Raw genomic sequence first — 49449 nt, 5'->3', positions numbered from 1 at the left:
CGCATTGAAGCTTGTGGTTGACACGCTAAGAAAGCGATAGCGCATCAGCTAAGACTTAAAAGTCCATAGATAACTCACTGAGAAATTCCATACTAAAACAATTAATGTTGTGGGTATTTGTACAATAAGTGGGTGAACAGAAAGTGTAATCATGAAAATTTTGTATGACAAGGTATTTATAATAAGGCCAGCGCCGACCATAAGATAAAACCTTATTAAAGCCGTTCTATGTGGTATGGTGGCAGAAAAGGTAAATCTGTAACTCATATAATAATTCAGCACAGAACTTATAGCAAAACCAGTAGCAGAGGCATAAACCGGAGTTGTGATGCCTGCTTCAACCAGAAAAAAAAGAACTAGAAATTGTGTTAGAGTTGCTGTTCCCCCAACCAAAATGAATTTACTAAATTTGTTTGATAACATGTGCATGTGATATTTATTCGCTTTTTGGTTTTGAATATATTCTCACCACATTTCCAGCTAGAGATCCTCTGATTGATTTAACTTCAAATACTTTATCGTAATTTCTGAAAATATAGTTATAAATAGGCATGCTGTGGGCATAGGGCTCACCGCCAGCCAGTCGGCGATCATACTGATCACTTAATATGATGTAATCTGGGTCAGATTCCACTATATCCTTTGTGTCCTCTAGTTCTCCGATAACGCCTAGTGCTCTATAGTATTTTGTTGACGCTGGTTGAAAATCTTCATCCATAAAGCCGGGCTGAATCAATCTATATGACTCAGTTGGTAATTGAGGAGAATAGCTTTCAACTAGTATCAAGCTATTCTCTGAAATATTCTGTCTACTCCACCTATAGGCGTGAGTTCTAGTGTCACCTTGTGCGAGTTCATTTGCATCCAGAAGCGTCTCCCTCAAGGGGAGGATCAAGGCGATGACCAGCGAAGTGGCTACAAAAAATTTCAACCTTGTGTGTTCGAATATCTTATAAGAAATATAAACGCCGTGAGCCGCAAGGTAACATGCGAATGGAATTAAAGGCATAGCCCATCTTTCCCACCAAAGATTTAGCGACGATATAAAAAATAAGAAAGGTATAAAAAATGAGAGTACTACGATACCGAAATAGTTGTCCCTTGGCTTTTTCACTATAACGAATACGCTTATGAGAGCGAAGAACCCACCAGCTAACGAAACGTTAGAAAGGATTACATCGTAAAAATAGCGAAAGATAGAGTTTGTGAATCCATAGGAAGTCGATGACAAATGGGTCGATCTAGCCTCACCCAAAATGTCGTTCAGTGCAGTTTGTATATCTATAAATAAATACGGTGCAGCTAAAAAGGCGCCAATTAGGGAAAAGGTAGCCGCTGTTAATAGATGTGCGAAGTTTTTTGTTAGAGGGATGCCCTGATTGGATTGGGATATAAAGTGAGCCGCAATGATAGGTAAGCATCCGAAAATAGCGGGGTATTTAGTGGCTACAGATAGACCTAGGAAAAGTCCAGCAATAATATAGTTACTTATTTTTGGTTTCTCGATAATCTTAAAGCAATATATTACTGTAATAAGAATAAGTGCTGTCATCTGCATATCTGTGCGGATAAGTCTTGACAGCTCTACAGAAAGTGGAGCTATGGCCATGATTGAAGCCGAAATTAGGCCAACAGTGCGGTTCTGACCACGCTTTCCCATTAGATAAGTAAGGTAGACTGCGAGCATGCCAAAAAAAAGTATGAGTAGTCGACCCACAAAATAGAATTCGCTTGGTTCAGTACGAGTTATCACTTCTATTGCGGAGAGGTCGGGGAAATGGCCTAGCATCAAACCAATCGAAGCATAAAGGCCAAAAACGAGGCTTAGGCTATAGATTGTAAAGGAGCCTGGGTGACCGAACCAATGAGGGTTTAGATCTCCAGTGCCCAATATCCTGAAAGCTCGCGTTACGAAATTTGGTTCATCTGTGTTGTACAGAAAAGGTAGGCCGAAATCTAAGCCCCAATATCTGGCTAGGCCAGCAATAGCTAAGACCGCAATAATCGCTATTGTTGTGATTGAAACCTTTTTAAGCGTTACTATACTCACATCTAGATCTCACACAATGGATTATTGAGACTTCTCTTTTGTAATCTTTTCTATAATAAACGATGGACGCTGTTTTGTTTCTTGGTAAATTTTACCGATATATTCTCCCACCAAACCAAGACAAAATAGCTGAACACCACCGAAGAAGGTGATGGGTATCAAGGTAGATGCCCAGCCAGGTATCGCAGTGTCTAGGCTGTATTTAACGTAGAATATCCAACCCAGCTGGATCATGGCTGCAAAGGCAAACCCGATTCCCATTAATGCGACGAGCCTAAGAGGACGGACTGAAAAAGAGGTGATTCCGTCAACAGCTAGTGCCAGCATTTTTCTGATGGGATACTTGGATTCGCCTGCTGCTCGCTCACCCCGTTGGTAGGTAACCTTCGTTGATTTGAAGCCCAACAAGGGTATCATTCCTCGCAAGAACAGGTTAACTTCCTTAAAGGTTTTTAGTTGATCTAAAGACCTTCTGCCCATCAATCTGAAATCCGCGTGGTTGTGAATAACTTCAGCTCCTAACCAAGCCATCACTCTATAAAATAACAGAGCAGTTTGGCGTTTAAAAAAGCTGTCTGTAGTTCGATCGTCACGAACTGCATAGACGATTTCCGAGCCCTTTCTATATTCCTCAACCATCTGGTGAACAATTGTTATATCATCTTGAAGATCGGCGTCCATGCTGATAACTGCTTCGCCTTCCGCAATATTTAGGCCGGCTAATAATGCACGTTGATGCCCACAGTTGCGTGAAAGTTTTACCCCAACAACGAATTCGCACTCATCGGAGAGTCGATCTATTATGTCCCAAGTTCTATCCGTACTGCCATCATCTACCAGGTAAACTAAGGTTTTATTAACATCTTTATTTCTTAATTTTTCCAGTTCTTTAAGAAGTTTAGGAATAGTAATTGGAAGAACATCTTCTTCATTGTAGCAAGGTATAACAAAGGAAACGTTCATACGGTCATCCATAACATTACCTATTGGCTGATATTTTTGTTTAAGTAACTGATTTATATGTCTTTCGTTAGTTGATGATAGATTGTTATATATTTTTTAACGTTTCGTTGTGCGCTAAATTTATCAAGTAATGTTTTGGGTGTTAGGTCTCGACGTTCAAGTGATAGTGCCAGCGATTTTTTGACTGATTCTGTGTAACCTTCCGGAGTGTGTTCATCCACTAAAATTCCCGCTTTCCCATAATCCAGTACCTCAGGAATACCACCCACGTTGTGCGCTACGATTGGCACATTTACTGCCAATGCCTCTAACAGGGTCATCGGTAATCCTTCATGGTCAGAAGGCATCAGCAGTACATCAAGGTTTACTATTTCATCTAGTGCTGGGCTCAAAAAACCTTTGAAATCTATTTTTTTAGCGATGTTGAGATCAAATGCAAGCTGCCGCAGGTCGTTTTCCAGTGGCCCAGATCCGACGACCACTCCACGACAAGTAATTCCTTGTTGGTTTAAAAGGGCAATTGTTCTGATGAAAAGGTCGCCTCTTTTAACTTTTACAAGTCGGCCGACTAAACCAATTTTGGGCTCCTCGTTTTCTCCTCTAGGTGGGGTTAACCATTGATGCTGAGTGCCTTCAATATCAATGAAATTGAATATTTTGTATACCTTGTCCTGAAACACTTTCTTCAGGGTATCTTCAAGCTGCGTAGACACCGCGATAATAGCTTGCTGACGAGTGCGACCTAGGAAAAGATCCACTTTCTGAACCAGCCATTTGTGCGGGCGTTTCAAGGTGAGTACTGTTTCCGCGCTGCCATGTACGGTACGCGCTGACCGGGGGACTTTAGCGAGCTCTTTGCCCAAAATGCCTAGTACATTTTCCTTGAAACCGTGTGTATGCACTATTTTGCTGTTATGTTCCTTGCAGTGTGATGCGATTGAACGTGCAATAGTCCATGGATTCAACTTTTTCTCGTCGGCTAGCAAAAGTGGTATTCCCAGCTCCTTGAACTTTTCAAAAAGAATGCCTTCGTTAAAAATGACGACGGTCGGTGTAACTTGACCTGACGCTTGGAGCGCTTGGCAAAGGTTGTAAACTTGGACTTCGGCGCCCGCCCATAAATCGCCTGAAATAACATGGGTGACGACCAGTTTCGAGTTACCTTCGGTCATAAAAGCCCGCGCCCGATCGTGGCCAGCAATGTCCGGGTGCTGTGGCTGTTGCCATCATGGAGGTTGAAGCGGTGAAGATCGTAAGGGTTGCACCCGGTAAGGTTCCAGCCGGTTTTGGTGGTGCATGCGGCCTTATAGGTATCAGAGACCAGATTTTCACCCTTGCCGGTTATGTCGCCATTGGGATAACAGAACACGGGTATGGCGGCTTCGCCCAGGGAATTGAGGTCCTGCAGGCAGTCCACGATTTCTTCTTTGAGTATTTTCCCATCCTTCAGACGGTTCAGGCGATAATGGTGCCTGGTGTGCGCGCCGTACATCACAAGACCGTTTTGCGCCATTTCAGTCAGTTCAGAGCCGTTTAGGATGGATCTGGAGGTTTCCGTGGGAGCCACCTCCGGGTGGGATGCATAGACCTGTTCAAGAGCCTCAAGGATCGTGGCGTCTTCGAGTGACTTCAGTCGCGCGATCACTTCGTCCGCTTCCAGAAGGGAAAGTGGGCGATTCGCGCCAGGGGCAGGCTCAAGAGGCAGGTGAGGTCGCAGCCAGTCGAAGGATGAATCATTTTTGGGAATGGTCTGTGTGGTCAGCAGGCTGAGCACCTGTTCCGGCCAGAAGGTTTTGCCGGTGTTGATCATTTGGGTGACCAGGAAGATCGTTGCCGGGGCGTTCTGTGCCTTGAGAGTCGGGTAGGCGTATTGATAGTTGTCTTGCCAGCCATCGTCGAAGGTAAAGGCAACCGAGAGCCTTGGAAGCGTTTTGCCTTGACTGTTACGGTCCAACCAATCGGAAAGGTGGATGGGTTCCGCCCCAAGCTTACGGACAAACCGGATATGGTCTTCGAGGGCTTGCGGGCTGGTCACCATGCCTGGCTGCTCCGCGGCACGCTCGGGCGCATCCGCCGGGAGAATTCGGTGGTAAGTGAGGATCAGCAGCGTTGGCTTGTTCGAGAGACGGACGCGCAGCCAGCCATAACAGGCCAGCACGGTAAGAGCGCCTGATTTAACAAGGGATCTGAAGAATGCCACGCCTTGGGCCTCCGTCGGCTTCGCCAATGGTTTTGGCTTGTTCGTCCATGTATAGTTTATCGCCATAGCGATTCTGCCAGTAGTGTGCAGAGATGTCATCCACAAGGGTTCACAGGGATTGGGAGCGATGCTGGTTATTCTATTCTGGTTTGCGGCAATTGGAGCGCTTTTCAGCTACTTTATTTATCCATTCATTCTTCGTTTTATGCCCAGTCGTCCGGAAGCAGAGCGCGAGCATGCCCTGTCAGACACTCCGCCGCTCGTTTCCCTGATTGTGACGGCTCATAACGAAGCCCATCGAATCCGTGACAAAATCGAGAACTGCCTGGCTCTAGACTACCCGGGCCTGGAAATTATTATTGCCTCGGATGCCTCCAGCGACGATACCGACCAGATCGTAGGCGAGTACGCTAATCGCGGCGTGAAGCTGGCCCGTGCAGAGGAACGGAAGGGAAAGGAACATGCCCAACTGCAGGCGATCAATGCCGCAACCGGGGACATCCTGATCTTTTCAGACGTTGCAACGTCGATTCCTGAAGACGCGATCGGTCGTATGGTGGCTTACTTCAATGACCCCACCGTGGGCGCTGTGTCCAGCGAGGATCGCTTCATCAGCCGGGATGGCAGCGTGGTGGGCGAAGGCGCCTATGTGCGTTACGAAATGTGGTTGCGGGGCCTGGAGTCAGAACGCGCGGGGCTTGTAGGGCTGAGCGGATCCTTCTTTGCGGCCCGTAAGGAAGTGTGCCGGGAAAACTGGGATATCTATTCCCCCAGTGATTTCAATACGGCCCTAAACAGTGCCCGAAGGGGGCTGGTGGCTGTAACGGCGCCGGACGTCCTTGGGTTCTATCAGGATGTGGCGGACGCCTCGAAGGAATATCAGCGTAAGGTGCGCACCATCATCCGGGGGCTGACGGCGTTGAGCCGGCATCCCGAGGTGCTCAATCCGTTCAGGTTTGGCCGCTTTGCGTTCCAGGTGTTCGGGCACAAGCTGATGCGATGGGCCGTTCCGTGGTTTCAGGTGTTATTGCTTTTGGTCTCGTTTGCCGTCGCGGGGAAGGGCAGTATCTACGCTTTGGCATTGCTGCTTCAACTGGCGTTTTATGGGTGCGTTCTGGCAGGGCATTTCGCGCCTGAGTTGCGTAAGCACACACTGGTGAAGATTCCCTATTTCTTTGTGCAGGTAAACCTAGCGGTTGCCCATGCAACTGTAAGCTTTCTTAGCGGTCGCAGGATGACTGTCTGGACGCCCTCCCAACGCTGATCGATGAAACGCGGACGTTTTCTATGTTTGCAAAGTTGAGACCGGTCGGTAGCCCTGTACCGAAACCACAGGCCATTGATAGCCTACTTTTGCCATGGGATGAGCACTACAAGGCTTTGTATTCAGGCTCTGGCACCGAAGCGTTGTCGCTGGCTGTAAAGGCGGCCATTGCCATGAAAGCCCGCTCTGAAAGGCCTGAAGTAATTATCCCTGCCTATGGCTGTCCTGACCTGGTTGCAGCCATTGTTTCGCAGGATGCCCAGCCAGTTTTAGTGGATTTCGCCCCGGATAAACCGGTACTGGACGAAGAAGGCGTTCGTCAGGCTTTGACACAACGCACTGTCGCGATCATCGGGGTCAATTTTCTCGGGGCCTGTGCGAGACTGAAAGAGCTCTCGCGAATCTGTGCGGATAATGACTTGGTTCTGATCGAGGATTCGGCACAACGCTTCCCGCCCTCCAGTTGTTCCCATGGCTTGGCGGATTTCGTGGTGTTGAGTTTTGGCAGGGGTAAGCCAATCAACTTGATGGGTGGGGGCGCTCTGCTGTTTCGTCAAACGGAGCAATCAGTTGTGCACAGTGCGTGCGCTGATTACTCCGTATTGGAAATACGTACTAACATTGCTTGGCACATCAAGCGACTGGTGTTCAATTCGCTGTTGTCGCGCTATATCTATCCACTTCTTGAGCGCGCGCCATTTCTCAATGTCGGAGAAACCCGGTTCCATCCATTGGAGGCCATTCGGGTAATGGAGCTTCCATCATCACTTTTGGCTGCGGGAATACGCGCTTACTTTGCAAGGGAGCCCCTGCATCTCGTTTATGACCGTGAACTGTCGTTCCTGCGGGAGGCTGGCTGGGCGTTTGCCGGAACGATAGATGCGCAAGACCCTACGCCTCGGCTTCGGTATGCCCTTTTGGCGCCCAATGAAAACCTGAGAAACCAGGTGGTCACGGAAATGAATGAAAAGGGAATTGGTGCCAACATTTTTTACGGTCGCACACTTCCTGAAATCATGGATGCCGCTTCTATTCGTGTAGGGGGAAGCGGCAGGTATCCAAACGCCAGTAACTTCTCGAAGCGATTGATTACTCTACCAACCCATGAGGGCGTGGGGCTGAGCGATATCAGCACAATCCTATCGGTTTTTGAGCGCTTGGCATCTGAGCATTGTAACGACTAGTTTGTTAGTCGATATTCTTTACACCCTGTTTGGTCTTATAATGAAGATAGCTGGGCCTGCATCCATAGTGCCAAGGAATTCGGGATGTTTCCTGATGTATGGTCCGTATATTGCGTTTATTTTGCCGTTGAAAATCGGATAAGGAGATCTGTATGCGAGTAGGTATTCTATTAGCTGTTTTGTGGTGCTTTTCAGTTCAGGCCAACGCTGCTCCAATTTGGACGTACGACCTAGAGGGAACTGTGTCCGGCTCCGAAGAAGCTGCAGGATATTTGGCGGACATTGGCGTTGGAGATTCATTTTCAATTCGCATGTCTATGCAGAAGCAATTGGATGGCAGCCATAAGATCAATTTTAGTGGATCGCTTGGGGGGTGGTTGTTCACTCAGCAAGAGGCCAGTGCATATTACCTGCATAGCGACTCGGCCCCCGAGCGCTTTTATTCAAGTGGCTCCTCCTCGTTGCTTAATGCCCCGGCAGGCACGCTTGGTGCGATCGACCCATGGGACATTTATCTTCAACTGTTTGGGTTGGAGACAACAGGGGCGGTTGACATTGCAGAAGAAGATAAACTGATTAAGAGTGATGGTTGGCTGGATGTCGATCAGTTTCTTCACGGCAACATTTCCTTCAACTTTTTTGCCCAGCTAGGCCCCGAGGGCAGCTCATGGACAGAGGATGATCTTTTTGGAGATATTCATTCCATTGTCCAGGTTTCCGAGTCCACTCCTGCCGTGATGATGACGATAGGGCTTTTGTACATCTTTGCTGGGTACCAGCGAAAGCTCCGTCGGTAAGAATCAAGCCGATAATAATCAATAAGGCACTCTCGTTATAACGAGAGTGCCTTATTCTGATCAGTTAATCTGAAATGCCTCAACATTTGAAGGCTGGCTCGCCAGGCCATTCGTGTCGTAGACCCGTATTGAGAAGAACCAGATCCCTCGATCGAGTCCCTCAATCACGTAGGAGGTCTGGTCTTTCGAGATGTCCTGAGTCTCCATGTCCAGATTGTTCTCCTCCAGTCCGTAGAAGATTTTGTAGTGGCTGATCTCGCCTGCGTTGAGGTCGGAACCATCCGCTCTTTTTTGTGGCACACTCCAGGACATTTGCACAGACCCGTCTGGCTCCGTTGGTACCGGTTCCGTGGTATCGGGGGTGTCCGGTTCTGAGTCTGCGAGAGGTTCCAATGTCCATGGGTCAAGATTGCTTTGGTATGCTTCAAGCACCGTGATGCCAGAGTTAGCGGCTAACACCATAGTAGAGTCTGCAACAGACAGGTCAGTTCCGTGCCTGAGTTCCCAACTGTCAGGCAGCCCGTCCCCGTCTGTATCTATGGTGTTCTCGCTAATGGGGTCAGTACTGAGAATAGTTGATGCTTGATCAATTTCTTCATTGGTTTGGACGTCGGTTATGGATAGCTCGGCCACTGCACCATATCGGGCGTCGTAATATTCCATCTTGATAGGGATGTCCTCGCCAGCAGATAGCGTTCTTGTGTAACTGTTGGCGGTAGCGCCGCGATCAACCCACTGGTCGATAGCCAGGTCAGAGTCGACATATAATCTTACGCCGTCGTCAGTTCGGACAGTGAATCGATAATCCCTGCTTCCTGAAGCATGAGGAGGTTGGAAAATGCCGCTCCAGCGAACGCTGAAGTTATCTGAGGGAGAGCCGGAGATTGGCGCCGAGCTTCTCCAGTTGAATTGGATAGCGTTGTCAGTTCGATAGTCAATAAACGAGTCGAAGGATGTGCCACTGTAATATTGCCCTGTAAAGCCTGCAGTCAATTCGGCAGCAGTTTCAGGGACGTCTTCCGGGTCGTTAAGGTCTGTCCCTTCAAGATATTCTTCGAGATTGTTCGCACCATCCGAGTCACTGTCTGCTGCTGCATCGCTAGGATCAAGAGGGGAAAGGTTGTACGCGAATTCGGCACCGTCGGGGATTCCGTCGCCATCCGTGTCTTCCTTGTCCGGGGAGGTTCCGAGCTCAAACTCTTCCATTGCTGTCAGGAAATCGTCGTCTTGATCAACCGATGCGTCATCTGGGTTTCCCGGATTTAGTCCATAGTAGGTTTCCCAATTGTCATAAAGTCCATCTCCATCCTCGTCCAAGGGCGGGTATTGGGGGTTGAAGCTCAGACTATTCTGCGAGTCAAAAAAGCCGATTCTGTAGCCACGACTATAAGCTTTAATTGCGTCCTCCTCCGTCGGATAGGATGGCTGTGCCCAATTTGAGATCGAATCCGCTCCTATTACTTGTTGTCCCAGGTTGGGGCCCTCCCATGAAACATCGAAATGGTCGTTACCTGCGCGTTCCTTAAATATAATTCTAAAGTAATAACGCTTATCGGCGACGAGTTCGATCGGGGCCGATGTTTGGGAAGAGTACTTACTGTAGTCGCCGGCGCGTGTCCATGCAGGCACTGTCGCAATTCGTACGGCGCTGTCTGGTGACTGGGAATCACTGAGCCAGAATTCCATTTGGTCGTCGCCGCTGACGAAAAAGCGATACAGTCCATTCTGAGGGGGTGTTATGAAACCCTGGACCATGGCGCCATAATCGTCCGCGCGGTTCTGCGTCTGTTGAAGAGAGTTCAGTGTTTCTATGTTGTCAGGGTTATCCGGGTAACGCGTGAGTTCGGTCAGCGCACTCGGTTCTGCGCCAGGGATATCCATCCAGTATCGGATATTTACCTGCCCGGGTTCACTTTGCTCCGGCAGTGATGCCGTTGGGGGTAATGAGTCGATATCTCGTCCCTGCCACACCTGGCAGCCACCTATCGCAAAGAATAAGGGTACCAATAGCGGTTTCCTGAGTGTGTTCACGACTAACTCCTTAATGGGGTAATAGTGACGCCTACTCAAGTATTGGTCGCAAGAGGCTATAGGGCCAATGAAAGTATGGAACATTTGGGAATCTGCGGTTCTTAGTTATCGTAATTACTTATAAGAGGTATAACTGAAATTCGATTCAGGAGATGTTTGTAGCGGTCAACTAATTCCAGACAATATTTTAAGGTTTTCCTCAGCAGTCCCTACTAAAAACCTTGATTATTTTCTCGGGGGATTACGCGGGGGGCTTGTCAAGCGTTGGAATGTACTACAGTATAAATTCAACGCATCGGCAATCCATAAAGATTGATCGAGAGTGCAAACCAGAGGACGGCCCGATGAAAATTCATGACCTTTCATTCGCAGAAATAGAACGAATCAACTTTAAAACCGTAGACGATATCCAGAGCCTGATGTCGACGGCGCGTCGGCCAATGATCTTTGAAGGTCTCGCGAACCAGTTGTCGTTTCTCGAAAAATGGGACCTGTCATTTTTTGAACAAATGGAAAGCTCGGTGCCGGTGCAACAGCCTGAAACCGATGGCGTGAACTACTTCTTCAAGTATTTCGCAATTCCTATGAAAGAATTTATCTCTCGAATTAAATCAGGAGATAATTTGTACATTGGTGCGAGGGAAATCCTTGGAGAAGGAGGCAAGCCAAGTGGTAAGGACGGTCTCGCAAGTCTTGCCGACTCGCTTGAAGTGCCCAATTGGTTCAAGCGCGAAAAAATTCGCTCAGCCAATCTCTGGATAGGTGCAGGCAACAACAAAACACTCTTGCATTACGATCCGTGGAACAGCATTCAACTGCTTCGGCAAGGACAGAAAGAATTCTTTGTATTCCGCAACACCGATACGCGCAATCTTCACCCGTTCAGCGTGTTCAACTTCAAGGCTTTATATCAGGGTAAAGTGCTACACAGTAAGATTCGCCCGATGACTGTACAAAAACGGTACCAGAAACGATTCAAGGAACTGAAGGGCTTTCGCGGCACCGTGAATGCCGGAGACGTTGTCTTTATCCCGGCAGGCTACTGGCACTACGTGGAGTCGGAAGGTCAGAACATTGGTGTCAACTTCTTTGTGCACAGCGATGACCAAACTCTGCATCGGATAGAGCCGCTGCGCAGCTATTGGATAAAAGATCGCATCATGCTTCACCCTGTGCGCTGGCTGTATCGACTCAAATATAATTTCTTTCAGGTACTCCGCAAGGTATTTCCCAAACGGGTTGGCTCCTGAGCCCAGGAATGGAACCGCACCGGAGCAATAACCATAGAGTGGCTATGAACGTGGATCCAAGTGTAAGTGCATCGTGCGACTTCTCTATCGAAACGTTATCCGATCCCGACTGTTTCCTTGAACTCAAGGATGACTGGCAACAACTTTCTTCCGATACTCACGCTGGTGGAGCCTTACCGTTGCCCCTGACTTTAGCCTGGATGATATCTTGGTGGAGTGGATTTTCAAACGGAGCAAGACTAAGGCTCACAATTATTCGCCAGCATGGACGAATAATCGCGATCGCCCCGCTGGCGGCGGTGCAGGACCAATACCGTCAAATCAGTATCAGGAAAATCAAGTTCTTATCGAACGGTCACTCCCCATTTTGTGACATACTTTTTGCACCCGAAGTTGAACACGGGATGCGTAAAAATATCATGCGAGAGCTCATCAAGCATCTCGACTGTGATCTGATTGAATTGCGCGGACTCAAAGACAGGGGTTCAACTCATCAACTGTTGAGTGAAGTCGCTCAGTCGATGGGGATTCGCGTGGCAGTAAACCCGGCATTGAGTACGCCAGTGGTCGATACCAACGGCGATTGGGATACATTCCTTGCCGAGAAATCGAAAAAGTTCCGTCAGCGTGTCCGTTCAGCGACTAATCGTTTCGAGCGTTCCGGCGCTAAAATCGAACAAACAACAATTCAATCGGGCGATGATTTCATAGTCGAAGAGATGATTGCAGTCTCAAGTCAGAGCTGGAAACGTTCACTGGGAGCCGATCTCAGTTCGCGAGAGAACTCGGTACGTTTTCTCAAGTCACTGTTCGATCAACTGGGGCCTAGCCAATCGGTATCAGTCTGGATGGCGCGCACTGACACTGGTGAACCGATCGCGTTTGAGTTACACCTTTTATGGGGTGGTGTCAGCTACCCTATTCGTGCCGACTTCAATGAGCAATATAGGAAACTTTCTCCCGGGTTTATCGCAGAGTTGAATGCATTGCGCAGCCTGTTTGAACAGGTGGATGCGACAACTTATTACAGTTGCGCCGATGACTACCAGTATCTGACCCATTGGACCGATACTTACGCACAGCATGTAACGGTTGAACTATTCAAGCCGGGTTTGAAAGGATTTCTACTCTACAGTCTTGAGTATCGGCTAATACCCGTTCTCCGAGGCATCCGCTCAGTGTTCAGGAAGGAGACTGACTCGGAGCGCAAAACCTCGCGCCCGAGTAAGGTTGCCTGAAGTCAATAACCTCCAGTTCAGTTCAGTTCAGTTCTTCCTGAAGTCTTCGGCAAGTTCGACGGGGCAGCAAATTCATTAATCAAGCCTCGTATGACTGGCAGATCAAGTTTGTGCTTGTTCTCGCAGTAGTCACGGATAACGCCACGCTCGTACTGCCGCCAGGTTTCCTTGAGAACGTGGGGCGTAAACATGCTATTTGTATATAGCGCGCCAGGCTGCTGTAATTCGACTGCCGCAAGTCTGTCATCACGTATGTCTACGATAGCGGCACCCATCATCTCGACTCCGAGATGCACGACTTTCTCGTATAACGTATTTGGCGTATCGTTTGCCTCGATCAGCGGCCTGCCCTGATAAACGATTTGGCCGTCATCAATGCCCGATGTTACGAAGTGTACCGTACCGCCGACGTATTCGGGCTCAGCATTGTAAACCGCCCATTCCGTTGTAAATAGGCCTCGGTATCGTTGAGACAATCCTCCATGGAGGTTCAGCACTCCGAATCTTGGGACTGACAAGAATTCATCGCGAAGGATCGACGCACCGCAAACCACCACGAGATCGGGGCGCATTTCCCGCAGCACCTCAATATACTCCGGCGCATTTATACGACTAGCACCGGTGGTGTAAATAACGTTTTGTTTGTCTGCTTCGAGAATGCGTCGGCCGGCCTCGCCAAAATCGGTTTTGTACTCGCTACGATTATATAATGCATTCTTTCGCCAAGTTTGCTCTGCGATGCGATTGAAAATTTTCCATGGTATCTGATGAGGAGCCTTTGCGAGACGAAGATATTTCTGCAGCGCGGGTTCTGCCGAAGGGTCTGCCCGCTGAGACTCCACGAAGATACCTACCGGATCAAATCGTTCTGCAAGTTTGTTCGCAAAGAACAAATCGGAGCGATCCTCGCTGCAAAGAATTACTAACCTGAAGTTTTCACCCATTTAATACTTCCCTTTCTTAATCAGGTTAAATAAACCCATAGGTTTATCTGTTGCTGTGACTTTTTCAAAAAATAATCGTTAAGTCGCGATTTGTCGCGGCCTGCAAAGAAAGTACATGTAGCCACTGCCTGTATAGCTTTTTGGATCAACAACCTCGCCTTGCTGGCTATAGACCGTGCATATCTCGAATCCCAAGTCTTCCAGCTGCGTAACCTGGTGCGCCGGCTTGATATGATATATGGCCATCTGAAAATCATGATCCCCAGTTACCAGGGTGTATTTGTCGTTTCGTAATACGGCCTCTGTATCGACATTCCGATAGTGGAATTTTGTACGCAGTAGACGCTTTAATGCCTTAAGCCAGTAGTAAAGGCTGGATAGTGGCCGTTTAAAGTTCAGCTTCGGGAGCTTGGGGGAGAATGGGAGTGAATAAAGACTGTGAGTCGAAAAGAAAAAGTAACCTTCTCGGCTTATAACCTTTGAAATTTCCGACAAAATCTGGATTCGCTCTTCGTGCTCAACCGAATCGATACCGTTAAGGCTGAACATCACGAAGTCGAAATCCCTACCGTAAAATTTTGACAGGTTCGTTGCATCTTGAACGGTAATTTCAGTATTTGCCCTGTTGCCCAAGGCCTGCTTGCAACGCTCAACCATACCGGAACTGTAATCTATACCGTGATACTCCATGACCAAGGCTGAGAATGTATAGGTTGTCCTCCCGGTACCGACACCGATATCGAGCATAGACGTGTTATGCCAATTATCCTTGAATCGATGTAAAATATTGATTTCCGTGGGAGTTAACGTGTAGTCCGTATATTCATGAACGAAGTTATTATAGACCTGCAAGTTAGAGTTCATTTTTGAAATCGGTCCTTTAACGGATGAAAGAAATCATGTGTGGCGACCCTGAAATTAAACTATTCATATGAGGTCACTTACAGGTAATATTTGAAAGAAAGTCAAGGTATGTGTAATCGGAGAATCCGATCGTCCATATGCTCAGGCTGTCCTCTTTGATCGCGATTGCTGGTAGTCAGGTAGACATGCCCATCGCTGCCCATATGCACACCTCTTAAGCGACCGTAAGTTCCCGATAGCAAAACCTGCTCACAAATCCTGTTATTTCCACCTGTATCTTCATAAGTAGCTACTCGCCTCAATTGTCTTGTTTTCAGGCTGGCAATCAGCAAATCGCCATGCCACGGATGCCCTGGGCGATCAAAGACGGCGAGCCCGGAAGGCGCAATCCCAGCAAACCAGGTGAGTATTGGGTCGTGGTATTCTGCGCCCACGTTCGGTCCTATAAAATTTGGCCACCCATAATTCCCGCCGGGGATTAGCAGATTGAGTTCGTCATAACCAACGGGGCCATGTTCAGTGGCAAATAAGTTGCCCTTCGAATCCCAGTCTAAACCCTGAGAATTACGAAATCCCTTGGCATAAACAGGTGAGTTATTGACCGGATTACCATCAGGGATGCCACCATCTTCTCGATAACGGAGCAATTTTCCTGCCAGGGAGGAGTCATCCTGTGCCAAGTGAGGTACTGCGGCATCTCCCGTCGTAATGTAAATCATGTTGTCCGGACCAAAAGCCAATGAGCTGGTGCCGTACCATTCGTGGGAGGGCAGGTTATCAATCATTATGGTCGGGTCGCGGCCATAACCATGTTCGTCTCTCAGGCGGTATACGCGGTTACGAACAGGAAACTGAATATCCGGCTGAAAAGGAGCAATGATGATTTTCTTTATCTTGTACACCAGCGAGTCGACGCTGGATTTCCCGACAGCGTCATAGGTGCCCACGACATAAACGTATCCGGATTCATTAAACTGAGGCGACAGAGCAATCCCCATTAAACCCACCACACCTTTCGAAAGCACTGGTATAGTTGCCCAGGGCTCTTGTCTCAAGCCGGTTTCAGGATCAATTAATCGAATTGTTCCCTTTCGTTCGGTGACGAGTACCCTGCCATCATCCAAAACTTCCAGGTCCCAAGGAACCTCGAGACCAGTCGCAATTGCTTCTACGCGGATATCCTCCATGTTAATTTGGGTGGAATCCTCAGCGGTAATATCAATACAGGTTGGCACCGAATGTGAGTCGGCGGGGGTTGCGGGGGCCAGTTCACTATTTTCACAGCCACTGACCATACCGGCTAAAACAACCGCTAACAGCCACCTGATCTTTTTCGAGTTAACATGCATGATTAGAATTTGCCGATTTTCTTCAGAAGAAACCTATCGTTAGAAAAAAATGAAATCTTTCAATTAAATGCTCAGACCTGAAGTTTTTAAACCAGAGCAACCCAGTATTTTGGATAGACTGTTGGATTTAGACACTAGCGCGCGCTCTGGCTAAAAGCAACGTTACCAACAGGAGTTGCGATTTTGAAAACATAAATAGCACATCAACACATGCTCTATCGATGCGATCTGCAGCGTTAATTAAACGGAATTATTAGAAAAGCAGTAACCCTGAATATCAACGCTGGATTCGTAATTTGAACCCAGACGTTATTGCTGTTTGCGGTGCTTCGATTCTCAAAGCGGATATGTTGTCTATTCCAAAGCATGGCGTGCTAAACCTGCACGGGGGGCTTTCCCAGTTCTACCGGGGATTGTTCACCACAGATTGGGCGATATACAACCGCGAGCCGGAGTGTGTGGGCGCTACCGTGCACTTCGTTGCGGAGGGCGTGGACGATGGTGACGTGATCTATCAGGGACGTCCAGACATCGAAGAGGGGGACCATCCGAACAGCCTGTGCGAGAAAGTGGCAAGGCTGGGAGTGCAGATGATGGTTCGCGCTGTGTCGGATATCGAGCAGTCGCGGTGCCAGGCAACCAAGCTGGATGCTAGGGGGCGCCTATATCTGAATAACATGTTTGACGTCAAGGTGAAGCGCGCAACTTGGCAGCGTATTAGAGGCGGCGTGATTTCAGATTACCTTGCCGATAAAGCAACCCGTGATCAGCGGATAACAGCCGCTCTGATCAACGAGTTCAGCGAAATGCGTGATTTGGAACAAGCGGCCGCTAGCGCTGAACACTCTCGAGAAACTGGCTGAATGCTATCCGTTGCTGGTCACAGTCCGCAATTTCTTCACCTTCACACCGCCCCGCTAGTGCCCAAAGTGCCCCCCGGCTGTCGCCGGTGATCTTGTTGAGAGAGCCGGTAATCTTCGCTTTGACCCGCGAATTGGTGAGGGTATCGCCAACATCAAACCAGGACCAAATAACGATCTGCTCGCCACTTTCCCGGCGCCTGACGATTGTTTCGTTTACGCTTTCCAAACCTGTTGAGTAATTTATATCTAATTGTTGATGTGACTGGGAAATGAGCTGCCAATCCTCGCGGTCAAAAAGTTCGTTGCCATAACCAATCAGCTCTTTGTCCTGGGTTTGCATGCGATACCCGATGATCTGAAGTTGCACCTGCTGAAGATTATCTGACACGTATACACCACTCAGATCGATGTCAGGCTTCTTGTAGTCTGGACGCCAGATGTTGGCGTGTTTGAGTGGACCTTGCCACCCCGGAATTGACTCGAATAATGATGGGCTCCACGAGCGAGCCACACGCTCAGTCTTTGCATGAAGTGCCAGAGGCACCAAGGCGGGCCATATTAGTAGAGCAGATGCGATGACTGGCCAGGTAGGGGACGTCCGCTTCGGCGCTGGACTGCCTATAGGATTGGTGTTTCCATATTTTTCTGATGATGTGCCGTCCAGCTTCCCCGAGATATAGAAAAGAGGAATCAGGGTAAAGATAACAAACACCACCCAGCCGAAGAGTTCATGGTCTTCAACCAGCGAGGTTTCCATGTTGGTGTAATGGCCGGCCGCAATAATGCCAAAGACCCGAATCCAGTTGGCCAGCATCGACAGTAAGGCGGAGATGAGGACAAGCTGGACCGTGGCCATATATGAGCGGTAGTGGAGCTGCCCGTAGAAACTGGCGAGAAAGAGCGCAACCATAAGGTATCGCACACCGCTGCATCCGTCCTCGACCAGGAAGGTGCCCACTTCCAGCATGATGTAGAATTCCTTAATGGTGGCCTGTATCCCGGCCAACTGAAGGAAGATATTGTTGAAGAAAACGGTGATGTGCTGGAGCAGGGGAGACAGGTCATCCCAAACCGGTACCGCGAATATGAGCAGCATAATCGGGCCGCCGGCGGCTTTCAGGAATCCCTTTCCCCAAATGGACCAACCCCAGAAAATAACAAGCACGGGAACCAACAGCAGCCGAAACACCCGGATGTCCGCTGCCTGAGACAGCAGCAGGACGACACTGGCACCGGCCAGCAGGAATAAGGGCAGTGGAGAGGCATTGATGCGCAGTTTAGCCAGAGACTCCCTTCTCAGGTAAAGCAAAAACAGGGTGCCGGCCAGCACCAGGAATCCATGGTTGTAGATGATGGAGTCGTACCAGAGGCTGAAGAAGGTCTGCCATTCAGCCCAAAGCCCAAAGACGAGCAAAGGAACCGTTAGCAACCACAGGTACTGCCGGGAATATCCTGTAACCGTGTGCATAAGTTCCTTTTATCCCTGGCCACCAAATTTTTCCAGCACTTTCCTTGCTGCAGAATTTTTGCCTACGCTTCGATACGCCTCTGCCAGATGCAGTGCGATTTCTTCCGACTCCGGTTGTAGTTCATGGGCCTTTTCGAGAATGGGTACACTGGCTTCGTGATTACCGGCCTTGAGCATGATCCATCCGTAGGTGTCCGCGACTGCCGCGTTGCCAGGGCTAAGCTCGTAGGCTTGCTTCGCCAGATCGATTGCCCGCTTGTCCCCATTTTCGTGATAGATCCAGGCCAGGTTATTTAGCACCACAACGTTGCCGGGTGCGCTTTCAAGCAGGGTCTCATAATTCGACTTGGCGCTTTCATGCTGTCCCTCGGATTGCTGCAGCAGCGCCAGCGTAAGAAGCAGCTGGTTACTGCCGGGATACGTTTTGCGGGCGGACTCAAGGAAAGAGAGTGCTTCCTGTGCCTTGCCGGATCGTTGCAGGTTTGTCGCGTATCCATTTGCGAGCTCGGCGCTGGGGCGCTTGTCGAGGGCGAGTTGGTAGAGTTCAGCCGCTTGCTGATACTCTTTTTGCCGTTCGAAGTAAGCGGCTTCCGTCACGTAGGGCGCAGAGGATTCCGGGTGTTGCTGCTTGGTTTCCTGAATAATTCTCCGCGCTTCGTCTTCCTCGCCTTCGTTGAAGGCTTGCTGAGCGGCTTGAAGAGCGATGTCCTGGTTGTCCGGGAACAGTGCGCGAGCCCGGTCAAGGAGAGCGGCCGCCCGGGCTGTTTCTCCCGAGCTCTGGAATGCGGTTGCTGCGCTGCTATAGATGCCTGCAACGAAGGGCGTTGCGGGTGATGGGGTCGATTGCTCGTTTCGCTCCAGCAGGGAGGCGGTTAAATCGTCCGCTTCCTGCTGATTGTTATCCAAGAGGGCAACCTCAAGCAGAATCAGGCGAGGGCCGGTCGCTTCCGGATTCTCTTTGAGAATCTCCCGCATGAAACCTGTGGTTTCTTCGCGATCCAGAACGGTCGCCAGCCCCTGAAGCGCCTGGCGGCTATCCGGGGCGAGCCTGACTGCTGCCCGGAACTGCTTCTGCGCTTCCGCTTGATCGTTCTGAGTCAGCGCCAGTCTACCAAGAGCGATCAGCGGTGCTGGTGATTCTGGCGCTTTCTCCCTGGCCTTGTTGAAGTCTGTTTTAGCCGCGTCCACATTGCCTGCGGTGGCTGCGAGGCTTCCCCTGGTCATCAGGGCATTGATACTGTCAGGAGCTTCTTTAATCCACTGAGAGGCGGATTTTACAGCCTCGTCCATGTTGCCAGAGCGAGCCTGAGCTTCAACGATGACGCTGCGTGCCTGCTCCAACTCAGGGGCGCTTTCAAGAACCCGGGTTGCCTCGGCGATCGCCCGGTCATGTTCACCCCGCTGGTTGAGGTAGGTCGCATACCGTAGCCTCAGCTGGTGGTTGTCGGGGTTGCTTGCCAGGGCCTTGTCCATAAGCGTTTCGCCCGTTTTCAGGTCGCCGCTGGCAAGCGTGGCAATGGCCACCATGGCAAGCGTTTCCGGATCGGAGTCTTTGTCCTCCAGATTGGAGAGTATGGCCTGGGCGCCTTCTGGGTTTCGCATTTGCAGCCGTGCGGCGGCCAGTAATTTGCTGGCGGTTTCTGAATTTCCCGCTTCTGCGATGGGTGCCAGCAGCTTTTCAGCATCCTCTACCCGGCCTTGCCTGAACCGGACAAGGCCGAGCATCAACGATGTCTGCTCATGGTTGGGAGCTTGTGCCAGAACTTCCTCCAGATAGCGCGCGGCCTCATCGAGGTCACCCTGTTCCACTGCCGCCTGGGCGGCCATCAGGTTGCTCTTGATCGTACCGGGGGCGGACTTGGCCAGTATTTCTTCGTAAACGAAAGCTTCTGACTGCTTCCCCTGGGCTCTAAGAACGCGAATAAGGGACGAAATCGTGGCGTATTTGCGCTGGGTCATTACATCGTACTGACCGATGTCTTCGAGGGCCCGGATATAGGCATCTTCCGCTTTTTGCCACTCTTCCTGAGAAGCGGCGAGCTCGGCCTTCCAGAGCCATAATTCACCATTCGCCTCATCGACCTCTTCCGCCTCGGTGACCAGTTTTCGGGCCTTCGATACGTCGCCGCCGGCGAACGCTGTTTTCGAGAGTCCTATCACCGATTCAACTTCCCCAGAGTCTATTTCCCGTGCTCTGTTGAACGCAGTGCGGGCTTTTTCAAGTTCATTGGATGCCAGGTAAATCTGGCCTTCCAGCAGTGCCGCCTGGGTTTCCACCGGTCGGTCCGGGGAGGTGATGTCATCGAGAGCCGCCAGGGCGTCTTCAAAATCTTCCTGAAGCAGATTGGCTTCTGCGAGGATCAGGCTGGCGCGGTTCTGAACCTTTGCATCGATCTGCTCTGCAGGGAGGCGCTCCAGGATCTGGTTAAGGTGCCGTTCGGCATTGGCCGCATCGCCTGCCTTGAGGAGATTGTTGACGATCAGGAAATACGGTTCGATCTTTTCCGGTTGAAGCTCGATCGCGCTCCTGGCTTCCAATGTGCTCGCCTTGAGTTCACCCTGACGCTGGAAAAAACGTGACTGGTCGATATGACTCAGGTACTGGATGTCGTCCTGGCTCATCTCATTGCTGTCGCCACAACCGGCGAGAGCGAATGAGATTGCGACTGAGAGGAGGGTGGCACGTACTGCTGAAACTGGCTTCATGGCCCTGGTCCTTTTCCTTATCGGGTCTTGTTCTGGATTCCTTGCCTGCTATTCAGGCGCCTGACGATTCGGGGGATGTTTCAATCCGATATTTATCAGTCAGGTTATACAGCGTTGGTCGGGTTACGCCGAGCAGGCGTGAGGCCTGCGCCATATTGAAGCTACAGGACTGCAGTGCCTGCACAATGGCGGCACGTTCCGCATTTTCCCTGACCTGCCTGAGATTCAGTTGGCTTTCGGGGCCTTCAAGGTCGCAGTTTAGCTCAAGGTCGGCGGCGGTAACACGTTTGCCGTCGGCCATGATTGTGGCCCGTTTCACCTTGTTGATCATTTCACGCACGTTGCCGGGCCATGGGTGTGTCTTGATGGCCTTGATGGCGTCTTCGGTAAAGGCCAGGTTGGGCCGATCCATTTGTTTGCCCAATGACTGCAACAGCGACTGCGCAACAACGAGGGCGTCACCTTCGCGCTCACGAAGTGCGGGAACGTCGAGAGTAATTTCACTGATCCGGTAATAAAGGTCCTCGCGGAAAGTCTCCTGATCGATCAACTGCTGTACGTCCCGGTGAGTTGCGCACACCACGCGGACATCGACAGGAACCGGGTTGACCGAGCCCACCCGATCGACCACGCGCTCCTGGAGAAAACGGAGCAGCTTTGCCTGGAGGGGCATGGGCATGTCGCCAATCTCGTCCAGGAATAGGGTGCCGCCATTGGCGCTTTCGATTTTGCCTTTCTTGCTCTGGGTGGCGCCGGTGAACGAGCCCTTCTCAAAGCCAAAGAGTTCGCTTTCAAGGAGGTTCTCAGGAATAGCGGCACAGTTAATGGCCGCAAAAGGTTTATCGAAGCGGTGGCTCAAATCATGAAGCGCCCTTGCCAGCAGCTCCTTGCCCGTGCCGGTTTCACCGGTAATCAGGGTAGTGACGTCGGTGGGGGCCACTTTTTCGAGGGTGCGACAGATGCCAAGCATCTGTGGGCTGGCCGCGACGATACCTTTGATGTTGGTGCCATTACGCTGACGGGCCAGCTCCCGGTTGTCACGTTCCAGTTCGGCCAATCGCAAGGCACGGTTCACCACGAAGGTCAGAATGTCCGCGTCCAGCGGCTTCTGGTAGAAATCACTGGCCCCCATACCGATGGCCTTGACGGCGTTCTCCTTGTCTTCCCGTCCGGTGACCACAATGATCTTGGTCATGGGCGACAACCGAAGAATTTCTTCAAGCAGTAGAAAGCCTTCTTTTGCACCACCTGGATCCGGAGGCAGGCCCAGATCCAGAGTAATGACATCGGGTTCGCTTCGACGCAGTGCGGTCAGGGCTGACTCCCGGTCAGCCGCAACGCTTACTTCCAGATCTTCGCTGAAACACCAGCGCATCTGGCTTTGCAAGCCCGGATCATCTTCTACGATTAGCAGTCGTCTACTCACAACGGTTACAAATCCCTTTTTGTAATGGTGACGGTCTTGCGATCAATCCTCTAAACCCTGATTCTTAACCGAAGATTGACACTTTGCAATGATAGTGTTCGCTGTATTTCGGTTTCGCCAATTATTTGGCATTCTGCTGCGGCAGTGGGTCGCCGGTAATCAGTCGCTCGGGTTCTTCCGGGGCCTGTTCCGGTTTGAACCGGGCAAGCGGGAACCGGATTGAGAAACAGGAGCCCAGGTCCGGTTCGCTGGTTACATCTATATTCCCCCCAACATTGCGCACATACTCCCTGGCCTGATAGGCACCAATGCCCATGCCCGTCAGCCCCTTGGTACTTTCGAACGGTTTGAATAGCTGGGTCTGGATAAAGTCCTCGGTCATGCCGGAACCGGTGTCCTGGATGAACAGCACAACGTTGCCCTTGGCGGTTTTCAGGGTGAGAGTGATTTCGCCATCGGGTGGGGTGGCATCCTGCGCATTCTGAATCAGGTGGCCGAGAATACTGTAGAGTTGCTCCCGATCGGCATTGATGAAAATGTTTCCGGGATTATCGGCAACCCTCGGTGCAGGTTGGCGGCGGGAGTAGTGCTCCGCCAAATGGCTGACAACCTCAGTCAGGTCGATCACTTCGGTCACCAGGGTTTCGTCCGCTGGCTTGCGGATGTGATCCACCAGGTTCGACATCTTGCGCACGGCATGGTCAGTGGTGTGAATCATATCGTCGATAAAGGCCGGGTTGTTCCGGTGCCTGGGGGCGTTTTTCACCAGCAACGATAGTTGAGCAATCAGTGTTTTCAGGTCATGCACCATGAAGGCAGACGCCTTGCTTACCGCCTCAAACTGCATGGCCCTGGAAAGCCGGTTCTGGGCGTCAGTTTGTGCAAGCAGGTTACAGGTCTGCCGGGCGACAACCTTGATCAGGTCAAAGTTCTCCCAGTTGAGTTCAACGCGCGCGTAGGGGTTGCCGACCATGGCAATACCGTATAAGTCGTTGCTGAGGTATAGGGGAATGACCAGCCAACCATCCGGTGTATGTGATATCGGGTCGGGGATCTCCAGCAGGTTGTAGCTGACCGGATCGCCACGATATTCATGAAGGTCGATAATCCACTCCCGTTCCCCAAAGAAGCGGACAAGTTCAGAGTTGGCGTCGATGGTCGTGTACTTGGGCGTGACCATGTTGACTGCGTTTTTGAGGATGAAGTCGCCTCTTTCCTCTCGTATCCAGAGTGCGCCGGCGTTGCTTTCAACCAGGCTCGAAAGAATGCGGATGACCCGTTCCGGAAGTGGTGGGCTGTCGCTGAGGTCGGCCATTTCCCGGGTCATTTTCAGCCATTCGTCGCGGTAGTCGTATTTGTAATCGAAAAAGTTCTGGCTGATAAACACCATTAGCCGGGAACGCACACGGCGCGAGACCAGCAGGGTGACGAGGAATACCAGTGCGATGCTGAAGAAGAGTACCTGCAGGGCGTCGCCCCATTCGCCTCCCAGGGTTTTGACGTAGTAGCCACCCAGAGACAGGAACAACAGGTAACCACCGGCGAGTATCAGGGCTCCGGCGTGGAAGACGGCTGAACGGGAGAGCTGGAAATCCACTGGCTGTTTGCGGGTGTTAATCACGTTGACAGCAAACAAGGGCACCAGTGCAGCGTTGACCAGGCCACGGGCGTTCCAGAACGACTCCGAGACCTGGCCAAAGAGCAGGGTGTCGGCATACATGAAGAAATCAAAGGCAAACAGGCTGCCAACGGCAATACAGACATACTTCATGCTGGACCGACCGAATGACACGGAGTTTCGCCAGATCTGCTCAATCAGCGATAAGCCGAGTAAGGATAGGGCTATCTGGCCAACCACTTTGGTTTTACCGTCCAGAATGCTGAGCCCGAAGAAATATTCCAGGACACCGCTGCCGAGTAGGAGAGCAACCAGGATCAGGGTGGCTGCCGCCAGCACTTTTCGTAGGCGACCGACAAGATTGGCAGACCGGAATGAATCGCGAAGTAGGGCGAAGAGGACGGTAATCCACGCGGCATCACGCAGAAGTTCCAGCAGGTAGCGAATAAAAAAGCTTGGTTCGCCCCAAAGGCTTTGGGTAACAAGTGAGCCGGCCCACAGCGTGGTGACCACGGCGGCGAGGAGCAAAGAACGATCAATGTCCCGGCGCAGGTATCGTGTGGCAATCAGCAGCGATAGCAACCCAAAGGCAATGGCTGCCGTGGAATGACTGATCAGGCTGAAATTATTCAACATGTTTCGCTTCCTGCGCTATGCGCCACTTTCCATAACGGCACCGATTTCGATCCTGTGCCGTTCACACCGGCTTCTTGTTCTCCCGGTAGAACCGGAATATCTCTTTTAGCGGGCGCCTGGGAGTGAAACCGAATTCCCTGGCGAACGCCCTGCCGTCGATGACTACAGGATACTTGAAAAAGTGCATCAGGTACGAAGGAAAACTTCGCAGGTTGAGTGTCCGCAGTATCATCCTGGGCAGTATGGGGGGAATGGATGGTACTGGTATGCGGCCGCAGCCGCAGAGCTTCAACGCATGCTGGTAGGCCACCCAGTCCTGCGGCGCGACATTGAAAATTCCCCGCTGGGGTTTGTTGTAAGCCAGCACGATGGCATCCGCCATGTCATCGATATGGATAAACTGCATCATCGGTGAAAAACCGGCCAGAACAGGTGCCCGTTCCATGCCCAGCAAGGTGCTGATGGAGTTGCGCACGCCAGGGCCGACAATATTGCAGGGCCGCAGAATGGTGATATTCAGGTCCGGGTAGCGCCACAGGTAGATGTTGGCCAGGTTCTCCAGTTCCACGGAATCAATCAGGTCCGCGCTCAGCCCCGCACTTTTCAGCGGAGCTTCCTCGTCTATCAGCGCCGGGTTGTAGGCCACCGCGCCATAGACGTGGAAGGTCGACAGGACCACCACCCTTTTGATGTTGTACTTGTGGCTCAGGTCCAGCAGTTTCTGGGTGCCGAGCACGTTGGCGTTGTAACGGCGCATTCGGGTGAGCTGGCTCGACATGATGCGACCGAGATGAATGACGCCATCAAACCGGTAACGCCGGAAAAGGTCTTCGAAGGAGCGCTTGTTGAAGTCGATGCAGTAGCTGGGGATATCGTCGCCCAGATAGACCTGTTCTCGAAAATCCACGGCGACGAGGTTGCAGGTATCCCGCAGGCGGCTGATTACCTGTTGAGCCAGGGCGCCAGCTGCACCTGTTACAAGAATCTGGGGTCTGCTTTTTTCAACCATCAGAACAGCCTTTTCCTTTCGCTCAGTCCGGTATCGATCAATTCACTGATCGCTGCCTTCACCTGTTCCACCCGCTCTGTCACCTGTTCTTCGGGAATTTCCAGGTCGTCAAACACCATTGGGTCGCCAAAGTTCAGGTGGACTTTAGCCGGCAAGACAAACGGCATGGCCACCGGAGCGTAGGGAATGCCGAGCCACCGAGCCAGTGGTTTGATGTTGGCGATGGCGGGAATGGTTTCCTCACACCCGACCACGCCCACTGGCACAATGGGTGCCTTGTATTTCATGGCCAGGTGCATGAAGCCGTTACCGAACCGCTTGAGCTGGTAGCGATCCTGATACAGCTTGCCAGACCCGCGAATGCCTTCGGGGAATACGATGACGGCCTCGCCGTTGGCCAGCATCTTGGCGCAATTGGTGGGATCGCCCAAAACCGCGCCAAACTCGTTCAGCAAATTGCCGAGGTAGGGGACGGTCGGGAAAAAACGTTCGATCATTGCCCGGGGAATGCGCGGGTTTTTCTCGCGAGAGGCAAGGGCGTAGGCGATCAAAAGTCCATCTACCGGCAACTGCCCACTGTGATTCGGGACGATCAGCACCGGCCCCTCCGAGGGAATTTTGTCAACGCCGGTGGCTTCCACTCGAAAATACTTTGCGTAGATCTGGCGGGTCAGGGAGAAGCCGTACTTCATCACTTCGTTGTTATAGCCCCAGGGATCGTACCCCAGAGAACCAATCGGCTTGCGGATGCGATTGATGTGATTCTCCAGCTCTGCCGGGATCAACCGTGACTTCAGAATCGATGCTAGACCCATGTGGTTTTTACTCTCTTCCTATCATAACGCCAAGGGTATGACTCTGGCCCGTATTCAGCACGCGGTAATCGCCGAGGGCATTGGCGCTTTCAACGCACAGCATGGACTCCCAGGCAACGTCGGGGAAATCCGACAATCGTGCCGCTTTCTCCGGCCCCGGATTCCAGACAACCGTGGAGTCGCTGCCGATGGCGGTGATGCGCCGGTTCCCTGATGGGGTTTCAACGATCAGCGAATTGCCGCTTTCATAGATGCGGTCGGTTTCACCCTCGAAGCTCACTGGCCCTTGCTGTGTGTGGTAGCTCCAGTCTTTCAGGGAGTCCACGTATCCGCAGTTTTCGAGGCCTCTGACCAGCGTTTTGGAAATGTCCGGGGTCGGAAGATAGGTGTGAAGTGCCTGGGTAAACGCCAGCGGTTCCGAACCCGGATTGGTGGTGGTCAACGCCAGTTGGCAGCCGTCAGCCGAGAAGTGGAAGGTCATCAGTAACCGGGCGCGGCCGTCCCAGGCATCAGAAAAGTCACTGTTTGCATCAAGTGACAGGCTGATTTCCACGTCGTGCGCGGTTTCCCTGACATCCTCCAGCTTCCACACTGCTGTGCGGGCGAAACCGTGGGAGCTGGTGGTCAGCAGCCTGCGGCGAACTTCCGGGGGATTTTTCTCGGGCGCCCCAAACCAGGGCCAGCATATCGGAATGCCACCACGGATGGCCACGCCGGGTTCAAAGCGCGCGGTGTCGCTTATCCACAGCCAGTGTGGTTCGTCACGGGCGGCAAAGTGAGTAAGGTGAGCGCCCTGCAGGAAAAGGCGGGCGTGGAACAAGGGGTGGTGTACCTCCATGGCTTCCAGTTGCCCGATGGTTGTCCATCGGGTGAACGACCAGTGCCCGGGTTTTAGTGTCACGTAGTGCCTCGTTACAGCTTTCTGGGTGGTCAATGGATTGTCGGTCTGAGGTGCCGCAAGAGTTACGGCATGTCCTTATACTCAGGGTAAATTAAAACTGTGCTTACGGCGAGAAACCATCATAAAATCGGCCGTCCCCGTCGGAGTTTGATGAATGATTGACCAGATTACTGCCTCAGTTCCCGAGTCTTGCCAGGCTGGAGTCGATCTTTCGACGCCGGGAGGCGATCAGTGGCTTGATGAATTGGCCGATGGTCTCACGGAGCATGGCTGGATGAGCCAGGATGTGTCTGTGCTGTTAACTCCGTCCCTTTTAAAGGGTCTTCGCAGTGAAGTTCGGATACTGGACCGGACCGAGGCGCTGCGTAAGGCGGGTGTGGGGCGTGGTCAGGACTTGCTCCAGGACAGATCAGTAAGGCGAGACAAGATTGCGTGGTTGCAGGGCGTGACGCCGGTTCAGGCGGCGTTGTTCGAGTTCTTCGAGTTGGTCAGGCTGGGGTTGAATGAGCGGTTGTTCCTGGGGTTGAAACGGTTTGAGGCGCACTACGCCACCTATCACAACGGTGACTTCTATCGTCGCCATGTGGATAGCTTCCAGGGCAGGGCGTCGCGGGTTGTCAGCCTGGTTTTGTACCTTAATGAGGGTTGGCAGGAGGCCGACGGCGGCGCGTTGCAGATTTTCAATCGTGAAAACGAGAACGAGGTATGTGGCGTCGTATTGCCACTGGCAGGGCGGATGGCGCTGTTTATGAGCGAAGAAATTCCCCATGAGGTGTTGCCGGCCCACCGTACCCGTTACAGCGTCGCCTGCTGGTTCCGATGCGATGAAGTGCCGCTGCCATTGTAGTGCCGGAACCCTTTTGCTAATATGCGCGCCGCTTTGAGGGATTTCGCCCCAAAGCCCGTTATGGTGGCTCCATTGGTGCCTCCGCAACGATAAACCGTGAACCCGGTCAGGCCCGGAAGGGAGCAGCCGAAGCGGTGGACTTGTGTGCCGGAGTGTCGCTGATGGAGTCACCCCCAGATTTTTCCTTTTAACGCCCCCGATTATCCCTCTCTGATTGCTTCTTGTTGGCTTCTTCTAACATCCTGACCGTGCTATGGTTAAACCCATTTTTAACGGCAGTTGGCAGAACATGAGCTACCAGGTACTTGCCCGTAAGTGGCGCCCCCGGACATTCGAAGATATGGTCGGCCAGGAGCATGTGCTCCAGGCACTGATCCACGCCCTGGACAACCAGCGGCTGCACCACGCCTATCTGTTTACCGGTACCCGGGGCGTAGGCAAAACAACCATTGGCCGATTGCTGGCCCGATGCCTGAACTGCGAAACCGGCGTTACCGCCACGCCGTGTGGAACCTGCTCCAGTTGCCAGGAAATCCAGGAAGGGCGGTTTGTTGATTTGATCGAAATCGACGCAGCCTCCCGTACTGGCGTGGATGATATGCGGGAACTCACCGATAACGTCCAGTACTCGCCAACCCGTGGCCGCTTCAAGGTGTACCTCATTGACGAGGTACATATGTTGACCAACCAGTCCTTTAACGCTTTCCTCAAGACCCTTGAAGAACCCCCGGAACACGTCAAATTCCTGCTGGCGACCACGGATCCCCAGAAGCTGCCAGTGACCGTGTTGTCCCGTTGCCTGCAGTTCAACCTCAAGCGGATGACGCCCGAACACATTGCCGGGCACCTGCGCCACGTGCTGACCCAGGAAGGCATTCCTTTCGAGGAACCGGCCCTGTGGCTATTGGCACGTGCCGCGGATGGCAGTATGCGGGACGCCCTGAGCCTGACAGACCAGGCCATTGCCTTCGGCAATCAGACGCTCAGCGGCAGTGATGTCAGCAACATGTTGGGCACGATTGATCAAAGCGATATCGAGAACCTGGTGAATGCGCTGGTGGAAGACGACGGGCCCGCGCTGCTGTCCGAGATCAATCGTATTTCCGATTTTGCGCCGGATTACAGCGTGATCCTGGCGGACCTGTTGTCGCTGTTCCATCGGGTGACGATGGAACAGGTGGTGCCGGGCAGTGTCGATAATGCCCTTGGGGATGCCGCGCAGGTGGAATCCCTGGCGCGCCGGCTGAGCGCGGAAGACGCGCAACTCTTCTATCAGGCCGCGCTGATGGGCCGTAAGGACCTGGCGGTCACTCCCGATGCCCGCATGGGGTTTGAGATGACGTTGCTGCGAATGCTGGCCTTCCGGCCTGGCACTGACCGCCGTGAACCACCGGTGGTGGCCTCCGGGACGTCATCATCAGGGCAGGAGTCCCGGGAAGACCCTGAGCCTGGCCCGGCGTCGGAGACAATAACAGCGGCTGTTGAGCCTGAACAAGCGCCTCAACAGCCAGATTCAGAACAGCGGGCAGAGCCAGAACAACGAACCGAACCGACGCCCCAGCCGGAGCCTCAACCGGAAGCCCAGGAGCCCGTACTGGAATCCCAACCCGCTCCCGCGCCAGAGGAGCCTGACGCTGCCTGGCTGGCGAGCCTGGATGAAGCGGCTGAATCTGCAGCGGCCGAAGCGGCCAGCACGGAGGATTATGAGCCCGAGCCCGTAGCGCCTGAGCCGGAATACGTCGAAGCGCCTCAGGCCGATGTGCCCCAGGTAGAATCAGCAGCGTCGACCGAATCGACTGAGCCGGCCGAACCGATCGAAGAACCTGCGGATACCGGCGAATTTGTCTGGGAACGTGATTTTCGCAGCCTGGGCATTGTGGGCATGCCGGGTAACCTCGCCAGTAATGCGGCTATGACTCGCAACGGCGATGAAATCGTGCTGACCATCGATGAAGGTCACGCACGGTTGTTGAACGCCCGCCATGAAGAAAAAATTATCGAGGCGTTGAGGAATCGGTTTGGCGCCACCATAACCCTGCGTGTGGAGCAGGGCGATGCTGAGGGCAAAACGCCGGCTGCCTGGGAAGAGCGCCAGCGGCAGGCGCGCCAGAAGGCAGCGGAAGACTCAATTCGCAGTGATCCCGCAGTGCAGTCGATTGTTGAACGATTCGAGGCTCGGGTCGTCGAAAACAGTATCCGGCCGCCGAATCAGGCAAAGTCCGGCTAAGGTCTGCGGTTGGAGCCACGTGGTGGCAACTCTCTAAGGCAATTCTGTAGAAGGTGAGCGTGATGAACAATATGGGCGACCTGATGAAAAAGGCCCAGCAGATGCAGGAAGAAATGAAGAAGGCCCAGGAAGAGGCCGCCAAGGCCGAGATTACCGGCGAAGCCGGCGCGGGCCTGGTCAAGGTGACTATGAACGGTCGTCATGACGTGCGGAAAGTGGATATCGATCCGTCCCTGCTGAGCGAAGACAAGGAGATTCTGGAAGACCTGCTGGCGGCTGCTATCAACGACGCCGTGCGCCGTGTTGAGGAAAACCAGAAAGACAAAATGTCCGGCATGATGTCCGGTATGGGTATGCCTCCGGGCTTCAAGATGCCGTTCTGATCGAGGATAGCTGATGGCTTTTAGTCCGTTGGTAGACGAACTGGTGGAGTCTCTCCGCTGTCTGCCTGGCGTCGGTCAGAAAACGGCCCAGCGTATGGCCTTCCACCTGCTGGAGCGCGGCCGCTCTGGAGGCTCGCGGCTTTCTGACGCACTGGATCGTGCCATGACCGGTGTGCGCCGCTGTGAGAGCTGCCAGAACTTCGCCGATACGCCTACCTGCAATATCTGCGAAAACCCTGAACGACGGAATGGTACGCTCTGCGTGGTGGAAAGCCCCTCCGACCTTCTTGCCATTGAGCAGGCGGGCGATTATCGCGGCAGCTACTTCGTGTTGATGGGGCATCTGTCGCCCATCGACGGCGTGGGCCCCGAGGAAATCGGTATTGAGCGGCTGCTGCAACGCATCCACGGAGAAGGGGTGACGGAGCTGATCCTTGCGACCAATCCAACTGTGGAAGGTGAGGCGACTGCCCACTACATTGCCGACAGGCTGGATGGCCGCAATATCCTGATTACCCGTCTTGCCCATGGTATCCCGGTGGGGGGCGAACTGGGTTATGTTGACGGATTTACCCTGACCCATGCCTTCCGTGGCCGAAAACCTCTGACTGATTAAACCTGACCGGGATTATTATATGGATTCCAACACCCCGGCCGCTTCCGTTCCTGCGGCTCCCGACACGGTTACCTGGATTCGGGAGCCGGACGACCTGGACCGCTGGCTTGCCGAAGGGCAAGGCGAACCGCTTGCACTGGATACCGAGTTCGAACGGGTCAACACCTTCTTCCCGATTCCTGGTCTGGTCCAGTTGGGGATGGGGCAGCGGTTCTGCCTGGTAGACCCGTCGGTCGCAGAGGCGTCAGAGGGCTTTCGCAACGCGCTCACCGACCCGGACACCCCCAAATTGCTATACGCCATGAGTGAGGATCTGGAACTGTTCCGGCACTGGTTGCAGCTGGAACCGGAGGGCATTCTCGACCTGCAGATCGGCGCCGCGCTGGCCGGTGCCGGCTTTTCCGTCGGTTATGCCCGGCTGGTGGAAACTCTCTTCGGTGAATCACTGGACAAATCGGCGACGCGCTCGGATTGGGTTTCTCGCCCGCTTTCCGCGGCTCAGGAACGCTACGCTCTGGACGACGTTCGCTTCCTTGTTCCCTTGTATCACTGGGTGATTACTCGGTTGCAGAAACGGGGCCTTGAAGCGGCATTGGCTGACGAATCCACTCGATTTTCAAAGGAACTGGCAGCCCAGGATAATCCCGACAGCCATTACCTGAAACTGCGAGGCGGCTGGACATTGAGCCGCCAACAGCAGGGGGTGCTGAAAACCCTGGTGTGTTGGCGGGAACATGAGTCGCGCCTCCGGGATCGGCCCCGCAACCGGGTTGTGGCCGATGCACTGCTGATTGCCATCGCCCAGAGACTGCCACAGTCAGTACGGGAGCTATCGAATATCCAGGGCTTGCCTCCGGCCGTGGTCAGGCGCTACGGGGATACGATTATTAATATGGTTGCGGAGGCATCGACCGCGGATAATTCCGGCATCGACGTTATCGCCGCTCCGCTGAGCCGCCAGGACCAGATGTTCTATAAACAGCTCAAACGCCTGATGGTGAAGGCGGCGGAGGAACGGGATGTGCCGGTGGAACTGCTGGCGCCTCGCAAGCGCCTTGAGGCTGTTGTACAACAACGAAACCTGGCTGCCGGGCTGTTTGACGAGGGCTGGCGCCGTGACCTCCTGGCACCGGTGCAGGAACAGATTGAGGAATTACTGAAATCATGACCGAAAAGACCTTTGTGTCGGTGTTTCGCAGCAGTAAGAAGCCGGACACGTATATCTACGTTCGACGGGGCCAGGCCTGGGATGAACTGCCGGATAGCCTGCGGGGCATATTCGGCCAGCCAATACACGCCATGGACCTGATCATGACACCGGAACGGAAGCTTGCCCGAACGTCTGGCAAGCAGGTTCTGGAGGCTATTGCCGACAAGGATTTCTTCCTGCAGATGCCTGAGGAATCCAGCGGCTACGTTGTAGACTTTCGCCGTAAACCGGAGCCCGGCCGGGAATGATTGCAGAGATTCCGTTCTGGCAACGCAAACGTCTCCATGAGATGACCGCCAAGGAATGGGAGTCCCTGTGTGACGGCTGCGGTAAATGTTGTCTGGCCAAGCTGGAAGACGAAGACACCGGCGATGTCTACTACACTGAGCTGGTGTGCCGTTACATGGAGCAGGACACCTGTCAGTGCAGCGTGTACTCCGAGCGCTTGCAGAAAGTGCCTGCATGCACGGTGCTGACACCGGATACGCTGAGCGACTACCATTGGCTGCCGTATACCTGTGCCTACCGCACACTGGCGGAAGGGCGTGCGCTTGCAGACTGGCACCCGCTACGGTCGGGTGACCCCGATACGGTTCATGAAGCGGGTGTATCGGTGCGTAATCGCGTGATCTCGGAAGCCGATGTACCGGAAGACGATTGGGAAGAACACATAATTCACTGGATCCTTTGATGATAGACGCAGAAACAAACCTTGCTTACGGAATATTCTGGGCCCTGTACGCCGTCGCCTTCGTGGTGTTCTTCTACACCATATCCCGCCTGTTTCGGGTAATTCCGGTTTATGCCATCCGCACGCTGTTGCAGGCCGCGTTGATTGTCCTCCTGTTGACCCCGGTCGAGTCCGGTGAGGTAGCTGGCTGGTGGATGCCGGCCTGGTTGCACGGCGGCTACGAAACCATTCTGGGTGATGCCGCCAACGCGGGCCGGGCCTTTGTGAACATGGGCATAGCATCCCTGGTTATGGTGTTGGTGTGGGTTCTTGACCTCGTCAGATACCGGCTGGTTAAACGCTGAGACTTTCCTTGATCACCACCTCGCATGGAGCTGCCCTGATGCGACTTCTAAGCCGCCTGTTTGCTGTCATCCTCATCCTGCCAATTACGGCGCTTGCACAGCAGGCGCCAACCCTGCAGTTACCCGACAGTGCCGATGTCCGAATTATTGTCGACATCTCCGGCTCCATGAAAACCAACGATCCGGACAACCTGCGCCGCCCGGCTGTGCGCCTGTTGGCGCGTATGCTGCCTCGGCAAGCCAATGCCGGAGTCTGGACCTTTGGTCAGTACGTCAACATGCTGGTGCCCCATGGCAAAGTCGCTGATGACTGGCGGGGGCTGGCTGTCGAACGCTCAGATGAGATCAATTCGGTCGCCCTTCGGACCAATCTGGGGGAGGCGATTCAGGTTGCCAGTGATGATTACCTGTTGGGCTCGGAGAGCCTCGACAATACGGACTTCATTCTACTCACCGATGGCAAAGTGGATATCTCCGACAACGAGAGCGCCAATGATCGCGAGCGTGAGCGGATTCTGGGGGCATTGCTGGACGATTTGAGCAGCCGTGGTGCCACCCTTCATACCGTCGCATTGTCCGAGGAGGCAGATCTTTCTCTTTTGAAGAGCCTTGCGGAACGCACCGGGGGCCGCTATGCCCTGGCATCGTCCGCTGATGCACTGACTCTGGCTTTTCTTGAAGCGCTGAACACCGCTGTACCGCAGCAGCAGATTCCCATTGAGGATAATGGCTTTCAGGTGGATGGTGGCGTAGAGGAATTTACCGCGCTGATTTTTCGCGCTGGTGACGAGTCTGCCGCCAACCGAACGCTTGAACTGGTCAGTCCCGGCGGCACCAAGGCAGGGCCGGACTCAGCCACCGAGGGAATGCGTTGGGTGCGCGAAACGGAATACGACCTGATTACCGTCACCGATCCTGAGGCGGGCGACTGGACGATCAACGGCGAGTTGGGTGAGGGCAGTCGGGTCACTGTCGTCAGCGATCTGCGGATGGTGGTGAGCCCGGTCCCGCCAACATTCACGGAAAACGAACCAGTATCCCTTCAGGTGGCCTTCTTTGAGGAAGACCGAAAAATTGAAAACCGGGACTTCCTGGGGGTTATCGATGTCAGTGTGTCATTAACCTCAGAGGACGGGCGCAGCGGTAACAAGGTGTTGTCTCCGGATGAGCCGCCGCAGGACGGCGTCTATACGGACACCATCACACGACTGCCTGATGCCGGTGAATACCAACTCAGCGTTGTTGCGGACGGTCAAACGTTCTCCCGACGCTTCAGTACCGTTACCCGATATATTCAGCCCGAGGGCGAACAAGCCCCAATTGAGGCAGTCGTTTCTGACGAGCCCTCGCAGGAAGCGCCAGTGATGGAGGATGAGTTGCCAGAGGCCTCACCCGCTCCCGAAATTGAATCGCCTGTGTCCAGTTCCGGGCCGATCGATATCAGCCAGGTTGAAGAGCCAGAACCGAAGCCGCTTGAGGAGCAGCCTGTCGATAAGGAAGAGGCGGAACCGGAAACGCCGGCCACCGTTGAGGAGGCGGCGAGCGGCATTCCGTTCTGGGTATGGGCCGCTGCCGGCACCTTGGGTGTGGTGGCTGTCGCCGGGGTGGCATTCCTGTTCGTCAAGCGCAGAAAATCCGCGCAGGATCAGGGCAACAACGAGGAGCCGCCCCTGGTCGCAGAGGAAACGCCGGAGGAAGAGGCTACCGCCGCACCCGAACCTGAACAGGCGCCTGAAGACGTACCCGCAGAGATACCTGAACCAGAACCGGTGCCGGAACCAGAACCCGAACCGGAAGAATTGCCGGAACCTGAAGAAGTGCCGGAACTCCAGCAAGACGAAGCGTTGCCCGAGGACGATATCCCCGTTGCTGATGCGGAAGTGGAGGACGGTGAAGACGAATTCGGGCTGGAGGACTTTGATCTCTCCGAGTTCGACGATTTGCCAGCCACTGATGAGGATAGTGAGCCCACCGACGACGAGTCTGAAAACGACGATAAGGATGGCGGAAAGGATCGGTAGTTGGCGGTTAATCGAACAGGGCTCTTATCAGAACGGCTTCGGTTCTCTATACTCTGAGTCTATTTTCAAACAGACGTTTAACCGTTAATTGAACAGGACACTATCAGCATGAAGTTTACCGGTACCGAGAAATATGTTGCGACTGATGACCTGCAGATGGCCGTCAACGCAGCCATAACGCTGCAACGCCCGCTACTGATCAAGGGCGAGCCCGGCACTGGTAAAACCCTCCTGGCCGAAGAAATGGCTGCGTCCCTCGGCCTGCGCCTGATTCCCTGGCACATCAAATCCACCACTAAGGCCCAACAGGGACTGTACGAATACGATGCGGTCTCCCGTCTGCGGGATTCCCAGCTCGGTGACGAGAAGGTCAAGGACATCAGCAACTACATCGTCAAGGGCAAGTTGTGGGAAGCCTTCGAATCCGAGGAACAGGTGGTACTACTGATCGATGAAATCGACAAGGCGGATATCGAGTTCCCGAACGATCTTCTGCTCGAACTCGATCGCATGGAATTCTTCGTCTACGAGACACAGCAGTCTGTGCGTGCCAAGCATCGGCCTATCATCGTGATCACCAGTAACAACGAAAAGGAACTGCCGGACGCTTTCCTGCGCCGTTGTTTCTTCCACTACATCAGCTTCCCGGATCACGACACCATGAAGAGCATCGTGGACGTGCACTTCCCGGGTCTGCAGCAGCAGGTGGTTCGCGATGCGCTGGAAGTTTTCTTCGACGTTCGCAAGGTGCCAGGGCTGAAGAAGAAGCCGTCCACTTCAGAACTGATCGATTGGCTCAAACTGCTGATGGCGGATGACCTGTCTGCCAAAATGTTGCAGGAGAAGGACACCAGTTCCGCCTTGCCGCCGCTGTATGGCGCACTGGTGAAGAACGAGCAGGATGTTCACCTGTTGCAGAAGCTGGCCTTCATGGCCCGTCGTCGCAGCTGAAATACAGCAAGAGCAGCACCCTATGTTGATTGATTTCTTTCTCGAAGTCCGGCGGGCCAAGGTGCCCGCCAGTCTGCGCGAACTCCTCGACCTGCTTGAAGCTCTGCAGAACAGGCTCGCCTTTGCGAATATGGAAGAGTTTTACTACCTGGCTCGTGTCTGCCTGGTCAAGGACGAGCGCCATTTCGATAAATTCGACCGGGCGTTCCAGGCCTATTTCGAGGGCATAGAAAACCTCGATGACCTGATGCAGGCGTTGATTCCGGATGATTGGCTGCGCGCAGAATTTGAAAAGCAGCTGTCAGAAGAGGACAAGGCCAAAATCGATTCCCTCGGCGGGCTGGAAGAGCTGATCGATACCTTCAAGAAACGCATGGAAGAGCAGAAGGAGCGTCATCAGGGCGGCAACAAGTGGATTGGCACTGGTGGTACCTCACCCTTTGGTGCGAACGGTTACAACCCGGAAGGTTTTCGCATTGGCCAGAACAAGGGGCGTCATGGCCGCGCCGTAAAGGTTTGGGAAAAACGGGAGTTCAAGGACCTGGACGACAGCGTCACTCTCGGCATTCGCAATATCAAGGTGGCCATGCGTCGGCTGCGTAAGTTTGCCCGCCAGGGTGCCGCGGACCAGCTCGACATGGACGATACTATCCGCTCCACTGCCCGCAATGCCGGGTACCTCGACTTGAAGATGGTTCCCGAGCGGCACAATGCGGTCAAAGTCCTGATCTTCTTCGACGTGGGTGGCTCCATGGACCCTCATGTGCGGGTCTGCGAGGAGCTCTTTTCGGCTGCTCGGCTCGAATTCAAGCACATGGAGTACTTTTACTTTCATAATTTCATCTATGAAAGCGTGTGGAAAAACAACATCCGCCGGATGAACGAAACAACGAGCACCTGGGACATTCTTCACAAGTACACGCCGGACTACAAAGTGATCTTTGTAGGGGATGCCACCATGGCGCCCTATGAGGTGTCACACCCCGGCGGGTCCATCGAACACTGGAACGAGGAAGCGGGCGCAACGTGGTTTCAGCGCATTACCGATCACTTCCGCAAGGTGGTGTGGATCAATCCATTGCCGGAGAGCTACTGGGGCATGGGTGGGTCGCTCGGTATGACCCGTCAGCTGGTGAATGACCACATGTATCCGTTGACCATTGAAGGCCTGGAATCGGCCATGAAACAACTGAGCAAATAAAAAAAGCCGATGCGGTTGAGAGCATCGGCTAAGCTCGGCATATCAAACGGGGTGGCCAGAAGGCTGTCCCGCGCTTCTCTCGGAGCAAATCCGGGGCCAGTTTAAAATAGTGGATATAAATCAGTTGATTAGAATAATTTCCGTGCATCTCCCGTGAACGGGAGATTCCTCGACGTTTTGCTCCTGTCAAAAAATCCGACGGTTTCGGATTTCCAATTGGTGATCTGGATACCGTTCTTGCCTGTTACCAAGTGTTACTCTTTCTGCCGGTTTGTTACAGAGCATTGCTAGAGGCAGGAAGCGTATGGTCGCCGGAGCGCAGCAAACAGTAACGGTTGGGCGCCAGGTCAGGGTGGCGTGGCCGGTCATTTTGGTCATGATGGTGGCATCTCAGCTCGGTTTGACGCGTAGCGCCTTTGCTGAATCGCTGGACCAGGAGATCGACCGCCTGAAAGCCGATGTGGCGGACCTCAGCCAGACGTTGTACCAACTGGAGGAGAACGTACTCTACCCAGTCGACACGCAAGTGGCAGTTTTCCTGACACTCAGGAATCGGGAGGGGCTGGATCTGGACTCGGTGGAACTGTACCTGAACGACACGCCAGTTGCTTCCCACCTCTATACCGACCAGGAACGTGACTCCCTGAAGCAGGGCGGTGTCCAGCGGCTCTATATCGGTAACCTGCCTCATGGCGCCCATCAACTAAAAGCGGTTCTGACGGCACGTTCAGCGAATGAACGCTTTGTTCGCCGTGAAGCGACCCATCAATTTCGGAAGCGGCCCGGTGAATCCCGCATACAGCTGTCTCTGGATGCCGCGGCGCCGGACTACGAACCAGTGGTTTCGTTTCAGGAATGGAAATAGGGCGAAAGGATGGTCGTGCTCGCTAAGTTTCGGAAAGTCTCCACACGGTTTGCTCTCAGTCTGACCGCGGCCCTTATCCCGGGGCTGGCGTCCGGAGGCAGCGATTTGGCGTCGTTGCACTTGGGGCTCGCACAATTCGCCCTGGACACCCATGAACCGGCTGCAGCATTGCGTTATACCCGGAATGCCACTACCGAAGCCGAACGCCTGGTTCGCGCTAAAGCATTGTTAGTCACGGGGAGTCATCAGGAGGCTGAACGGCTGCTGAAAGAACTGATCGAAGGACAGTATTACCGCGGGCAGGCGGCACTATTGCTGGCGGAACTGCCGACGGACTCTGGAGACAACAAAACCCGGGAATACCTTGAAACTGCTGCGAAGCGGGCCAGTGGCAGTGACCGGCAAAAGGCGCTTTATCGATTGGCCGAGATTGAGCGGGAGGCGGGGCATACCGATCGGGCCGGGAAGGTGCTGGCGTCCATGGAGCCAGGCTATTGGGCTGCGCTGGGTTACATGAACATTGCGGCTGACTACGGCAGGCAGGACCGGAATCCATCGCGAGCACTGGTTGCACTTCGAGTGGCTCTGGCCATGTCCGAAGAAGACGTCGACAGCCAACGCAGCCAGGAACTCAGAAGCCGACTACTGGTTCGCGCCGGCTACCTTGCTTACGATCACGGAGACTACGAAAAGGCCATCGGCTTCCTGGAGAAAATCTCCCTGGAAAGCTACAGCACATCCCATGGCCTCTACCTTCACGGTCTTGCGCTCTCTGCCAGTGGCAACCAGCGGGCGGCAATGCAGTCCTGGCATCGCGCCAAAAAGTACCCACTGGCCTATCCCGGTGTGGCCAATGCCTGGCTTGGAACGGGTAGGGGGTACGACCTCGCCGGTTACCTGGGGCAGGCGGGTGAAGCTTATCTGGCAGCAAATGCGTCCTATGAAAGTGAACGGGTGACCCTTCGCAAACTGGCTGACCAGATCCGTCAGAAAGGTGCGTATCAGGCGCTGGTACTGGACGCACGGAACTCTGAGGCCCAATGGTTCCTTGCCGACAACCGTACGCTCACACAGCCCCGTACTGCCTATCTGATTCGTTTCATTGAGCAGCCCGCTGCCCAGGCCGCCGTCAACCGGGTGGCTGAACTGAAGGAGATGAGGCAAACACTGAATCAGCGGGAAGACAGCCTTGCTGTTTTTCGGGGGGCCATCAGTGAACGTTTGGGGCCTGTGGGGCACAACGTTGATGGCGGTCCCTTCAACGAAGAAATCAAAGAGCTGGTGCAGCGGTTGGCGAACCTGAAAGCCCGGACCATCTCTCCTGCACAACAAGAGGCGCTGAAAGGTGTAGCCAGGACATTGGCCGATCTGAAAGCGTCCGTTGGCAGGCTTGATGGAAGATTGAAAAAGAAAGATCGCAAGCTCACTGAACTGGTGACACGCACCGACCATGCGCTGGAGCGGATACGGACGGTTCGTCGCACGGCCGATGCACTTCTGAGCAGGGCAGAGTCGGAACTGGATGAACTGGCTCTGGCCTATGTCGAAGAGCAGGATCACCGTATGGCGTTTGCGTTGGATCGGACCGAGCAGCAGATTGCCCACCTGTACGAGTATCTGGCCCTGGAAAACCTTGAGCGAGGTCAGCAATGAAGCCAGTGGTGTCAATTTCCCTGACGGTGCTGTTTACGGCGTTCGCGGCGAGTGCCCAGGCACAGGAATCTTTCCGGGTAGAGCTCGGTCGCGACGGCGAAACCATCGCTGATATGCGCCCGGTTTTTCTGGAATTCCAGTCCCGACCGATGCCGGCCATATCGCCAACAGAAGTTGCCCGTCGATACCAGCGATTGTTTGAACACTCTGATGAACCTGAAGTACGCATTGATGCACTTAACCGACTTTCCAATATCCAGAAGGTGACTGACGAGGACGTCAGCTTCAGCGAAGAACGCGAACAACAGGTATACCGGCAGGCGCTGGAAAGTTACGAATCCATTCTCGACAGGGGCGCCTACCAGGGCCGGCTTGATGAATTGCTATACCAGATGGCGAAGGCTCATGCCTACACGGGGCAGGCGGAGGAGTCTATTGACCGGTTACGCCAACTGGTTGGTCTGTATCCTTCGTCCTCCCTGGTACCTGAGGCCCGCTTCCGCATTGCCGAGGCAGCGTTTTCGGCGGGAGACTATGCCGAGGCTGAGTCCGAGTACAGCCGTGTGATCTCGAGTGACGGCACCGATAGCCTGAAAACCAAGGCCCGATATATGCAGGGCTGGAGCCAGTACAAGCAAGGGTCTTCTGGCCGGACAAGGGCCGCAAAGACGTTCCTGGCGGTACTGGACGGTGTCGGTGAGGAAACCAGTGGGTTTCGCCGCATTCCTGCCAGCGACGCTGAACTGGTTGACGACACCTTCAGGATTGTCGCTCTGATGGCGGCGGAAGACCGGGGCGTTGAATCCCTGGCAAGCTGGTTGACCGATGCGGGTGGCAAGGGCTTCGGGTACCTGCTGTACGACAGGCTGGCAGATTACTACGCCAGCAACCGGCGTTTTGAAGACAGCGTGGCGGTGAACAATGCCTTTGTTCGCGATTTCCAGGCGCATAACGCCGTACCGGCCTTTCTGGCCCAGAATGTGGATGTCTGGCGCATGGCGGGGCAAACTGATCGCGCAAGGGCCGCCAGGGCTGAGTATGTCCAGGCATTTGCCGGCGATGCCCGTTACCAGCAACTCGCGAAAGCGGATCAGGAACGCTGGCAGAATTTCAGCCGGTCACTGGCGGACTATCACTATGATCAGGCCGAAGAGGGGCAAGTGGAGCGCCAAGTGGCATCTTTCCGGTTGGCTGGGGGTTACTACAGTCAGTTGGCTGGCCGGAGCGGCCAGAAGGGAGACGTTCTTCGCATGGCCGGTGATGCGTTCCTGCAGGCAGGTGACCACACTGACGCCTTCAAGCATTACCAGCGTGCGGCTTATGACACGGATCATGAGACAAAAGAGTATCCGGGGGCGGCGGATGCCGCCTGGGCTGCCATCGTAATTCAGCGTGATGCGCTGGACAATCGCAATTCACTTCCCGCGACACTGGACGACCTGGCTGCAGCCGCCGACCGCTTCGCGGCTGAGTTCCCAGAGGACGAACGTCAGGCTGGTCTGACGGCGGATATCGCCAACCGAATGCTCGCGGAGCATCGTTATGCTGACGCCCATCGGTTTGCCGAGCTTGCCATAGCCCATCCGTTGGTCAGCCCAGCCGAACGCTACAGTGCCTGGGTCGCAGCCGGTGAGGCGAACCTGGCGATGGCGTCTTATGGGCTTGCTGAAAATGCCTGGCGTCAAGCACTGGCACTGATTTCAGAGGGGCTGTTACAGGAAGGGCGGGCCAAAGATACCGACAGTCTGAAACGGCAACTAGCCAGCAGCATCTACTACCAGGGGGAGAAAGCGGCGAGCGAGGGCCGCATTGACACCGCCGTGGCGCATTTTCAGCGTGTGGAGTCTGCGTTTCCGGGGTCGGACATTGCGATCAAGGGCCGTTACGACGCAGCGAATACACTTCTGAAGGCAGAGCGCTGGCAGGCTGCCGTTAATGAACTGACCCGATTTCGCACGGATTACCCTCAGCATGACCTGACCCCAACCGTAGGCGAAAAGCTGGTGTTTGCCTATCAGTCATCGGGCCAATGGGTGCGCGCGGCGGATGAAATCATGCGTGCCGACGAAGGAGAGTCGCCGTCCTGGGATCAGCAACTGAGGGCGGCTGAGCTGTATCACAAGGCAGAGGCCCATGCGCGTCGCAATCGCATCTACGTCGTGTGGCTCAACCGCGATTCCGCTGCTGCCGATTCCGAGAGCCATATCCTTAGTCAGACCCTGCGCCAGCGTCTTGTGCTCGACGATGTGGAGCCGCGGCGATATCGAATCGAGTTGGTAGAGCGAGAGCTCGCCAGCCAGTGGCATTCGGAAGACACGCTGACGTGGGCTGGGCGGGCAGCCATCGTGCTGGGGGCGGAGGAGTCCGAGCGGTTTGCCGATGTTCCGCTACAGATTCCATTGGCCGAATCCCTGGGGCGCAAACAAGCGGCCCTCTCGGCTGCGCGGGAGCGTCTCTCACAAGCTGAGAAGCTGATTGGCGAGGGCGCAGGTTCGGAAATTCTGTTCCGTCGGGCAGAGCTGTACCGGGTGATGGCGCAGGATCTCATGACGTCAGAAGCGCCGGCGAATCTGAGCGACCTTGAGGCAACCCAGTACCGGATGTTGCTTGAAGAGGAGGCCTACCCGTTCGAAGAGAAGGCTATTGACCTGCACGCAAGGAATCATCAACGCCTGGCGGACGGAAGGTTTGATGAGTGGATGGAACGCAGCCTGCAAGTTCTGGCGGACCTGTTCCCCGGCAGGTACGACCGGGAGGTGCGCTGGATGACGTGGAATGAGGAGGTCAACGATGATGCCTGAAACAGCACGTGCGGTTCTGCTCACTGGGTGTCTCGCGTTGCTAGCGGGGTGCGCCAGCCAGCCCAGGCCGGAGCCGGTGGTCGTCAACACCGCCGAGGCCAGTGAACTGGCACGTCAGGCCTGGAAGGCACACCAGCAGGGACGCAAGGAAGAGGCCCTCGAACGGTACCGTGAGGCTTTTGATATGAACCCGGGCAACGCGCTCACGGCCAACAACCTGGCATTGTTACTGCGAGAACAGGGACGATTTGAGGAGGCGGTGACGGTGCTGGAGACGGGGCTCAGCCACTCCCCGGTTACCGCCGAACTGCATTACAACCTTGCCGTTATCTCAGAGCTGTATCTGCTGGACCTGGACGGCGCACTGGCGCATTACCGCCGTTACCGCTCATTGGCGGGCACCGAGGACAAGCAGGTGGCCGGGTGGATTGCGGACCTTGAAAGGAGGTTGGACTGAATGCGCCTTTATCGACGATTGACGGCTGCCAGCATGATTTTGATGCTTGGTCCAGTGATGGCCTTTGCCAATGAGGCGTCCAATGCCTCGGAAGCGGTTGTGTCTCAGGCCGCGGATAACACCGTCGCACTGGGCGTGGAGGGAATCAACCACCATACCGGAGACGATGATCCCGGCGTGCTTTATATCCTGCCCTGGCAGCCGCCGACCTTGCCGCGGCGTTCACGCGCTGAACTGGATGCCGGAAGCGAGGAACTGCTCGAACCCAAGGACCCGCTGACCCTTGAGCGTCACCGGACGTTTCGTGAAACCCTGAATCCATTGTTGGATTCCACTCTTTCCCTGCAGTAGAGAACCGGGAGTCTGAATATGCTGGAAACTGTTGTTCGTTTTTTTCAGGAAGGTGGTCCCTTCATGTATCCGATTGCCATTGTGCTGGCCATCGGCCTGGCGATTACCGTTGAGCGTTTCATCTATCTCGCTTCGGTGCGCCGCCGGAACCGGCTTGCCTTTGAAAAGGGCATACTGCCGCTGCTGAGGAAGCGGGATTACCAGCGGGCGATGAAAGCCGCGACAGGCTCTGACAGTGCCATCGCGTCGATCATGAGCGCCGGCATTGGTCGGCTACTGAATAATCACTCCCGCGAAGATGTTGAGTACGCCATGGAAGAGGGGTTGATGGAAGTCTTGCCCCGTCTTGAGAAACGTACCCAATACCTGGCAACCCTGGCCAACATCGCGACACTCCTGGGCTTGTTGGGCACGATCATCGGCCTTATCGCCGCGTTTACGGCAGTTGCCGCTGCAGATCCGTCCCAGAAGGCGTCGCTGTTGTCGGAAAGTATCTCCGTTGCCATGAATACCACGGCGTTCGGGCTGATGTCGGCCATTCCCCTGTTGATGTTTCATGCACTGCTTCAGACCCGCACCAATGAAATCGTCGACAGTTTCGAGATGGCTGGGGTGAAGCTGCTGAACATTATCTCCGAGCAGCCCGCCCCCCAATCCGCCTGAGCCAGGGTTTGCCGCATGAGACGAAAACATCGCAGGCTTGTCAGTAATCCGGAACTGGATATCACGCCATTCCTGAATCTGATGATCGTGTTAGTCCCGGTATTGCTGCTGGGCATGGTCTTTAGCCAGATTCGTATGATTGAGCTCGACTTTCCCGGGATGGAGTCGGGTGAGGCGCCACAGGCTGATGAACTGCGGCTGGTGGTGGCGTTGATACCCCAGGGCCTGGAAGTGCTGGACAGTGAGAGAGGCGTGATCCGGACCCTGCCGTTGATTGAGGGGGAACAGGACTTCGACGGCCTGAGGGAAACTCTCAAGCAGATCAAGAAGCGGGTGCCGGAGAAGACTGACATCGTTCTGGAGGTCAGCCCGGACATCGACTATCAGACTCTGGTGACTGCGATGGATACGCTCCGCTCCTATCCGGCAGTTGTTGCGGCCAGTGTGGTGAAGGGAGAGCTTTTCCCGGATGTGGCACTGGCAGACGCACCTGAAAACCGGACGTTATCGGTCGAAGGGGAGGGTGCATGAAGACCTCCCGCCGTGCCCGTCGTATCCAGCGCCACTACAGCCGTATGCACCGCCCGGGAGGCCTGAATCTGGTGTCCCTGATGGACATCTTCACGATCCTGGTGTTCTTCCTGATGGTGAACTCGTCCGATGTAAAGGTTATGCAGAACACGGCCGATGTCCCACTGCCGCAATCGACCGCGGACAAGGAGGCGGTCGAAACCCTGATGGTCCAGGTAATCGGCCGGTCCATTCTCGTGCAGGGCCGGGAAGTTGCACGGTTGGATGGCATTGAAACCGGGGACAGCACCATCGGTGGGCTGGCGGATGAGCTTGCCTGGGTGCGTAACCGGAGGGGCCAGGTGCCGGAGCAGGGTCATGAGGTGACCATAATGGCAGGGCGCGCCACCGACTACCGGTTATTGAGAAAGATCATGCAAACCTGCATCGATGAAGACTTCCGGCAGGTCCGGCTGGCCGTTGAGTCGGCGAAGGAGGTCGGCAATGGCTGAGCGTCAGGACCTTTCTCTCAAAAAGGTGTCTCCCAACAATTTCGCGACCAAACACCTTTCATCCGGATTGCCATGGGGCGCGGAAAAGGGAGAAAACCGCCGTTTTGTGCTGGCATTGTTGGTGATGGTGGCGGTCTTTCTGCCTCCTGCGCTGCTTATTCCGGCGTTTCAGCTTCCGGAACCCGACCGCAGCGAGGCGGAGAAGATTCCGCCCCAGTTGGCGCGACTGGTAGAGCAACGCGAGGCGCCAAAGCCGATTCCAGTGCCTGAGGTTGAACCTGAACCTGAACCCGAGCCGGCTCCGGAATCTGAGCCCGAGCCCGAACCTGAAAGTACAGAACCCAAAGCGGTGGAGCCGGAATTGGCTGAAGAGGTGCCCCCACCCGAGCCTGTGCGCCCGACACCCGCTCCTTCCCAAACGGTCGAGCAGGCGCGTGAAACCGCCTCCAGGTCGGGTCTGATGGCAATGCAGGACCAACTTGCCAGTATGCGGGCTCCAGAGCCGGACGCCGTGGACACCCTGGCGGCCAACGTCGATGCCGAGACCGCAAGCGGCGATGGAGATCTGTTCGGTGCCGAAACTGACCCCGGCAGGGCGCTTGCTGGCAGCGGCGGCGTCACTCGGGAAGCCGCGCCAGAAACTGAGGTGGCAGTGGCTGGCCATCAGGTTCGAAACGTGGAGGTGGCGCAGGAAGCAGTACCAGAAGCTGCGCCGGAGCCCACCGGCGGACCGGGGCAGCGGGGCATGAGCAACATCCGCCAGGTGTTCGACGCCCAGAAAACGTCACTCTACTCCCTCTACCGACGCGAGCTGCGTCAGGACCCGACGCTGGAAGGTAAGGTTATGCTGGAATTGGTGATCGAACCGGATGGGTCAGTATCGCGTTGCGAGGTGGTGAGCTCCGAGCTGGGCAATCAAAGCCTGGAGCAACGCATTGCCATGCGCGTGCGCCTGTTCAATTTTGGCCAGGACGATGTGGAACCCAGGACGGTGCGATTCCCCATCGATTTCCTGCCGGGTTAATTCAGTGGCCCGTATACGCTAGTGCGCTATGGTAATTTTTGGTAGCTGTGGCTTGCTCAGGGACATCTTTTGGGTAGGAGCGATCACTTTCGCCTCACCGGTCACCACCCGCTCATCGTTCTGGTTGCGGACATCGCAGGATAGGGTTACGCGGTTTTTGCGTTCCTTGGCCAGTACTGTCAATGTCACCGTCAGGGTGTCGTCCAGCTTTACCGGGCGCTTGAACGCCAGGCTCTGTTCCAGGTATATGGTGCCGGGGCCCGGCATCACGGTGGCCAGGGCCGCGGAAATCAGTGAGCCGCTCCACATGCCATGGGCAATCCGTTCCTGGAACATGGAGTCGGCGGCAAACTCCGAATCCAGGTGGACCGGGTTCACATCTCCGGAGACAGCAGCGAACAACACCAGTTCGTCCTCGGTCAGTGTTTTCACATAGGTTGCGGAGTCGCCTTCCTGGAGTTCGTCGTAGGTGATGTTCTCAAGCGTGTCCAAAGTGTCGCTCATGATGGGCTCCAGTGTTGGTGTGATTAGGTTGGTGGCTACAACCGCTACAGTTCTGCTTTGAAAACTACCTCATCGTTCACAAAACTGCTATTCTCTCCCGACTTTTCGAGGCTGATACTTTTGTCTGGTTGATTTTTTGACCAAAACGACATTGGTAAACATTATAAGCACAAATGCCAAACAGGAGATGGTGATGGATTTTGAGCAGTTCTATCAGGACAAATACCCCGCTGGCGTGTCCCTGAACGTAGACCTGGATAAATACAGTAGCATGGTTGACGTATTTGATCAGGCCGTGAACAAGTACGCTGACCGCCCCGCGTTCAGCGCCGTTGGCGCCACGCTCACCTATCGCGACCTGGACACCCAGAGCCGGAATTTTGCCGCCTGGCTGCAGAACAAGACCGACCTCAAGCCGGGCGACCGGATTGCGGTGCAAATGCCCAACGTGTCCCAGTACCCTGTCGTAGTGTTTGGGGCCATGCGCGCGGGCCTGATCGTGGTGAATACCAACCCGCTGTACACCACTCGCGAAATGGAACACCAGTTCAATGATTCCGGTGCCAAGGCGCTTGTAGTGCTGGCGAACATGGCCCATAACGCAGAGAAAGTGCTTCCTCATACCGGCATCGAGCATGTCATTGTGACCGAAATTGCCGACATGCATTCGCCGCTGAAGCGTACGCTGATGAACGCCGCCGTGAAGCACCTGAAGAAAATGGTGCCGGCATTCAGCCTGCCCCAGGCTCACAAACTCCCGGCGGTGCTCAGTGCAGGGGCCAGGGAAAAATTCTCCCCGGTGGAGTGCAAGAAAGACGACATCGCCGTTCTGCAGTACACCGGTGGCACCACCGGTGTGGCCAAGGGCGCGATGCTGACCCACGGCAATCTGGTCGCCAACCTCCTGCAGGCTCGGCCGATGATGGAAGATTCGGTGGAGGAAGGCACGGAAGTGGTTATTGCTCCGCTGCCGCTTTACCACATCTACTCGTTCACCCTGAACTGCGGCATCATGCTTGAAGCTGGCGCCCACAACGTTCTTATCCCGAACCCCCGTGACATCCCCGGATTTGTGAAAGAGCTCAAAAACCATCGTTTCACCGCATTCCTGGGGCTGAACACGCTGTTCGTGGCGCTGTGCAACAACGAAGAATTCAAGGCCCTGGATTTCAGTGCCCTGAAACTGACGTCGTCCGGCGGCATGGCGCTGACCAGCGACACCGCGAAGATGTGGCAGCGTGTTACAGGGTGTGAAATCAGTGAAGGTTACGGCATGACTGAAACCTCTCCGGTTGTCACCTTCAATCCGAACAGCGCGATCCAGCTTGGCACCATTGGCCTGCCGATTCCCGGCACCGAAATCAAAACCATCGACGACGACGGCAACGAAACGCCTCTTGGCGAGCCCGGCGAATTGTGTGTGAAGGGGCCACAGGTGATGCGCGGATACTGGCAGCGTCCGGAAGACACCCAGAAGTCTTTCACTGACGACGGTTTCCTGCAGACGGGTGACATTGCCCTTATCCAGGAAGATGGCTACATCCGCATCGTCGACCGCAAGAAGGACATGATTATCGTGTCTGGCTTCAATGTCTTCCCCAATGAGATTGAAGACGTGGTCAGTGGTCATCCGAAAGTGGTTGAGTGTGCCGCTGTCGGTGTTCCCGATGACAAGAGTGGAGAGGCGGTTAAGGTCTACCTGGTGGCAACCGCGGAAGGTGTTACTGAAAATGAACTGAAAGAGTTCTGCCGCGAACGCCTGACCGCTTACAAGGTCCCCAAATCCTTCGTGTTCCGCGATGAACTGCCGAAGACCAACGTAGGCAAGATCCTGCGGCGCGAGCTGCGTGACGAAGCCAACAGCAAGTAACCGGTTCGTGCGGGCGGTTTAATCGCCCCGAACGGATGATGTGAACCCCGCCTCGGCGGGGTTTTTCCGTTGTGCGCCAGGCATGGCGCGTAGCGCCTTGACGGGCGCTGTTCCGGTACAGGTGGTGCTGGCCGGATGACTTGGGGGTGCAAGTCCCCTGTGGACCCGGCAA

General features: G+C 54.3%; 43 protein-coding genes, 1 other RNA gene and 1 pseudogene. 28 read left to right on the top strand and 17 right to left on the bottom strand.

What is annotated here, in order from left to right:
- Positions 1-48 precede the first annotated feature (48 nt).
- Genes AXW11_RS20800 through AXW11_RS11725 form a run of 5 tightly spaced genes read right to left on the bottom strand, consistent with a single transcriptional unit; the run spans position 49 to position 5213 of the window.
- Positions 49-423: a GtrA family protein gene (locus tag AXW11_RS20800; RefSeq protein ID WP_177190591.1), complete on the bottom strand. Its 375-nt coding sequence runs from the start codon at positions 421-423 to the stop codon at positions 49-51.
- Between the two features lie 13 nt (positions 424-436).
- The gene (locus AXW11_RS11740) at positions 437-2050 is read right to left on the bottom strand and encodes an ArnT family glycosyltransferase (RefSeq protein ID WP_091641196.1); all 1614 of its coding nucleotides are present in this window, start codon (positions 2048-2050) and stop codon (positions 437-439) included.
- A 21-nt stretch (positions 2051-2071) separates the two neighbouring features.
- A complete protein-coding gene (locus AXW11_RS11735) occupies positions 2072-3025 on the bottom strand; it encodes a glycosyltransferase family 2 protein (protein ID WP_091641193.1) in 954 nt (317 codons plus the stop codon).
- Positions 3026-3066: 41 nt separating this feature from the next.
- Entirely contained in the window at positions 3067-4185 is a 1119-nt protein-coding gene (locus AXW11_RS11730) for a glycosyltransferase (protein ID WP_091641189.1), read from the bottom strand.
- Positions 4182-5213 (bottom strand): polysaccharide deacetylase family protein, encoded by a 1032-nt coding sequence (locus AXW11_RS11725; RefSeq protein WP_258955184.1) that lies wholly within the window; start codon positions 5211-5213, stop codon positions 4182-4184. The genes AXW11_RS11730 and AXW11_RS11725 overlap by 4 nt, the downstream gene beginning before the upstream one ends.
- 127 nt (positions 5214-5340) lie before the next feature.
- On the opposite strand from AXW11_RS11725, the gene AXW11_RS11720 reads away from it, so the two are divergent.
- The 3 genes from AXW11_RS11720 (at position 5341) to AXW11_RS11710 (ending at position 8458) form a co-directional block, all read left to right on the top strand.
- Positions 5341-6477, top strand: a complete 1137-nt coding sequence (locus AXW11_RS11720; RefSeq protein WP_091641187.1) for a glycosyltransferase family 2 protein — start codon at positions 5341-5343, stop codon at positions 6475-6477.
- Positions 6478-6500: 23 nt separating this feature from the next.
- Positions 6501-7661: a DegT/DnrJ/EryC1/StrS family aminotransferase gene (locus tag AXW11_RS11715; protein ID WP_091641184.1), complete on the top strand. Its 1161-nt coding sequence runs from the start codon at positions 6501-6503 to the stop codon at positions 7659-7661.
- Between the two features lie 152 nt (positions 7662-7813).
- Positions 7814-8458 (top strand): hypothetical protein, encoded by a 645-nt coding sequence (locus tag AXW11_RS11710; RefSeq protein WP_091641182.1) that lies wholly within the window; start codon positions 7814-7816, stop codon positions 8456-8458.
- 60 nt (positions 8459-8518) lie between these two features.
- Here AXW11_RS11710 and AXW11_RS11705 read toward each other — a convergent pair whose 3' ends face one another.
- Positions 8519-10489 (bottom strand): PA14 domain-containing protein, encoded by a 1971-nt coding sequence (locus AXW11_RS11705; protein ID WP_177190590.1) that lies wholly within the window; start codon positions 10487-10489, stop codon positions 8519-8521.
- A gap of 344 nt (positions 10490-10833) precedes the next feature.
- Here AXW11_RS11705 and AXW11_RS11700 point away from each other — a divergent pair, with 344 nt between their 5' ends.
- On the top strand, positions 10834-11739 hold the full coding sequence (locus AXW11_RS11700) for a cupin-like domain-containing protein (RefSeq protein ID WP_177190589.1): 906 nt from the start codon (positions 10834-10836) through the stop codon (positions 11737-11739).
- A gap of 44 nt (positions 11740-11783) precedes the next feature.
- Positions 11784-12977: a GNAT family N-acetyltransferase gene (locus AXW11_RS11695; RefSeq protein ID WP_177190588.1), complete on the top strand. Its 1194-nt coding sequence runs from the start codon at positions 11784-11786 to the stop codon at positions 12975-12977.
- Between the two features lie 17 nt (positions 12978-12994).
- Here the strand turns inward: AXW11_RS11695 and AXW11_RS11690 are convergent, their stop codons facing one another.
- The 3 genes from AXW11_RS11690 to AXW11_RS11680 form a co-directional block, all read right to left on the bottom strand.
- Complete coding sequence (locus AXW11_RS11690) at positions 12995-13921, bottom strand: formyl transferase (protein WP_091641170.1); 927 nt, start codon at positions 13919-13921, stop codon at positions 12995-12997.
- A 78-nt stretch (positions 13922-13999) separates the two neighbouring features.
- A complete protein-coding gene (locus AXW11_RS11685) occupies positions 14000-14785 on the bottom strand; it encodes a class I SAM-dependent methyltransferase (protein WP_091641168.1) in 786 nt (261 codons plus the stop codon).
- Between the two features lie 101 nt (positions 14786-14886).
- Entirely contained in the window at positions 14887-16134 is a 1248-nt protein-coding gene (locus AXW11_RS11680) for a PQQ-dependent sugar dehydrogenase (protein ID WP_091641165.1), read from the bottom strand.
- Between the two features lie 275 nt (positions 16135-16409).
- Here AXW11_RS11680 and AXW11_RS11675 point away from each other — a divergent pair.
- Positions 16410-16997, top strand: a pseudogene (locus AXW11_RS11675) (formyl transferase); the annotation flags it as partial.
- Here the strand turns inward: AXW11_RS11675 and xrtA are convergent.
- From xrtA to AXW11_RS11640, 7 genes are all read right to left on the bottom strand, one after another.
- A complete protein-coding gene (gene xrtA / locus AXW11_RS11670) occupies positions 16966-18465 on the bottom strand; it encodes an exosortase A (RefSeq protein WP_091641159.1) in 1500 nt (499 codons plus the stop codon). The pseudogene AXW11_RS11675 and the gene xrtA overlap by 32 nt on opposite strands.
- Positions 18466-18474: 9 nt before the next feature.
- Positions 18475-21171 carry a tetratricopeptide repeat protein gene (locus AXW11_RS11665; protein ID WP_091641156.1) on the bottom strand — a complete coding sequence of 899 codons (2697 nt, stop codon included), beginning with the start codon at positions 21169-21171 and terminating at the stop codon, positions 18475-18477.
- Between the two features lie 52 nt (positions 21172-21223).
- A complete protein-coding gene (gene prsR / locus AXW11_RS11660) occupies positions 21224-22597 on the bottom strand; it encodes a PEP-CTERM-box response regulator transcription factor (protein ID WP_036205429.1) in 1374 nt (457 codons plus the stop codon).
- Between the two features lie 121 nt (positions 22598-22718).
- Positions 22719-24851: an XrtA/PEP-CTERM system histidine kinase PrsK gene (prsK, locus tag AXW11_RS11655; RefSeq protein WP_091641154.1), complete on the bottom strand. Its 2133-nt coding sequence runs from the start codon at positions 24849-24851 to the stop codon at positions 22719-22721.
- Between the two features lie 61 nt (positions 24852-24912).
- Positions 24913-25860 (bottom strand): SDR family oxidoreductase, encoded by a 948-nt coding sequence (locus AXW11_RS11650; RefSeq protein ID WP_036205431.1) that lies wholly within the window; start codon positions 25858-25860, stop codon positions 24913-24915.
- On the bottom strand, positions 25860-26675 hold the full coding sequence (locus tag AXW11_RS11645) for a lysophospholipid acyltransferase family protein (protein ID WP_091641151.1): 816 nt from the start codon (positions 26673-26675) through the stop codon (positions 25860-25862). Before AXW11_RS11645 ends, AXW11_RS11650 begins: the two co-directional genes overlap by 1 nt.
- A gap of 7 nt (positions 26676-26682) precedes the next feature.
- Positions 26683-27576 carry a D-hexose-6-phosphate mutarotase gene (locus tag AXW11_RS11640; protein WP_087148977.1) on the bottom strand — a complete coding sequence of 298 codons (894 nt, stop codon included), beginning with the start codon at positions 27574-27576 and terminating at the stop codon, positions 26683-26685.
- Between the two features lie 154 nt (positions 27577-27730).
- Between AXW11_RS11640 and AXW11_RS11635 the strand changes: the two genes are divergently transcribed.
- From AXW11_RS11635 to AXW11_RS11535, 21 genes are all read left to right on the top strand, one after another.
- Positions 27731-28423 carry a 2OG-Fe(II) oxygenase gene (locus AXW11_RS11635; RefSeq protein ID WP_091641148.1) on the top strand — a complete coding sequence of 231 codons (693 nt, stop codon included), beginning with the start codon at positions 27731-27733 and terminating at the stop codon, positions 28421-28423.
- A 70-nt stretch (positions 28424-28493) separates the two neighbouring features.
- An RNA gene (gene ffs, locus AXW11_RS11630) (signal recognition particle sRNA small type) lies at positions 28494-28590 on the top strand.
- Between the two features lie 122 nt (positions 28591-28712).
- Complete coding sequence (gene dnaX / locus AXW11_RS11625; protein WP_091641458.1) at positions 28713-30650, top strand: DNA polymerase III subunit gamma/tau; 1938 nt, start codon at positions 28713-28715, stop codon at positions 30648-30650.
- A 59-nt stretch (positions 30651-30709) separates the two neighbouring features.
- Positions 30710-31033 (top strand): YbaB/EbfC family nucleoid-associated protein, encoded by a 324-nt coding sequence (locus AXW11_RS11620; protein WP_174447635.1) that lies wholly within the window; start codon positions 30710-30712, stop codon positions 31031-31033.
- A gap of 13 nt (positions 31034-31046) precedes the next feature.
- Positions 31047-31649, top strand: a complete 603-nt coding sequence (gene recR, locus AXW11_RS11615; RefSeq protein ID WP_036205441.1) for a recombination mediator RecR — start codon at positions 31047-31049, stop codon at positions 31647-31649.
- Positions 31650-31668: 19 nt separating this feature from the next.
- Complete coding sequence (locus tag AXW11_RS11610) at positions 31669-32817, top strand: ribonuclease D (RefSeq protein WP_041334784.1); 1149 nt, start codon at positions 31669-31671, stop codon at positions 32815-32817.
- Positions 32814-33107, top strand: a complete 294-nt coding sequence (locus AXW11_RS11605) for a YcgL domain-containing protein (protein ID WP_036205443.1) — start codon at positions 32814-32816, stop codon at positions 33105-33107. The genes AXW11_RS11610 and AXW11_RS11605 overlap by 4 nt, the downstream gene beginning before the upstream one ends.
- The gene (locus AXW11_RS11600; RefSeq protein ID WP_036205444.1) at positions 33104-33550 is read left to right on the top strand and encodes a YcgN family cysteine cluster protein; all 447 of its coding nucleotides are present in this window, start codon (positions 33104-33106) and stop codon (positions 33548-33550) included. The genes AXW11_RS11605 and AXW11_RS11600 overlap by 4 nt, the downstream gene beginning before the upstream one ends.
- A complete protein-coding gene (locus AXW11_RS11595) occupies positions 33550-33894 on the top strand; it encodes a hypothetical protein (protein WP_036205445.1) in 345 nt (114 codons plus the stop codon). The genes AXW11_RS11600 and AXW11_RS11595 overlap by 1 nt, the downstream gene beginning before the upstream one ends.
- A gap of 38 nt (positions 33895-33932) precedes the next feature.
- Positions 33933-35915, top strand: a complete 1983-nt coding sequence (locus AXW11_RS11590) for a VWA domain-containing protein (RefSeq protein ID WP_091641145.1) — start codon at positions 33933-33935, stop codon at positions 35913-35915.
- Between the two features lie 108 nt (positions 35916-36023).
- Positions 36024-36866 (top strand): AAA family ATPase, encoded by an 843-nt coding sequence (locus tag AXW11_RS11585; RefSeq protein WP_075196100.1) that lies wholly within the window; start codon positions 36024-36026, stop codon positions 36864-36866.
- A gap of 22 nt (positions 36867-36888) precedes the next feature.
- Positions 36889-38067, top strand: a complete 1179-nt coding sequence (locus tag AXW11_RS11580; RefSeq protein ID WP_007152565.1) for a vWA domain-containing protein — start codon at positions 36889-36891, stop codon at positions 38065-38067.
- Between the two features lie 376 nt (positions 38068-38443).
- On the top strand, positions 38444-38932 hold the full coding sequence (locus tag AXW11_RS11575) for a hypothetical protein (protein ID WP_036205916.1): 489 nt from the start codon (positions 38444-38446) through the stop codon (positions 38930-38932).
- A 9-nt stretch (positions 38933-38941) separates the two neighbouring features.
- Entirely contained in the window at positions 38942-40585 is a 1644-nt protein-coding gene (locus tag AXW11_RS11570; protein ID WP_091641139.1) for a tetratricopeptide repeat protein, read from the top strand.
- Positions 40582-43386: a tetratricopeptide repeat protein gene (locus AXW11_RS11565; RefSeq protein ID WP_091641136.1), complete on the top strand. Its 2805-nt coding sequence runs from the start codon at positions 40582-40584 to the stop codon at positions 43384-43386. The genes AXW11_RS11570 and AXW11_RS11565 overlap by 4 nt, the downstream gene beginning before the upstream one ends.
- Positions 43376-43843, top strand: a complete 468-nt coding sequence (locus AXW11_RS11560) for a tetratricopeptide repeat protein (protein WP_091641133.1) — start codon at positions 43376-43378, stop codon at positions 43841-43843. Before AXW11_RS11565 ends, AXW11_RS11560 begins: the two co-directional genes overlap by 11 nt.
- Entirely contained in the window at positions 43844-44194 is a 351-nt protein-coding gene (locus AXW11_RS11555; RefSeq protein ID WP_091641130.1) for a hypothetical protein, read from the top strand.
- Between the two features lie 18 nt (positions 44195-44212).
- Positions 44213-44857: a MotA/TolQ/ExbB proton channel family protein gene (locus AXW11_RS11550; protein ID WP_036205450.1), complete on the top strand. Its 645-nt coding sequence runs from the start codon at positions 44213-44215 to the stop codon at positions 44855-44857.
- A 15-nt stretch (positions 44858-44872) separates the two neighbouring features.
- The gene (locus AXW11_RS11545; RefSeq protein ID WP_036205451.1) at positions 44873-45388 is read left to right on the top strand and encodes an ExbD/TolR family protein; all 516 of its coding nucleotides are present in this window, start codon (positions 44873-44875) and stop codon (positions 45386-45388) included.
- Positions 45385-45879 carry an ExbD/TolR family protein gene (locus AXW11_RS11540; protein ID WP_036205453.1) on the top strand — a complete coding sequence of 165 codons (495 nt, stop codon included), beginning with the start codon at positions 45385-45387 and terminating at the stop codon, positions 45877-45879. The genes AXW11_RS11545 and AXW11_RS11540 overlap by 4 nt, the downstream gene beginning before the upstream one ends.
- Positions 45872-46903 (top strand): AgmX/PglI C-terminal domain-containing protein, encoded by a 1032-nt coding sequence (locus AXW11_RS11535; RefSeq protein WP_143071126.1) that lies wholly within the window; start codon positions 45872-45874, stop codon positions 46901-46903. Before AXW11_RS11540 ends, AXW11_RS11535 begins: the two co-directional genes overlap by 8 nt.
- Before the next feature lie 18 nt (positions 46904-46921).
- Here AXW11_RS11535 and AXW11_RS11530 read toward each other — a convergent pair whose 3' ends face one another.
- On the bottom strand, positions 46922-47407 hold the full coding sequence (locus tag AXW11_RS11530) for a MaoC/PaaZ C-terminal domain-containing protein (protein WP_036205454.1): 486 nt from the start codon (positions 47405-47407) through the stop codon (positions 46922-46924).
- Between the two features lie 193 nt (positions 47408-47600).
- On the opposite strand from AXW11_RS11530, the gene AXW11_RS11525 reads away from it, so the two are divergent.
- Positions 47601-49277, top strand: coding sequence for a long-chain fatty acid--CoA ligase (locus AXW11_RS11525; protein WP_091641125.1), 1677 nt, complete (start codon positions 47601-47603; stop codon positions 49275-49277).
- The last annotated feature ends 172 nt before the right edge of the window (positions 49278-49449 follow it).

The organism is Marinobacter sp. Hex_13 (assembly GCF_001566815.1).
GTDB classification, from domain to species: Bacteria; Pseudomonadota; Gammaproteobacteria; order Pseudomonadales; family Oleiphilaceae; genus Marinobacter; species Marinobacter salarius.
This window is presented reverse-complemented; position numbering and strand designations above follow the sequence as displayed.

Bases quoted from the DNA above. Each gene is read 5' to 3' on its own strand.
- AXW11_RS11685 (WP_091641168.1), bottom strand. From the start codon at position 14,785: ATGAACTCTAACTTGCAGGTCTATAATAACTTCGTTCATGAATATACG.
- AXW11_RS11690 (WP_091641170.1), bottom strand. From the start codon at position 13,921: ATGGGTGAAAACTTCAGGTTAGTAATTCTTTGCAGCGAGGATCGCTCC.
- dnaX (WP_091641458.1), top strand. From the start codon at position 28,713: ATGAGCTACCAGGTACTTGCCCGTAAGTGGCGCCCCCGGACATTCGAA.
- recR (WP_036205441.1), top strand. From the start codon at position 31,047: ATGGCTTTTAGTCCGTTGGTAGACGAACTGGTGGAGTCTCTCCGCTGT.
- AXW11_RS11540 (WP_036205453.1), top strand. From the start codon at position 45,385: ATGAAGACCTCCCGCCGTGCCCGTCGTATCCAGCGCCACTACAGCCGT.
- prsK (WP_091641154.1), bottom strand. From the start codon at position 24,851: ATGTTGAATAATTTCAGCCTGATCAGTCATTCCACGGCAGCCATTGCC.
- AXW11_RS11545 (WP_036205451.1), top strand. From the start codon at position 44,873: ATGAGACGAAAACATCGCAGGCTTGTCAGTAATCCGGAACTGGATATC.
- AXW11_RS11605 (WP_036205443.1), top strand. From the start codon at position 32,814: ATGACCGAAAAGACCTTTGTGTCGGTGTTTCGCAGCAGTAAGAAGCCG.
- AXW11_RS11695 (WP_177190588.1), top strand. From the start codon at position 11,784: ATGAACGTGGATCCAAGTGTAAGTGCATCGTGCGACTTCTCTATCGAA.
- AXW11_RS11560 (WP_091641133.1), top strand. From the start codon at position 43,376: ATGATGCCTGAAACAGCACGTGCGGTTCTGCTCACTGGGTGTCTCGCG.
- AXW11_RS11680 (WP_091641165.1), bottom strand. From the start codon at position 16,134: ATGCATGTTAACTCGAAAAAGATCAGGTGGCTGTTAGCGGTTGTTTTA.
- AXW11_RS11735 (WP_091641193.1), bottom strand. From the start codon at position 3,025: ATGGATGACCGTATGAACGTTTCCTTTGTTATACCTTGCTACAATGAA.
- xrtA (WP_091641159.1), bottom strand. From the start codon at position 18,465: ATGCACACGGTTACAGGATATTCCCGGCAGTACCTGTGGTTGCTAACG.
- AXW11_RS11590 (WP_091641145.1), top strand. From the start codon at position 33,933: ATGCGACTTCTAAGCCGCCTGTTTGCTGTCATCCTCATCCTGCCAATT.
- AXW11_RS11570 (WP_091641139.1), top strand. From the start codon at position 38,942: ATGGTCGTGCTCGCTAAGTTTCGGAAAGTCTCCACACGGTTTGCTCTC.
- AXW11_RS11665 (WP_091641156.1), bottom strand. From the start codon at position 21,171: ATGAAGCCAGTTTCAGCAGTACGTGCCACCCTCCTCTCAGTCGCAATC.
- AXW11_RS11595 (WP_036205445.1), top strand. From the start codon at position 33,550: ATGATAGACGCAGAAACAAACCTTGCTTACGGAATATTCTGGGCCCTG.
- AXW11_RS11575 (WP_036205916.1), top strand. From the start codon at position 38,444: ATGATGGTGGCATCTCAGCTCGGTTTGACGCGTAGCGCCTTTGCTGAA.
- AXW11_RS11720 (WP_091641187.1), top strand. From the start codon at position 5,341: ATGCTGGTTATTCTATTCTGGTTTGCGGCAATTGGAGCGCTTTTCAGC.
- AXW11_RS11635 (WP_091641148.1), top strand. From the start codon at position 27,731: ATGATTGACCAGATTACTGCCTCAGTTCCCGAGTCTTGCCAGGCTGGA.
- AXW11_RS11645 (WP_091641151.1), bottom strand. From the start codon at position 26,675: ATGGGTCTAGCATCGATTCTGAAGTCACGGTTGATCCCGGCAGAGCTG.
- AXW11_RS11565 (WP_091641136.1), top strand. From the start codon at position 40,582: ATGAAGCCAGTGGTGTCAATTTCCCTGACGGTGCTGTTTACGGCGTTC.
- AXW11_RS11700 (WP_177190589.1), top strand. From the start codon at position 10,834: ATGAAAATTCATGACCTTTCATTCGCAGAAATAGAACGAATCAACTTT.
- AXW11_RS11710 (WP_091641182.1), top strand. From the start codon at position 7,814: ATGCGAGTAGGTATTCTATTAGCTGTTTTGTGGTGCTTTTCAGTTCAG.
- AXW11_RS11600 (WP_036205444.1), top strand. From the start codon at position 33,104: ATGATTGCAGAGATTCCGTTCTGGCAACGCAAACGTCTCCATGAGATG.
- AXW11_RS11555 (WP_091641130.1), top strand. From the start codon at position 43,844: ATGCGCCTTTATCGACGATTGACGGCTGCCAGCATGATTTTGATGCTT.
- AXW11_RS11525 (WP_091641125.1), top strand. From the start codon at position 47,601: ATGGATTTTGAGCAGTTCTATCAGGACAAATACCCCGCTGGCGTGTCC.
- AXW11_RS11550 (WP_036205450.1), top strand. From the start codon at position 44,213: ATGCTGGAAACTGTTGTTCGTTTTTTTCAGGAAGGTGGTCCCTTCATG.
- AXW11_RS11715 (WP_091641184.1), top strand. From the start codon at position 6,501: ATGTTTGCAAAGTTGAGACCGGTCGGTAGCCCTGTACCGAAACCACAG.
- AXW11_RS11535 (WP_143071126.1), top strand. From the start codon at position 45,872: ATGGCTGAGCGTCAGGACCTTTCTCTCAAAAAGGTGTCTCCCAACAAT.
- AXW11_RS11585 (WP_075196100.1), top strand. From the start codon at position 36,024: ATGAAGTTTACCGGTACCGAGAAATATGTTGCGACTGATGACCTGCAG.
- AXW11_RS11730 (WP_091641189.1), bottom strand. From the start codon at position 4,185: ATGACCGAAGGTAACTCGAAACTGGTCGTCACCCATGTTATTTCAGGC.
- AXW11_RS11610 (WP_041334784.1), top strand. From the start codon at position 31,669: ATGGATTCCAACACCCCGGCCGCTTCCGTTCCTGCGGCTCCCGACACG.
- AXW11_RS11530 (WP_036205454.1), bottom strand. From the start codon at position 47,407: ATGAGCGACACTTTGGACACGCTTGAGAACATCACCTACGACGAACTC.
- AXW11_RS20800 (WP_177190591.1), bottom strand. From the start codon at position 423: ATGTTATCAAACAAATTTAGTAAATTCATTTTGGTTGGGGGAACAGCA.
- AXW11_RS11580 (WP_007152565.1), top strand. From the start codon at position 36,889: ATGTTGATTGATTTCTTTCTCGAAGTCCGGCGGGCCAAGGTGCCCGCC.
- AXW11_RS11650 (WP_036205431.1), bottom strand. From the start codon at position 25,860: ATGGTTGAAAAAAGCAGACCCCAGATTCTTGTAACAGGTGCAGCTGGC.